This window comes from Vibrio sp. McD22-P3, assembly GCF_021568915.1.
Taxonomy (GTDB): domain Bacteria; phylum Pseudomonadota; class Gammaproteobacteria; order Enterobacterales; family Vibrionaceae; genus Vibrio; species Vibrio mediterranei.
In genome coordinates, this window is the sequence record NZ_JAKGTN010000012.1 from 173015 (window position 1) to 215049 (window position 42035).

Annotated in this window: 31 protein-coding genes (1 of these 31 cut by a window edge); 21 read left to right on the forward strand and 10 right to left on the reverse strand. The window is 46.5% G+C overall.

Features of this window, described 5'->3' with window-relative positions:
• From L2W36_RS15745 to fabB, 3 genes are all read right to left on the reverse strand, one after another.
• Positions 1-116 carry the 5' end (the start) of an aspartate-semialdehyde dehydrogenase gene (locus L2W36_RS15745; RefSeq protein WP_236110530.1) on the reverse strand. Its footprint begins 898 nt before the window's first position, so only the first 116 of its 1014 coding nucleotides appear in the window; it begins with the start codon at positions 114-116; the stop codon falls past the left edge of the window.
• Positions 100-1245, reverse strand: coding sequence for a 4-phosphoerythronate dehydrogenase (locus tag L2W36_RS15750; protein ID WP_236110531.1), 1146 nt, complete (start codon positions 1243-1245; stop codon positions 100-102). The genes L2W36_RS15745 and L2W36_RS15750 overlap by 17 nt, the downstream gene beginning before the upstream one ends.
• Before the next feature lie 232 nt (positions 1246-1477).
• Complete coding sequence (gene fabB / locus L2W36_RS15755) at positions 1478-2689, reverse strand: beta-ketoacyl-ACP synthase I (RefSeq protein WP_236110533.1); 1212 nt, start codon at positions 2687-2689, stop codon at positions 1478-1480.
• Positions 2690-2864: 175 nt separating this feature from the next.
• Here fabB and mnmC point away from each other — a divergent pair, with 175 nt between their 5' ends.
• The 8 genes from mnmC to L2W36_RS15795 all read left to right on the forward strand — a co-directional run bounded on the left by mnmC (position 2865) and on the right by L2W36_RS15795 (position 13051).
• A complete protein-coding gene (mnmC, locus tag L2W36_RS15760) occupies positions 2865-4874 on the forward strand; it encodes a bifunctional tRNA (5-methylaminomethyl-2-thiouridine)(34)-methyltransferase MnmD/FAD-dependent 5-carboxymethylaminomethyl-2-thiouridine(34) oxidoreductase MnmC (RefSeq protein WP_236110535.1) in 2010 nt (669 codons plus the stop codon).
• 179 nt (positions 4875-5053) lie between these two features.
• Positions 5054-6115, forward strand: a complete 1062-nt coding sequence (locus L2W36_RS15765; protein ID WP_236110537.1) for an ABC transporter substrate-binding protein — start codon at positions 5054-5056, stop codon at positions 6113-6115.
• A gap of 7 nt (positions 6116-6122) precedes the next feature.
• Positions 6123-7949: a GGDEF domain-containing protein gene (locus L2W36_RS15770; RefSeq protein ID WP_198557534.1), complete on the forward strand. Its 1827-nt coding sequence runs from the start codon at positions 6123-6125 to the stop codon at positions 7947-7949.
• Positions 7950-8072: 123 nt separating this feature from the next.
• Positions 8073-9146 carry a DUF4056 domain-containing protein gene (locus L2W36_RS15775; protein ID WP_236110538.1) on the forward strand — a complete coding sequence of 358 codons (1074 nt, stop codon included), beginning with the start codon at positions 8073-8075 and terminating at the stop codon, positions 9144-9146.
• A gap of 4 nt (positions 9147-9150) precedes the next feature.
• The gene (locus tag L2W36_RS15780; protein ID WP_236110540.1) at positions 9151-9528 is read left to right on the forward strand and encodes a diacylglycerol kinase; all 378 of its coding nucleotides are present in this window, start codon (positions 9151-9153) and stop codon (positions 9526-9528) included.
• 471 nt (positions 9529-9999) lie between these two features.
• Positions 10000-10902 (forward strand): LysR family transcriptional regulator, encoded by a 903-nt coding sequence (locus L2W36_RS15785; protein ID WP_236110542.1) that lies wholly within the window; start codon positions 10000-10002, stop codon positions 10900-10902.
• 171 nt (positions 10903-11073) lie between these two features.
• Complete coding sequence (gene dgcN, locus L2W36_RS15790) at positions 11074-12078, forward strand: N-acetyltransferase DgcN (protein WP_236110544.1); 1005 nt, start codon at positions 11074-11076, stop codon at positions 12076-12078.
• Positions 12079-12085: 7 nt separating this feature from the next.
• Positions 12086-13051: an enolase C-terminal domain-like protein gene (locus L2W36_RS15795; RefSeq protein ID WP_236110545.1), complete on the forward strand. Its 966-nt coding sequence runs from the start codon at positions 12086-12088 to the stop codon at positions 13049-13051.
• Positions 13052-13110: 59 nt separating this feature from the next.
• On the opposite strand, the gene L2W36_RS15800 is transcribed toward L2W36_RS15795, so the two are convergent.
• The gene (locus L2W36_RS15800; protein WP_062463320.1) at positions 13111-14514 is read right to left on the reverse strand and encodes an MATE family efflux transporter; all 1404 of its coding nucleotides are present in this window, start codon (positions 14512-14514) and stop codon (positions 13111-13113) included.
• 267 nt (positions 14515-14781) lie between these two features.
• On the opposite strand from L2W36_RS15800, the gene L2W36_RS15805 reads away from it, so the two are divergent.
• Positions 14782-16215 carry a DEAD/DEAH box helicase gene (locus tag L2W36_RS15805; RefSeq protein ID WP_236110547.1) on the forward strand — a complete coding sequence of 478 codons (1434 nt, stop codon included), beginning with the start codon at positions 14782-14784 and terminating at the stop codon, positions 16213-16215.
• A 64-nt stretch (positions 16216-16279) separates the two neighbouring features.
• Here L2W36_RS15805 and L2W36_RS15810 read toward each other — a convergent pair whose 3' ends face one another.
• Entirely contained in the window at positions 16280-16915 is a 636-nt protein-coding gene (locus L2W36_RS15810) for a murein L,D-transpeptidase catalytic domain family protein (protein WP_038229911.1), read from the reverse strand.
• Between the two features lie 708 nt (positions 16916-17623).
• On the opposite strand from L2W36_RS15810, the gene L2W36_RS15815 reads away from it, so the two are divergent.
• The gene (locus tag L2W36_RS15815) at positions 17624-22621 is read left to right on the forward strand and encodes a 2-oxoacid:acceptor oxidoreductase family protein (protein ID WP_236110549.1); all 4998 of its coding nucleotides are present in this window, start codon (positions 17624-17626) and stop codon (positions 22619-22621) included.
• A gap of 2 nt (positions 22622-22623) precedes the next feature.
• Positions 22624-25368: a sulfide/dihydroorotate dehydrogenase-like FAD/NAD-binding protein gene (locus L2W36_RS15820; RefSeq protein WP_236110551.1), complete on the forward strand. Its 2745-nt coding sequence runs from the start codon at positions 22624-22626 to the stop codon at positions 25366-25368.
• 64 nt (positions 25369-25432) lie between these two features.
• Here the strand turns inward: L2W36_RS15820 and L2W36_RS15825 are convergent, their stop codons facing one another.
• Positions 25433-26143: a hypothetical protein gene (locus L2W36_RS15825; protein WP_006071348.1), complete on the reverse strand. Its 711-nt coding sequence runs from the start codon at positions 26141-26143 to the stop codon at positions 25433-25435.
• 75 nt (positions 26144-26218) lie between these two features.
• Positions 26219-27364, reverse strand: a complete 1146-nt coding sequence (locus L2W36_RS15830) for an OmpP1/FadL family transporter (protein ID WP_236110552.1) — start codon at positions 27362-27364, stop codon at positions 26219-26221.
• A gap of 275 nt (positions 27365-27639) precedes the next feature.
• Between L2W36_RS15830 and L2W36_RS15835 the strand changes: the two genes are divergently transcribed.
• The 5 genes from L2W36_RS15835 to L2W36_RS15850 all read left to right on the forward strand — a co-directional run bounded on the left by L2W36_RS15835 (position 27640) and on the right by L2W36_RS15850 (position 31767).
• A complete protein-coding gene (locus tag L2W36_RS15835; protein ID WP_236110553.1) occupies positions 27640-28281 on the forward strand; it encodes a Crp/Fnr family transcriptional regulator in 642 nt (213 codons plus the stop codon).
• Between the two features lie 304 nt (positions 28282-28585).
• Positions 28586-28966 (forward strand): DUF2061 domain-containing protein, encoded by a 381-nt coding sequence (locus tag L2W36_RS15840; RefSeq protein WP_006071351.1) that lies wholly within the window; start codon positions 28586-28588, stop codon positions 28964-28966.
• Positions 28967-29293: 327 nt separating this feature from the next.
• Complete coding sequence (locus tag L2W36_RS27520) at positions 29294-29494, forward strand: DUF3955 domain-containing protein (RefSeq protein WP_081411551.1); 201 nt, start codon at positions 29294-29296, stop codon at positions 29492-29494.
• A 144-nt stretch (positions 29495-29638) separates the two neighbouring features.
• On the forward strand, positions 29639-30184 hold the full coding sequence (locus L2W36_RS15845; RefSeq protein ID WP_236110555.1) for a DUF2799 domain-containing protein: 546 nt from the start codon (positions 29639-29641) through the stop codon (positions 30182-30184).
• Between the two features lie 287 nt (positions 30185-30471).
• Complete coding sequence (locus L2W36_RS15850) at positions 30472-31767, forward strand: DEAD/DEAH box helicase (RefSeq protein WP_006071353.1); 1296 nt, start codon at positions 30472-30474, stop codon at positions 31765-31767.
• Positions 31768-31865: 98 nt separating this feature from the next.
• On the opposite strand, the gene L2W36_RS15855 is transcribed toward L2W36_RS15850, so the two are convergent.
• Positions 31866-32357 carry a methyl-accepting chemotaxis protein gene (locus tag L2W36_RS15855; RefSeq protein ID WP_329605677.1) on the reverse strand — a complete coding sequence of 164 codons (492 nt, stop codon included), beginning with the start codon at positions 32355-32357 and terminating at the stop codon, positions 31866-31868.
• Positions 32358-32424: 67 nt separating this feature from the next.
• Between L2W36_RS15855 and L2W36_RS15860 the strand changes: the two genes are divergently transcribed.
• The 4 genes from L2W36_RS15860 to L2W36_RS15875 are packed head-to-tail and all read left to right on the forward strand — an operon-like array spanning position 32425 to position 38561.
• Positions 32425-33930 carry a site-specific integrase gene (locus tag L2W36_RS15860; protein WP_236110557.1) on the forward strand — a complete coding sequence of 502 codons (1506 nt, stop codon included), beginning with the start codon at positions 32425-32427 and terminating at the stop codon, positions 33928-33930.
• Positions 33923-36004 carry a hypothetical protein gene (locus L2W36_RS15865; RefSeq protein ID WP_236110559.1) on the forward strand — a complete coding sequence of 694 codons (2082 nt, stop codon included), beginning with the start codon at positions 33923-33925 and terminating at the stop codon, positions 36002-36004. Before L2W36_RS15860 ends, L2W36_RS15865 begins: the two co-directional genes overlap by 8 nt.
• Positions 36004-38052 (forward strand): hypothetical protein, encoded by a 2049-nt coding sequence (locus tag L2W36_RS15870; RefSeq protein WP_236110561.1) that lies wholly within the window; start codon positions 36004-36006, stop codon positions 38050-38052. The genes L2W36_RS15865 and L2W36_RS15870 overlap by 1 nt, the downstream gene beginning before the upstream one ends.
• On the forward strand, positions 38049-38561 hold the full coding sequence (locus tag L2W36_RS15875; RefSeq protein ID WP_236110562.1) for a hypothetical protein: 513 nt from the start codon (positions 38049-38051) through the stop codon (positions 38559-38561). Before L2W36_RS15870 ends, L2W36_RS15875 begins: the two co-directional genes overlap by 4 nt.
• Before the next feature lie 165 nt (positions 38562-38726).
• On the opposite strand, the gene L2W36_RS15880 is transcribed toward L2W36_RS15875, so the two are convergent.
• Together L2W36_RS15880 and L2W36_RS15885 are read right to left on the reverse strand one after the other, a co-directional pair.
• Positions 38727-39877, reverse strand: a protein-coding gene (locus L2W36_RS15880; protein ID WP_236110564.1) for an IS3 family transposase whose coding sequence is annotated in 2 segments (ribosomal slippage) — positions 38727-39631 and positions 39631-39877 — 1152 coding nt in all. Because the reading frame shifts where the segments join, the coding sequence is not laid out codon by codon here.
• Between the two features lie 138 nt (positions 39878-40015).
• Positions 40016-41230, reverse strand: coding sequence for an MFS transporter (locus L2W36_RS15885; protein ID WP_236110566.1), 1215 nt, complete (start codon positions 41228-41230; stop codon positions 40016-40018).
• 644 nt (positions 41231-41874) lie between these two features.
• On the opposite strand from L2W36_RS15885, the gene L2W36_RS15890 reads away from it, so the two are divergent.
• Positions 41875-42035 (forward strand): transposase (locus L2W36_RS15890; RefSeq protein ID WP_236110568.1); only part of this gene is annotated, 161 nt, incomplete at its 3' end.

Below are 42035 nucleotides of genomic sequence, written 5' to 3' on the forward strand. Positions count from 1 at the left end.
CTAGCCAGCAAGTAAATGTCACCCATTGGAAATTCGCGTTCTTGAAGCACTTCCACCATAGTTTCACCTACAGCGCCGGTTGCTCCAAATACAGCAATATTAAATTGTTGGCTCATTGGTTACCTCGATTTGAAATCCTAGTTCTGCTAAAGGTGCTAAATTGCATGAATCGCTACCCTTAACAAGGATGACGCCATATTCACGCCTATCCCAATAATTTTTGCGCATTTTATCAAAGCCGCCTTCATTGTGAATTTCACGGCGGAAAATTGCGTCGTCTTTGCGTACATCATAGATGATTTGAGTCATGCTATGCAGTGTCGCTTCATCCCACTCTCTATCTAATGTAATTTGTGGAATGGGTGCAATAGGTAATAAAGCATCTGGGTTAGCACGTTCAGATAGCTGCAAAAATTCGCAATAGCTATTGAAGATCATCGTGGTACCACGAGCTTTACCCTCTAAACCATAGCCTGCAATATGAGGGGTCGCGAACGTTAACAGAGGAAGCAGGTCGAAATCAACTACTGGTTCAAACTCAAACACATCAAGAACAGCAGTAAACCCATCATTCTTAAGTAGTCGCTGCTTTAGAGCAGCATTATCCACCACAGGACCTCGTGCTGCATTTATTAAGATTTGGTCAGATCTAAAATTGTTTAAACGCGCTTCATCGATTAAATGATGAGTCGGAAATTCACCATCTCGTGTGATTGGCGTGTGCATAGTGATGACATCAGATTGCTCCAACAGTACATCTAGATCGGTAAATTCACGGCTATCGCCTTGTTGCTGCTTAAGAGGGTCGTTGAGCAGAACCTTAATACCAATACCTTGTAAACATTTTTGGAGATAGCTTCCAACTTGACCACAACCAACAATGCCCACTGTTTTATCAAAAATAGAGAAGCCTTGTTGCTGAGCAATAACCATCAAGCTACTGATCACGTATTCCGCAACGCCAACCTTATTGCAACCTGGCGCAGCAGTGAAAAAGATACCACGCTGTTGCAACAATGCTTGATCAACATGATCCATGCCTGCTGTCGCTGTACCGACAAATTTCAATTTGTTCGCTTTTTCTAACAACGATTCATTCACTTTTGTGATCGAACGTATCATCAGCGCGTCAACGTCATTAAGGTCGTCAGCAGTTAGCTCACGTCCTGGTTTCGCTATCACTTCACCTAGCTGCTCGAACAATTCGACAGCATAAGGCATTGCTTCATCAACAATAATCTTCATTGTTTTGTCCAAAGGGTGTTGTCCTTACCTAGGCATGAATTGTGCAAGATCTTCACCACAGTGTCGAGAGAACTCTTTTCAAATTCCCTAGATAGAAAAATGCCCAGCCAATAATGGCTGGGCAATATCCAGAACAAAAGGATTTTAACCCGCTCTCCAGGAGTTAAAACTTGCGTCTGCGACCAATTTTCACTGGTCAGCTCTGGAAATCATAATAACTGATTATCCAGTCTTAGCCTTGATACTTTTTCAATACTAACGTTGCGTTAGTACCGCCAAAACCAAAGCTGTTTGACATCACTGTATTCAGTTCTTGTTCACGAGTTTCAGTAACAATATCTAGGCCTTGGGCTGCCTCATCCAGTTCTTCAACGTTGATGCTTGGTGCAATAAAGCTGTGATGTAGCATTAGCGCAGAATAAATTGCTTCATGAACACCAGCTGCTCCCAATGCGTGACCTGTCATTGCTTTTGTCGCTGAGATTGCAGGGCTATTGCCGCCGAATACTTCTTGAATAGCGCCCAGTTCTTTTACGTCGCCAACAGGAGTTGATGTTCCGTGAGTGTTTACATAATCAATCACTTCTACATCTTGCATCGCCATCTTCATACAACGAACCGCACCTTCGCCAGATGGTGCTACCATGTCGTAGCCATCAGAAGTTGCACCGTAACCTACGATTTCACCGTAGATAGTCGCGCCACGAGCTAGAGCGTGCTCAAGTTCCTCGACAACAACCATACCGCCACCACCAGAGATAACAAAACCGTCACGGTTTGCATCGTAAGTGCGAGAGGCTTTTTCTGGTGTTTCGTTGTATTTAGTAGATAGTGCGCCCATAGCATCAAACATCATAGTTTGAGTCCAATCAAGCTCTTCACCACCACCAGCAAATACGATGTCCTGTTTACCAAGTTGAATCAGTTCCATCGCATGGCCAATACAGTGTGCCGACGTCGCACATGCAGAACTCATCGTGTAGTTCACACCACGGATTTTAAATGGAGTAGCCAAACATGCAGAAACAGTTGAAGACATAGTACGAGGTACCATGTAAGGACCAACACGCTTCACGCCTTTCTCGCGAATAGTGTCTACCGCAAGTGTTTGGTTTAGTGCTGAAGCACCACCAGAACCAGCAACAATACCCGTACGGTCATTTGACACTTGGTCTTCTGTTAGACCCGCATCAGCAATGGCTTGTTCCATAGATAGATAAGCGTATGCCGCAGCATCACCCATAAAGCGCATTTTTTTACGATCAATGTGCTCAGCAGGGTTCATTTTCAGGTCGCCCCACACTTGAGAACGAAGGCCCATCTCTTTGAACTGCTCAGAGGCGTTAATACCAGAACGGCCTGCTTTTAGAGACGCTAAAACTTCTTCTACGTTGTTACCGATGCTCGAAACAATACCCATACCGGTAATTACGACTCGTTTCATGTGACTTTCCTATAAATTCAAAAACTGCTAAATGATAACGAAGATACAGGATATAAGTGGTCAGCTTTCCCATAAATTCGTACAATCCGCACCAATAAATGCTATCGATGCCCTAATAACTGTAGTTGTGATAACTTTCTAGTAACGGGTATAACACAAGTTAAGTGTCAATATTATGACTTCCATCACTCACGCTCAACTCGACTGGAATGAGTCGGGTACTCCAGTTTCAGACCAATTTGACGATGTTTACTTCTCTAATGTCAATGGGTTAGAAGAAACACGTTACGTTTTTTTGAAACAAAATCGCCTTCCGGAGCGTTGGCAGGATTTCGAACAACGACGTTTTGTCATTGCTGAAACCGGATTTGGTACCGGCCTCAATTTCCTCGCAGTATGGCAATGGTTCGAACAGTTCCGAATGAGCAACCCGGATTCGACACTTCAAGAACTGCATTTTATTAGCTTTGAGAAATACCCTCTCTCAAAAACCGATCTAGAAAAAGCGCATCAAGCATGGCCGGAGTTAGCGCCTTATGCCGAACAGTTGCAAGCACATTACCCTATGGCTGTACCGGAATGTCATCGCATTGTCTTAGCGGATGGCGCGATAACGCTGGATCTCTGGTTTGGCGATATAAAAGACTGCATGCCGCTAGTACCGACACCAAACGAAGGTATAGTAGATTGTTGGTTCTTAGATGGTTTTGCGCCAAGTAAGAACCCAGAGATGTGGAATCAAGAGCTGTTTAACGGCATGGTTAAGCTCGGTAAACTAGATTGTACTTGTGCAACGTTCACGGCAGCAGGTTTTGTTCGAAGAGGTTTAATCGAAGCTGGTTTCGATATGCGTAAAGCCAAAGGTTTTGGCACAAAGCGTGACATGATTGTCGGTCAAATCGCTCAGAAAATGCCATTCACAAACTATCACTCACTGTATTATCGACCAAATCTAAATACACCAGAACAAGTAGCCATCATTGGTGGCGGTATTGCCAGTGCTTGCCTAATAAAAGCGTTAGCAAATCGAGGAATTCACAGTCAACTATTTTGCAAAGACAGTGAACCTGCTCAAGGTGCATCCGGAAACAAACAAGGTGCGGTTTACCCACTTCTTAACGGCGAACACAAAGGCGTATCGAGAGTGTTTGCTCCAGCATTTATTTATGCCCGCCAGTTTGCGGAGCAAGCAGCAACCACAATCCCTTACGACCACGACTGGTGCGGTGTCACGCAACTGATGTGGGACGAAAAATCTGCTACTAAACTCGAACGTATGTTGTCAGGAGGCTTTCCGACAGCGCTTATCCATAAGTTGGATGCAGAACAAACCTCAGAGACCATCGGCCTCCCTTCGCCGCATGCGAGCATTCACTACCCTCTCGGAGGTTGGTTATGTCCATTCCAGCTCACTCAAGGTCTAATCCAAAGTAGTGTAAACGATGGAAAAAGTAGTGCTTACTTTAATTTAGAAGTAGCTGAGCTAAAACAAGCGCAGGACGGAAAGTGGCAAGTCATCCTCGTTGACGGCACTATCCATCAAACTCACTTCGACACAGTTATCGTTGCTAATGGCCATAAATTCAGTGCTATAAAACAAACAGAGAAACTGCATCTTACGGCGGTAAAAGGACAAGTCAGCCATATTCAGACGACAGATAAGCTCAAATCGCTAAAGTCGGTGCTATGTTATGACGGTTACATGACGCCAAACAATCCACAAACAGGCACCCATTGCATCGGCGCAAGCTACGATCGAAAACACATCGATAACCAATTTGATCAACAAGCTCAGTTCGAAAATGCAGAAAAACTCAGACACTGTATTCGAGACGTCGAATGGGTAAATGAGGTAGACACCTCAGATAACCAGTCACGACAGGGAATTCGCACCGTAAGTCGAGATCACTTACCCTTCGTTGGTCAAGTGTGTGATTTTGATAAGCTGGATGCCTCTTATTCCGAGGACGACAACACGTTAAGTGAACTTCCGAATTATGGCGGCTTATATTGTATGCTCGGTTTAGGCTCTAGAGGACTGAGTTCTGCGCCACTTTTGGCTGAGCTATTAGCCTCTGAGATTTGCGGTGATCCTCTTCCGCTACCCGTGGATGTTTTAGCACAACTGCATCCCGCAAGGGCTTGGGCAAAACGAATCATAAAATCAAAACCTTTATCCCTATAAGCAAACCCACATCAGCCACGCCCTACCTCGTGGCTGATGTCTTTCATTTCTGCTATCTCAAAACCAAAAAAGCGTTCAAGAAATGAGAAACTCGAATAATCTGCAACAAATTCAAACCAATCCATTCGACTTAATGTGATCTAAATCCCATAATTTTCTCTAACACAGGGAGTGTTAGTATGATTTGGAGATCCATTTGGTTGATATGCTGCTTGCTTATCATTCATAGTCCGTTCGCGTTGAGTGCGAACCAGAACATGACGACAAGAGTTCTATTCGTTAACCCAGGCTTCGCCGATGAAAGCTTCTGGGGAGACGTTGACGGCTACGCTCAAGCAGCGGCATCTTCGCTTGGCTTAACCTTGGAGATACTTCACGGCAATAGAGACCACATTCTGACACAACAGTTGCTTGCAGAACGGATGCAAGTTTTACCCAAGCCCGACTATGTCGTTCTCGTTAACGAAAAAAGCAACGGCCTTGCATTATTGAACATGCTATCTGAATCAAATTGCTTTGTTTCCTTCGTACTTAACGACCTCTCCCCTTCAAGCAAACAAACGCTGCGAACCGATCCAATATGGAATACGCGACTTATGCCTGGCGTATTTCCCAATAACTTTAATATCGGATATCTCACTGCCAAAGATCTGTATCAAAAAGGAAAGGATAAACAAGGCGCCTTCTTAATCCTGTCAGGAGATAAAAACACTCCAGCCTCAAAAAATCGCGAAGCAGGTGCTATGGCGTTTGTGATGCAGCAAGAACACACTACGGTTGCGCAGCGAGTTTACGGAGACTGGCGAGAGGATCTGGCTTATGAACAAACCAAAGTCCTGCTTAAACGCCATTCAAAAGTCCGTTACATCTGGACCGCCAACGATCACATGGCATTTGGTGCTCAAAAAGCAATTAGCGAAGCGGGACGCAGTATCGGCAACGACATCTTTATTAGCACGATCAACACCTCACAGTCGGTACTATCGGAACTGAAAGATGGACACATTACTTCTTTGGGCGGTGGACACTTCACAGCAGTCGGCTTGCAAATGGTTAAGATTCATCATCACCAGAAAGACCAGCGTTGGCCACAAAGAACCAAATTCAATCTATTTCAAATCATTCGTTACCCCTCTGAGCTTTTCTCTACGCTTGAGGACAAAGCATGGAGCAACATAGACTTCGAAAATATCGACATTTTTGCCAACCCAATCGACCCTTTTGTTGTCAAAAGTGAGTGAACGATAGATGCAGCGCTTCAATGCTATGTCCATCCGCAACAAAATTATCACTATTTTGATTATCGTCACTGGTACGTTGACACTCTTCAACATCGCTATTCAAGCCTACATTGATTATCGACAAGAGATACACAAAGTGAACAAACATGCTCGAGCGCATGTACATTCGCTCACCTATCCCATTGCAGAATCATTGTGGGATCTAGACCTCTCTCAACTTCAGCAACTTATGCTGAGCATTAGTGAAGATGATTACATTCGTAATATTCGATTAACTGGTGTCGATGGCACCTATTTAGACGCCAATTTATCACCAAACATCAAAACCAGCCCCTCGATATTGGAACTGCGATATAACGGCCGCTACCTAGGCAACATCTCCTACATGATTGACGACAGCATTATCCAAGAAGAGGTGATATCTAAGCTTGCATTGGGGTTGCTACTTAATATTATCGAAGCTGTTATTATTCTTGTCGTTATTCTCTTTATTGTTCGTAAGCTGATCACGACGCCACTCTTAGAACTCTATCGTCTTTCGAAAGATATTAGTCCAAGAACTTCAAGCAAAGTTAAACTGCCCCACAGCTTAACTGAGCGTAAAGATGAGTTAACTTACGTTGCTCACGCCTTGCAAAACCTAAACAACACTTCTCGAAATGCGATTGCGGCACAGAAAAAAACTGAACGCCAGCTATTGCAGCATCAGAGTCAACTTAAACATTCTATTGAACAGCAAACGGAAGCATACAAAACGCAAAGTAAGTTACATCGCATTTTGGCAGATATGTCATTAAACATTCTCACATGTAACGAAGATAATGTTACCGAAGTGATGTATAGCGCGTTTGAACCGATAGGACGAGTTTTAGAAATTGATCGTATTAGCATACTCTCAATCCAAGAACAGATGGCCACGTTCAGCTATTCATGGCGGGCTGATGGTTCAAAAAATCCTTTAGGTGAAGGTTTTAATATCGAAGCCATGACATTACTGCAAAGACGTTTACTGTCTCTCGACCCCATCATTATTGATGACATCGAATCGATTAAAGACAGTGCACAAACTGAATACGCACTACTCAGAGCCCAGAATGTCAGCTCTATTGCTCTATTTCCTCTTATTGATGGTCAGTCTGTCTTCGGCATATTGAGTGCGTCTAACTTGCATCATCACCAGCAATGGACAGAAACACAGAAAACCATTTTAAGTCGATTATCAACCACCGTTAGTGAACTGCATATTCGCTTGAAAAATCATAACGAGATGACTGCCCTACAAGATGAGCTCATCGAAACAAATCGCAGGTTACATATCGCTGCCGAAACAGATGAACTAACTGGCCTACCCAACCGCCGTCCCTTTATGTCTGAGCTCGCCCACAACACCGAAAGCCTCTTTGTTAGTACCATTACGACTATGATGATAGATGTCGACCACTTTAAGCAATACAACGACACCTATGGTCATGTCCAAGGAGACTTTGCCCTTCGTTATGTGGCGCAAGCACTCAAGCAGGTGTTGTCTCCCTGTGGTCATATGGTGGCAAGAATTGGGGGAGAAGAGTTTTGTGCACTTCTCGTCAATACCTCACAAGAAGAGAGTGTCGTGCTGGCACAGCAAATGCGACAAGAAGTAGAGAAACTCAACATCACGCATTCCGGTAATGACCCTTATGACATTGTGACCATTTCCATTGGTGTCGCGTTTCAGCACTTAGGTGACCATCCAATTACTCCACAAAACATGCTTGAAAATGCGGATGAAGCCCTCTACGCCGCCAAAAAGCGAGGTAGAAACCACGTAGAAATCGCAGCTGGCACGAAATGGTAAACCTCATCAATTCATTGATTTATTATCGTCACCATAAATTCTTGCATTTTTTTGACAAAGCAAGGCTGTGTAAACTGCACACTTTGCCGTTTTTTTGTTCCACATACTGATTTTTGGTTGATTATGAGAAGAATATTATTACTACTTAGTTTAGCTTTTACGTTTGTTCAGCCTAGTTTTGCGGACGTAAACACTGTACCAGTAGGGATAAGACCATGCTGCGCCTTTGGAACAGGCCTAAAAGCAGAGCTAGGAAGCGTTCCCGTCCCTTTCTACTCCATTAAAAACGTACTTAATGTCGAAGACGTTGATGCTCATGTGTTTAATGATGGTTCTTCGAGTGTCATAGGCAGTCTTATCGGCACGTCAGACGAAGTTAACGGTCTGATATTCTCAAATAAAGGTGGCTTCATCGATACCGCGCATGTGAGAGATACTGCAGACTTCACCTTATACCTATATCACAGCATCAAAAATCGCGACAGTGACGAATTTGAATTGGCTCTGACGCCAGAACTTCGTGCTCGAAGAATTGTGTTCAATAATTTAGACCAGCTTGACTCAGCTAACAACGAACAGGCAAAGCTCGCAGGTTTACTGGCGTTTCGCCTTGCACAGTGGCATGAAATTGCTCAATGGTATGGGTTAGTGTCTGTCGGCGGGTTTAAAGAGTATCCTTCCGCCTTCTCTCCAGAAGATTTGTACTCAAATATGCTAGGTGCGCTAATCGCGATGGAGATCATTAAGATCAACCCTGACATCACTCAAGATGCCTTTGTCGTGTTATTTCCACAATACTTCAGAAAACACCTAAAGATGTTAGATGCCCAAGACGAAGACACCACCATCGCACAGCTTAAAAAGCTGGATGGTATCTGGCGGGATAGTAGCAAACGCCTACCAAATAAATGGGTAGTTAAGACTCGCGATTACCACTACAGCCTAGATTTGGTCCCAAATGGAGTCACTAAAGGTACACCACTTTCCTTGTCATCATTGAACGAGCTTGAACAGTTTGGTCAATTACAGCTCGTTGCTGCTGACAAGATCGCTTCGTTTGATATACTGCCGTCCGCATTAAATGAGAAAGAGATCTGGACTCATGAAGAGTTCCAAATGATCGCCAATATTTCTAAATCGGTCGATGATCAAGATGCGAACAATCGCAACGATGCCCTAATAATGAAGTTGAATTAACACTATGAGTGAAATACAAAAAAACACCGGAATTAAACGTATTATCTATGCCGCCCGATATTCTTGGTCGGGGCTAATAGCAGCATGGAAGAACGAGGCAGCCTTTCGTCAAGAAGTGGTCGCACTGATTGCCGCTGTTGTTATTGCTTTGCTCATCGATGTTTCTCTTTTTCAGAAAGTGGCTCTGGTCAGTAGTGTTGTATTTGTCATGATAGTCGAACTGATGAACTCAGCGGTTGAAGCCGTTGTTGATCGAATCGGTTTAGAACGTCATGAGCTTTCAGGCCGCGCAAAAGACCTCGGCTCTGCCGCTGTGTTTCTGGCAATTGGTTTAGCACTTATGGTCTGGTCATCCATATTTTGGTCGCATTTCATCGGCTAATTCCGCCACAGCCGTCTAACTTCTAATTTCAACTCAAGGCTTGAACCTAACCTAGGTTCGAGCCTTTGTTTTATCTAGTCCTCATGTTTTGAGCCGCCTTTTGGCACCTCTGATATTGAATTGAACTTCAACAAATTCTTTGCGAAACAACTTATTACCCGATGAGCGAAACCTTGTTTCCCCGAGGTTGCCGAGGCAGCACCGCAAGTTGCGCGCTTTAGCACACACTATGAGGTTCAGCCGAAACAAACTCTGCGTATTGGTGGAAAACTAAAAGCCGCCGACAGTGTGTCTGATCACGACCATTTCCACGGAGATTTTGACCAAGACAGGCAATAAGCCAACTTAGGCTTAATAAATAAGGGTTTCATCAGTTTTCTGATAGAGTCCTTATCGCGTCAAAATCGGTCATTCTCTTCAGGCGCAAGATCCATTACAGTTACAGCGAGCCAGTATGGGAATGGAGTCTTTGTGAACTTACGTCAACTAGAAGTGTTTTATGCGATTATGCAAACGGGAACCGTCTCTGGCGCGGCGAAAAACCTCCATGTATCGCAACCTAATGTGACCCGTGTACTCGCTCATACGGAGCTACAGCTTGGCTTTTCTCTGTTCGAGCGCGTCAAAGGTCGTCTGGTTCCCACTCAAGAAGCCAGAACCCTGTTACCAGAAGTAGAGAAAATCTATCTACAACTCGGCCAATTTAAAACCCTCACCAACAAGGTTAAAAAAGGGCATCAACATATTCGAATAGGTGCGCCACCAGTATTAGCTACAAAATTCCTGACACCGGTGATTGCACAGTTTCATCAAGCACATCAATGCTCAATAGAACTGGTCACCGGTAATCGCAGTGAACTGTGCGACGCATTACTCGACAATGCGCTCGATATTGCTGTCGCGTTTGGTGAAGACACTCCTGCCGGTATTTCTCACCAACTTCTGGCCAAGAAATCAATGCAAGTTCTAGTACCAACCTCTGGTTTCACTCGATTTAGCGAAGGCGAGAATAACCCCCCTGTAGTGACGTTAGAAGCTCTGTTGGACGATGAATTAAACATCATCGCCCTAGACAGGCGCGATCCTTTAGGGCAGAAACTCACGCTCGCCCTTGAGCAAATACAGCCTGATTTTGTTCCGTCCCTTACAGTTAGGAATTACAGTTCAGGTGCAGAACTGGCCGCTCTTGGAGCTGGTATTGCGATTGTTGACCCTTGGACTGCCAGCCAATATGCGGCAAGTGAGAACTTACATAGCCTCCAGCTATCCGACGTTATTGACTGTTCCGTCTCACTACTTACCAGCGACTTACATCCTTTTTCGATTGCGACGAGATCTTTTCTTTCGATGTTGAAGAATCACGCAAGCGCTTAGTTACAACATATAGCCACCTATAACCTAATGTTATAGGCGACCAACAAACGAGCATTCGCTATTAGAGTGTTCCCTCCCTATCTTAGATAGCATTAGCCTCGCTGCTAGGAATTTACCTAGCTGTAAAGCGGGCTACTTGTGAATCTCGCTACTTGTGAATAAAGGGACACTATGAACATTTCTCAGCCTTACTTGCTTTTCCTCGGTGACGTCACTGATCCTCTCTCAGCAAAAACCGCGCGCGGTATTGTCAAATGGCGCCCAGATGCCTGTTTAGGGCAACTCAGGCTAACCGAGGATACAGTCTCTTTAGGGCTTACTGAATTAACACTTGAGCAGGCTAAAAAACAAGGCGTAAAAACGCTGGTCATAGGCACCGCCAATGCGGGCGGCTTTATTCCTAGAAACTGGGTAGAGACACTCATTGCTGCAGCAAAGCTAGGGTTAGATATTGCATCGGGAATGCATCAAAGACTGACAGACATACCAGAGTTAGCCCAAATGGCAGATCAAGGCTTAATCCAGTTGTTTGATGTTAGACACTATGACGAACGCCTTGCAGTAGGTAACGGTAAAAAGCGCTCGGGGAAACGACTACTCACGGTTGGAACAGATTGCTCAGTAGGGAAAATGTTCAGTGCCCTCGCCATCGAACAAGCCCTCAAGCAGCTCAATGTTGACGCTAGATTCAAAGCAACGGGGCAAACCGGCATATTAATCGACGGTCAAGGCATTTCAGTGGATGCGGTCGTAGCAGACTTCATTTCTGGTGCCGTAGAAGCTTTAAGTCCTGAGTTTAACGATCATGATTGGGATATCATTGAAGGACAAGGCTCTCTTTTCAACCCATCCTTTGCTGGCGTAAGCTTGGGACTATTGCACGGAGCTCAGCCAGATGCGCTTGTTCTTTGTCACGAAGTTGGACGTCAGCATATTCGCCACCTCCCCCACGCGCAATTGCCCACGATTGAGCAAACAATTAACGCTAACCTTTTGGCAGCACGTGTGACTAACCCCAAAGTCCAATTTGCAGGTATCTGTTTAAATACTTCCATATTGGATGAGTCTGACGCCAAAGAACTCTGTCAACAATGGAGTGAACAGTTTGACCTTCCCGTAACGGACCCTGTTCGTTTTGGGGTAGACTCAATCGCTAACAAGCTAAAAACGTTGTGAGAATCTTATGAAGATTGAAGCGCACCATCACTCAATTAAACTCGCGAAGCCCTTCACGATATCCAGAGGCACACGTACTCACTGTGAAGTAGTTCGTGTGTCCATCGAATACCAAGGACAACTTGGACAAGGGGAGTGTACGCCTTATCCGAGATATGGTGAGTCGGTGGAATCAGTCATGGCACAAATCAATGAGTTTAGTGCCGACCTAGTGACCCAAGACCCCTTTGAAGCGCGACTCGCCTTGCAAAACTATCCGGCTGGCGCTGCTCGAAATGCTATTGATTGCGCGTTATGGTCGCTTGAAAGTCAGCTCTCTGATAGCCAGTTCCCATCACCCTATTTTGCGATTGCACCCAGTATCGAAACTGCGATGACGGTGTCTGTTGCTGACCTCAACACCATGACAAGCCAAGCAAAGCAGTATATTGATGAAGGTGCAACGCTGCTGAAGGTCAAACTCGATAACGAGGATATCGTTGAGAAAATAGCCGCTATTCGAGCATTATCGTCTGAAGTGAAGATCGTCATTGACGCTAATGAAGCGTGGGCTTCACTTGATCTTGAGTCCTTGTTCGGTCAATTAGCACCGCTAGACATCACCATGATTGAGCAGCCCGTTCCTAGTGGCCAAGATGACTTACTCAAGGGTATTCCCCACCCTATCCCACTGTGCGCTGATGAGAGTTGCCATACCAGAGCCGAGCTAGATGAACTCGTCGATTGTTATGAGATGATCAACATTAAACTTGATAAAACTGGCGGATTAACAGAAGCCTTAGCACTAGAGGGAAGAGCTCGTGAACTGGGACTTATGGTCATGAGCGGTTGTATGCTGGGAACGTCAATGGCAATGAAAGCAGCATTGCCTATAGCAACTAAAGCAGAAGTGGTGGATCTCGATGGTCCAGTGCTGCTTGGCAGCGATGTTGAGAATGGACTTAGCTATAAAAACGGACGATTACTGCTCTAGGAGCTAACGAGTAATCAAAAAGCGCGTGACCCTTTCTCAGGTATCACGCGCTTTTACTATTAGCGAGTAGTCATTCCATCAGAAGCTCTATCAGAAGTAATAGGCGGACGCTTTTTAATTACGTGACGTAAACGCAGCAACATCAATATCGCAGCCACAGTCAGTCCCGTAAGAATGCCGATCCAAAAACCTTTTTCACCCATAGCTGGCACAATATGATCTGTCAGCCCTAGCACTATGCCAAGCGGCAATGCCAATCCCCAATAAGAAGCAATCGCCAACAACATCGGCACTTTCGTGTCTTTATACCCACGGAGCGCACCGTTCGAAGAGGTTTGCAGCGCATCACTAAACTGGTACATCGCTGTAAACACAAGTAGCGTTGCTGCTGTCGCACTCACTGCTGGGTCTGTAGTGTAAAGTCGAATAATCCAATCCGGGAACAACAAGAAAATTGTCACCGATATTAACGACATCAATCCTGCAACCAAGATTCCGATTTTACTGCGTTCAATCGCGCCTATCTCGTCTTTAGCACCTAATGCGTGGCCCACACGAATAGTGATACCAAACGAAATGCTCATTGGAATCACGTAAGTCATGCTGGAGATATTCAAGGCGATCTGCGCAGCCGCAACATTTTCCGCTCCAATACGACCGATCAACAAGGCGATGACAGCAAAAATACTGCCGCAAACCGCAATGTTCATACCGATCGGTAGACCTAACCTAAGCAAATGAATCATCTCTTTTGCTCTTGGTTTAATATCAGTAAACCGAATGATCGTTTTGTAGTGATGATGACCTTTAATGTAGGAATACAATAGTCCTGACATTAACCAATACACCAAACTGGTTGCCCAACCACAGCCTACCGCACCGAGTTCAGGAAACCCAAACTTGCCGTAAATTAAGATGTAGTTAACCGGAATGTTCACCAACAAGCCAATAACTGAAATGATCATCGGCGCTTTAGTATTGTTCATCCCTTCGCAGAAACCATTTAAGGTATAGAACAGAGCAATACCCGGCACACCAAACGCCAAGGCAAACGCATAATCACTAGCAATAGGGATAATTTCTGATGCAACCCCTATCCACTCTAAGATAGGTTTCGCGCTGACCAAGTAAGCCACCAGCAGCGCGCTAGAAATCAATGCGAGCCAAACCATTTGAAAGAACTCGACAGAGATGCTCTCAAAGTCACGCGCACCACGGTGATATGCCACTACCGGAGTAAGCGCCATAATCACGCCGCGAAGCAGCAATAAAACTGGAATCCACAGACTAGCACCCAAGGCGATCGCCGCGAGATCGGCAGCACTCACTTGACCAGCCATTGTGGTATCCACAAAACCCATCGCTTGAGTGGCAAGCTGAGTCAGAATAATAGGTATCGACAGATGCATTAATGCACCCGATTCACGAGTAAAACGAGAAAAAGGACGAGTAGTCGTTTGCATGAAAGTTCTAAAACACCAATATAAATGCACCAGTGATGGCGGGATGGCGAATGTGCATTTTAGGGTGTGCCCGTTAGGCGGCGACAATATAAACACCTTACCTACAAATTTCAATAGCGCAAATCGACGAGAATTGTATTGAAGTTCGTCACAAAAGCACGCAGAATAGCGCGCCTTACCCTATCCTTGGGTTTACGGCCTTTTATAACGATAGATTTGCTCTATCCCATGACTGCCACTTTTCTCACTCCACCGACGAGTACCACTATGAGTTTTGAATCTTTAGGTCTTTCGACTCCTATTCTTCGTGCTATCCAAGATCTAGGTTACGAAAAGGCATCACCAATTCAAGAGCAAGCCATTCCTGCAATTATCGAAGGCAAGGATGTTATGGCTGCAGCACAAACCGGCACAGGTAAAACCGCTGGCTTTGCGCTACCGTTACTTGAAAGATTAAACTCAGGTCAGCGAGTGAAAGGCAATCATATTCGCGCGCTTATCCTTACCCCAACGCGTGAGCTTGCTGCACAGGTTCATGAGAGCGTGTTCAAATACAGCACTAACCTTCCACTAACCTCACAGTGCGTGTTCGGTGGCGTGAAGATCAACCCACAAATGCTGAAGCTGCGTAAGGGCTGTGACGTGATGGTTGCTACACCAGGTCGTCTACTTGATCTTTACCAGCAAAACGCCATTAAGTTCTCTCAACTTGAAGTGCTCGTACTTGATGAAGCCGACCGTATGTTAGATATGGGGTTCTTCCGCGATATTAAGAAAATCCTCGATTTATTGCCGAAAAACCGCCAAAACCTACTATTTTCAGCCACTTTCTCCAACGAGATTCGTGATCTGGCTAAAGGGTTGGTGAATAACCCTATTGAAGTATCAGTCACACCGCCAAACTCAACCACAAAACTCGTAGAGCAAAGCTTATACGTGGCAGATAAGAAGCAAAAACCAGCTATGCTGGCCAAGCTAATAGACGATGGTAGCTGGAAGCAAGTCTTAGTCTTTTGTAAGACTAAACACGGCGCAAACCGTCTCGCCCGTTTCCTTGAAGGTAAGAAAATCACAGCACTCGCGATTCATGGTAACAAGAGCCAAGGCGCGCGAACTAAAGCACTTGAGCACTTTAAAACCGGGCAAATTCGCGTACTAGTGGCAACTGACATCGCGGCTCGTGGACTCGATATCCCACAGCTACCTCAAGTGGTCAACTTTGATCTTCCTCATGTCTCTGAAGACTACGTTCACCGAATTGGTCGTACAGGCCGCGCTGGTGAAACTGGTAAAGCGTACTCTTTAGTATGTGCTGATGAAACAAAAGAGCTATTCGGTATTGAAAGACTGATCGGTAAACTTATTGACCGATTCGAGTTAGAGGGATTCAAACCAGTAAACGCCGTTCCTGAGTCAAAGCTGGACACGCGCCCAATTAAACCGAAGAAGCCGAAGAAACCAAAAAAGCCTAAACAAGAAGGCCAAGAGAAATCGACTGCATCCGGACATGGTCGTGCAGATAAGCCTCGTTCTGAAAAGCCTCGTAAACCAAGAAAGTTCAATACTAAGCGTAATAGCGACGGTGAGTCAGGTAACGCTAATCATCGTAACAGTACGAATAATGCAAACAACGGTGCGAACAAGAAGCGTAAGCCTAGACCAAGCAAACCTCGTGCTAGTAAACCAAAGCAAAACGCTTAGCTAGACAGCAAAAAGCCCACTATTCATAGTGGGCTTTTTAATTTAAAAATCAGATAATTATTCATTAAGAGCTAGCGTAAATAACACTGCCGCCTTTAATCGTATCAATAATTTCTTTAGACAGCTTTTCCGGCAAGGCTGGGCAACCCCAACTACGACCAAGATAGCCGTTTTTCTTCATGAAAGATTCGTTAGCGTAATCTGCTCCATGAACAACAATATATCGGTCACGAGCATTATCATTAACGCCTTTTGTTAGTCCATCCAATCTTAGTGAATAACCATTAGAGCCGTAATAAGTCGTGTCCGTTAAAAATGTCCCCAGTGATGTCTTGCGAGAATTTATAATATTTGAAAACTTAGTCGCCGTCTTTTTACCACTATTAACACCATGAGCTACATACGTATTAAAAACCAAAGACTTTTTCGCCATATCTATGACATAAAAGCGTTTTTCTGTAGAGGGCTTCGAATAATCAATAATAGTTAATAGTGATTTACTGCGATTGGTAGTACTTTCATATGCATTATAGGCATCTTTAAACAACTGAAAGTCGACGATCCCATACAGCTTAGCGCTGTTGTATATGCCTTTAGCCGATGTTGGACTAATCTCCGCTTCACTGCGAGCGCTGTGGGAAAACAGGAAAGCAACAGAAAGCGCTAACACCCACAACGGTGAAAAAATCTTTTTTACCATTATTACAACAAGTTATTCTAATCAGGTTGATAAATAAAAGACATCTCTGTCTTAATTAGTGAACAATATTATCCTAACCTAACTATTAATAAAATCCAGTTTACTAATTTTTACATGATTATTTGAACATGATCGGAAATTATTCACATTCATTTAAAATATAATTATAGATATCAGACAGTTAATATTGATGCATTTAAATTTATTAATTGGCACTACTATAGATAATAATAAGACTACTCCTATATTACACTGTAGGCATATTAAAATAGACCATTGAATATTTATTTAAGTAGCATTTTTTAAAATCAAAGATACTAACTTGAACTGAACTAATTAAACCACATCTTTTTCAATAGGTTATAACTAAACTAACCACATGTAATTCTGAAATTTTCTTTTTCTGAACATCACCTGATAAGGCTCACCGACCTCTCTTCTATCCCACCCTCTATAACCACATAAATTGTGTTGATTTTGTGAACATACGAGCAAAGTTGTCTTTGCAACTGGTGTAGTATTTAACGCATAAGCATCAGATGGTCATCTCGAGAGCGATCACTAGGTTTATGTGGTTCATCACCAAATGCTCTGAATGATAAGGTGCAAGCTGGCAATTAGCCATGAAGTATTTGGTGAGGAGTAAAGAATCGACGCATTAAGGAAGTCGAACTAATAATAAAACCATATACCAAGGAGCAACCTCTTATGTCTACGATGACCCAAGGGAGCAATGCGCACCACAACACCCCATCCTATCCCGGCCTGACTACTGTAATCCACGGCAATGGCGCTGTCGCACATGTTATGGATTACGTTTGCGGTGGAGTGATAGGATACCCAATCACCCCTTCTACTGAGATTTCCGAACTGTATGAAGCCTTTAGAGCTCAAGGCGGCTGCAATGTTTGGGGGCAACACCCATTCTTCTTCGAACCTGAAGGTGAGCATTCTGCGCAAAGTGGCGCATTAGGTGCCGCGCTAACAGGGGGCAAGTACATTTCCAACGCTTCATCAAGCCAAGGGATTTTATACGGGCTTGAATCGCACTATGTGACCGTCGGTAAGAAGGCTGCAGGTTTTGTGCTTCATGTCGCGGCGCGTTCAGTTTCTCGTCATTCACTGAATGTAATGGCGGGACATGATGACGTCTACGCTCTGTTATCTGCTGGATACACCACTTTATTTGCAAGTAATGCCCAAGAAGCGGCCGACCTTGCTGCCATTTCGTATCGCGTCAGTGCCTTGTCACTAATTCCTGTCGCCAATACCATGGATGGCTTCGCAACCAGCCATATTCAAAGTGAAGTTCAACTACCTGAGCCAGAATTACTTAAACAATATCTCGGTGACCCAACCGATCGAATTCTCGCACCAACAGAAGCTCAGAGAATGCTATATGGTGCCAAAGGCCGCGTCTGGCAACTCAATCAATTTATCGACAAATACCAAGACCAGTTTTGGCCTGAAAAATTAGCCGACTTAAGAGGCTATATCACAGCTAATGAAGCAGCGATAGAAAAAGACGCTCAGGGCGAGTGGATTGAATCCACCAACGCTTACCTACCCGAAGCACTATTGAAAAAATGGCAACGTGCTTGGCTTAATGCCTATGAAAAAGATACGCGTCAACGTGTACCAGCGCTGATGGATCCGCATAACCCAGGATTAACAGGTGGTGTCCAAAATCAGCCAGACTACCAAGCGGGTATCGTCGACCATCGCAGCCACTTCCTAAGTGATGTTCCACAGTTTATCGAGCAAGCCATGCGTGAATATGGCGAGCTAACGGGTCGCACCTATGAGCCAGTCATGGATTATCTATGTGATGACGCAGAATACGTCATTGTCGGTTTAGGCTCGGTCACGGATGATGCTGAAGCTGTTGCTTTGCACCTTAGAGAACAAGGTCAAAAAGTCGGCGTCATCTCTATCAAACAATTACATCCATTCCCTGAAGCGCAAATCGTCGAGAAACTTGCGGGAAAAACTGCGGTAACGGTGCTAGAGCGTTGCGACGAAACACGCTTAACTGCTCGCATCTCTAGAGCGCTATTTAAAGCGCAAGAAAATGCCCACTACCCTCGCCACAATGGCATCAAAGCACTAACGCACATACCAATGATTAATACTGGTATCTTCGGACTTGGTGGTCACGACCTGCAACCTAAGCACTTGATCGCTGCTTTTGATAACATGCGCTCAGAGAACATTAAGCCATTCTTCTACCTAGGCAGCCAGTTCTTCGACAAACAGGCAACTGGCGAACTGAAACAGATTCAAGATCGATTACGCTCTGCTTATCCAGATACTGAGCTGATGGCTTTAGAAACAGGCGAAAACCCTAACCTGTTACCTGAATCGGCAATGCGTGTACGCTTCCACTCTGTCGGTGGATACGGCACCATCGCCACGGGTAAGCTACTGACAGACATTCTTTCTGGTGCATTAGGATTGCACTCGAAGTCCATGCCGAAATATGGTTCTGAGAAAAGTGGCGCACCAACCAACTTCTTTATTACTCTTTCTCCTGAACCTATCAAAATCACCAATGCCGAACTACAACAGGTCGAAGTCGTTCTTTCACCCGACCATAAAGTGTTTATGCACACCAATCCACTGGCGGGTCTTAGTAAAAACGGCACCTTCATTTTGCAAACTCACCATGAACCAGAGCAAGTTTGGCAAGAGATCCCTGCGAGTGCTCGTCAGTTCATTCGTAACAACAACATCAACTTCTACATTGTTGATGCGTTCAAGGTAGCGCGTGAGCAAGCGCCATCAGCTGATTTAGAAATCCGTATGATGGGTATCGCCTTTATCGGAGCCTTGTGTGGACATGCAAAACAAGTTACCCAAGGTGCTGATGAGTCGGCGATGTTAGAGCGTATTACCCAACAAATCGCCAAGAAATTTGGTTCAAAAGGCGAGAAAGTCGTTGCCAGTAACATGGCAGTGATTCGTGAAGGCATGCACGCCACACAGCACGTCAATTACAGCGCATTTAACGACAATGTCGAAACCAGTGAAACTCTAGCGCAAACCGAAACCCAAAAACCAGCGCAAGCCAGTTGCGGATTATTTGATCCTTCTTATTTCAATAATATCGCAGGCAAACGCTACGTTGATGGCTCCATTGGCGAAGCTCCTGTTATCCCAGGTTCTGGCATGTTCCTGCCTCCTGCCAGTGCCATCACTAAAGATAAAGGACTCTTTAGGCTTAACGTGCCTAAATTTGATGCAGACAAGTGTACTGGCTGTATGGAATGTACTATTGCTTGCCCAGATGGCGCTATTCCTAACGCGGTGCATGAGCTGCACGATATTGCCTATGTAGCAATTGACAAACTGAATATTCCACCTGTACAACGCGACAGTTTGAAAGCGAAAATGCCGCCAATTCTGGACGCAGTACGCCACCACTACCGCAGCTCGGCAAAAGGGGAATCACAGCCACTGCATCAAGTCGTCTCAAAAGTTGTGGATTCCATGACCTTTGAAGAGCCTATCGCCTTGCAAATGGCAGCGCTATGCGTGGCATTAGAATCCTTACCAGTAAGCCGCACCAAGCCATTCTTTGATGCGATGGAAAAAGCGGTACCAGGAAGTGGCGGTTTGTTCTCTGTGGCTATCGACCCAAGCAAATGTAGCGGCTGTATGGAATGTGTCGACGTTTGCGGCCCGAATGCGTTAGAAAAAGTTCGTCAAACCACCGAAATGAACCAGCAAATGCACGAACTGTTCAACACGCTTGCGAATATGCCAAATACGCCTACTCGTTTTGTTGAACAAGGTGTGAAAGATGCCTCAGAGTCAAAACGTTTGCTACTCGACCGCAGCAACTACTATGCAATGAGTTCTGGTCACGGCGCATGTCGCGGCTGTGGTGAGGTCACAGCCTTAAGACTCGTCACCTCCATCAACCGAGCACTGCAACAACAACGTTATCAAGCTCATATACAGACTCTTGAGTCTATGATTGAGCAACTTGAAGACAAGTTGGATATGATCGTTGGACAAGACAGTGAAAATACCAGAACCCAGCGTTTAGTTCGCACTATTGAAACGCTAGAAAAACGCTTGTTCCTATTCGAACATGGCCCAACTGGAAATGGCCCTTCTGATGCACTTATCGCTAACGCCACAGGCTGTAGTAGCGTCTATGCCTCTACCTTCCCTGCAAACCCATACAACGACCCTTGGGTAAACAGCTTGTTCCAAGACACCCCGGCGGTCGCGAAAGGCTTGTTTGAAGGTGAAGCAGCCAATCAGCTTGAACAGTTCAAAGCACTGCGCACTGCAAAACTCGAATTAGAAGATATGTACGATGAAGAGATTCACGATCGTCAGCTTCGTTACCTTGAGTGGAGTCAGTTGTCCGATCAAGAATTGGCACTGATGCCAACGGTATTCAGCATCGGTGGAGACGGCGCAACCTATGATATTGGTTTTGGTGCGCTTTCTAGACTGTTAACTACCAGTACACCGATTAAGATCTTTGTATTGAATACTGGGAGCTACTCTAATACTGGAGGACAAGCATCCACAGCAAGTTTCACCGCGCAAGATTCCGACCTCAGCCGTTTCGGCAGTGCTCATAGCGGTAAAGAAGAGGCACGTAAAGAGCTAGGAATTATTGCTACCTTCCATCCGAAAGTCATGGTGGTACAGACCTCAACGGCATTACAAGGTCACTTTATGTCGAACTTGATGGAGTACTTGAATTATCAAGATGCACCAGCACTGTTTGATGTTTATACCCCTTGTATGGGTGAGCACGGTATCGCCGATGATGCTAGCACGCGACACTCTCGCTTAGCCGTAGAGAGCCGCATGAGTCCGGTATTTGTTCACGACCCACGTAAAGGTGAGACTTTAGCAGAGCGTTTCTCTATTGAAGGTAACCCTGAACTGGATCAGGACTGGGCAACACATACCATCAGCTACCTAGATAACGATGGCATGACCCAACTTAAACAAGTGCCATTTACCGCCGCAGACTTCGCGTTGTATGAGGGTCGATTCAAGAAACACTTTGCGCTAGTCAGCGATAACGACAACACCGTAGAGCTCGCTGATTATCTCAAGCTAAGCGCTCAAGAACGCGCAAATAAAGTACCGTTTATCTGGTCCACCGATAAACAGCAACATTTGGTGCAGCTCTCTGTTTCACCGTCGTTAGTGGCACTGAGTGAAGAGCGTCTTCGCAACTGGCACATGCTACAAACATTAAGTGGACAGCATATAGCGCAGATCGAGCAAGGTTATCAGCAGCAAATCGAAGAGTGGAAACTGCGATATCAACAAGCCTTGGACAACAATGAACAAACTATTGAGTCCATCGCAAACGGACTAGCAGAACTTGCTATGGTTGCAACACCAACCAGTAGCATCCCTGTGACACAAATCGACACCACTGATGCACCTGCGAAAGCCGATGGACAATCGCAACCTCTTGTCGCGATCAATGAGGACGAAAAATGTCTGTGTACCGATTGCAAGACCTGCTACCAACAACTGAGTGAACTGTTTGAGAAAACAACTGTGGTCGAGAATGGCGAAGCGAAAGTGATTAGCCAAGTCATTCCGGGTTCATTGGCGAAAGTAACACTCACTGATGAGTTAGTGAAACGTGCAGCACGAATCGCCGATGAGTGTGATGCTGAAATCATTCACTTTAACGCTCCTGCTTCGGTGGAGGTGTAGTTATGGTCGCTTTACTTACTCAATCTCAACGGGAGCTTATGCTAAAACGCATGGATCAAAATCCACAGCGCTTCCAGCAAATGATCATCGAAGAGAGTCAACAGCTAATCCAGGATATGCTGAAACGCGGTAACCTATCAGCAGAGTTCACCACTAAGCTATGGGATCTGTTGCTCGCGGGCAACGATCTTAGTACCGCACTACAGCGTTATCTATGGCGAATTCCACTGAAACAAAAACGGGCATTTGTTAAAGGCTTAGACCTGCACCTTTCAGAACGCTATCCCATGTTTAAGGGGTTATCTGAAGGTTGGCCGGGCAGCAATAATATTCCTCCTTACGTTCGTCCTGCGGAAGAACGCCGCAAAGACTTCGATCTAGTGAGCCAAGGCTACCTTGGCTACATGGGGTTGGGTTATTCGCTGCGCGAAGTAGAGCTGTTTGTGTGGCTTGAAGTGCTTCGCGATAAGCAATGCGAAGACAAACCTTGTGAAGTCGGTGTCCCAATGTGCGACCGCGACGGCAATCCCGCGGAAGAAGCCGATGGAGGATGTCCGGTTAAGATCCACATACCAGAAGTGTTGAACTTAATGGGCGAAGGCCGTTTTAAAGCGGCATTTGAGCTAATACGCGACGCCAATCCTCTGCCAAATGTTACGGGTCGAGTTTGCCCACAAGAGCTTCAATGCCAAGGTGTATGTACTCACAACGATAGACCGATTGAAATCGGTCAGTTGGAGTGGTTCTTACCACAACGGGAGCGCGAGCTTTCTAATGGTGAGCCGCCGAAACCTGTGGCGTGTAACCCTTGGGTTGCCGCTAGCAAACCGCCAGTGGCTATTGTAGGTTCAGGGCCTTCTGGGTTAATCAATGCTTACCTACTGGCCAAAGCTGGTTACCCCGTGACAGTATTTGAAGCATTCCATGTCCTAGGTGGCGTGTTACGTTATGGTATCCCTGAGTTCCGTCTACCGAACCAATTGGTGGATGACGTGGTAGAAAAAATCAAAGCGCTCGGAGGCCGCTTTGTCACTAACTACATCGTTGGTAAAACTGCCACCCTAGCGGACCTCAAACGCGCAGGTTTTGTGAGAGTGTTTGTCGGCACTGGGGCAGGACTACCGCGCTTCATGAACGTTCCGGGTGAGCATCTACTTAATATCATGTCAGCGAATGAGTTCTTAACTCGCGTCAACCTAATGCACGCCAACCTCCCTGACTATGAGACCCCTATGCCAGAGATGGACAATAAAGAGGTGATGATCATCGGTGGTGGTAATACCGCAATGGACGCCGCGCGAACCGCTCGTCGCCTTGGTGCTAACGTGACTATTGTCTATCGTCGAACGCAACAAGAGATGCCTGCTCGTGTTGAAGAGCTACATCATGCGTTAGAAGAAGGCATTATGCTCAAAGAACTGCGCTCTCCTTGTCAGTTTAATGGGGATAAAAACCATGTACTGGCGACTGCCGATTTAGACGTGATGGCACTAGGTGAGCCCGATGCCTCAGGCCGTCGCAGACCGCAGTCAACAGGGGAAACGGAGCTAATGAAGGTCGATTTCGCCATCATGGCTCTGGGTAATAGCTCTAACCCTATAATGAAAGACGCCAACCCAGATCTTAACACCTCGAAATGGGGTACCTTGCTGCTTAATAAAGGCTCGCAGGAAACCTCGCTTGCTGGTGTTTATAGCGGTGGTGACGCGACTCGTGGTGGCTCAACAGCCATTAAAGCGGCAGGTGATGGGCAAGCAGCCGCTCGTGAAATCATGAGTACGCTAGACTTCAATTTAAAAGAAGTCGAAGGGTTAGTCGCGCAGGCAAGCAATTACACTGAACTTGGGCAAATGCCAGCCAAAATCGTCAAACGTCGTCAACTTACGGATGAGATTGTCGAATTTACCATTACCGCCCCACTCATCGCCCGTTCCGCAAAACCCGGTCAGTTTGTACGAGTTCTTGCCGATGAAAAAGGCGAGTTAATTCCACTGACACTCGCTGATTGGGATGCTGAAAAAGGGACGATTGAGTTAGTGATTCAGGGGCTAGGAAGCAGCTCTAAACTTATCAACCAGATGCAGGAAGGCGATGTCTTTGAAGCGATTGCGGGGCCACTAGGTCAAGCAAGTAAAGTCGTTGTGCACCAAGATAATCACAGAGTCTACTTCACCGCAGGTGGTGTGGGTCTTCCGGCTGTTCATCCTATTATGCGCGCACACCTCGAAATTGGTAACAAAGTCACTTTGATTTCCGGTTTTAGAGGCGCACCTCAAGCATTCTGGACTGAGCAAGGCGATAAAGTCGAAACACTCAAAGCGCTCTACCCTGATTTACTGGAAGTCATCTATACCAGTAATGACGGAAGCTTTGGTGTAGATGGGTTTGTCACTACCCCTCTAAAAGACCGCCTAGATGAGCATCAAGCCGGAAAAGGCGAACCTATCGCGGAAGTCATTACTATAGGTCCACCACTCATGATGAGAGCTGTAAGCGACTTAACTTTGGAGTACAAAGTGGAGTGCGTGGCGAGCCTTAACTCTATCATGGTAGACGCAACCGGGATGTGCGGTGCGTGTATGGTCCCAGTAATGGAAGATGGAAAATTGATTCGTAAACATGCTTGTATCGATGGCCCAGAGATCAACAGTCATGTGATTGATTGGGACAAGTTCTTACCTAGGTTTAATCAGTTCAAACCGCAGGAAAGAGAGAGTCAGATAAAGCACAAGTTTATTGAGGAGTAAACGACGCGGCGGCTATCAATGATAGCCGCCGTTTTTACTTTCGCTTACTTAAAGTCTTACTTCATTAAAACTCGTAACTCACCGATCCTGCCAGTTTATTATTGGTCCCGTAGTCGTCCTCCGAGAGCATTCCAAAGAAGTTAAACGATGCATTTTTGTTTATCTTATAACTAAGGCCAAGTCCGCCCCAGTAACCGCGGTAATTATCCGAACCTATCGAGCCACCAGCAAACCCGAGTACGCTCCAATCCGAGTCATCAATTGGACGAATACCAAACATTCCCAAATAACCGCCGTGACTTTGGCTTCGCATCAGTACGTATTCGTTATCCACCTCTTCTGAAGGCATTGCCATTTTTCCATCGTTGTAGCTGTAGCCCGCCATGGGAAATAGCATCCATCCTGCCGGAGAGATGTCAAAGTAACTTAGAGGGATGTAGGTGCCAATACTGTAGTTGTTGCGATAGCTATCATTTTCATAATCAGTACGGCTAAAGTTGAAGTTTAAGATTCCCAAATCAAATAGCCATGAGCCACCCAAGCGCCACTCTCCAGTCTCATTGTATCGAGCGTTGATCATCCTCGCTTCATCAAGACCAATCGAACCAGACACAAACGCAGAGTCTGAATAGCCAGCACCTACTTTGGTAACGATCTTGGTTGGATCTTCATGATGTTTCTCTTTGGCTGAGACTCCTGTCACTACCAATAATCCAACAACGGTAACAAAGCCAAAAGCTCTGACAACCGATGAAAACAGACCATTCTTTTTCATAACGCTTTATTTCTCATTAAAAACAAAAATGCCCCTCACAACTGTGAGAGGCCAATTTACGGTTAGCTCACTAAGTTAGTAGGCGTAGCTGATACTTAGAACATGAATACGGTTGGTATCCACACTGCCAGTAAAATAAGGAATTGTGTCTGTAGGGCCAGTGTAGGTGACGTCTTGAGTACCCATATTGCGGTATTGGTATGCGATACCGATTCGATGACCATTTGAACGCTCTTTTTCTGCGCCAAGACCTAACGACCAGTTTGCTCCAATAGGAAGCGCAGGGGTCATTTTGTCAGTGTCATACATTTTCGAGTCGTAACGGATACCACCTTGGTAGGTCCAATCATTTTGAGAATACGCGAGCGCTGTACCTAAGCTATAAACGTTGTTTGCAGCATCATCAAACTGTGACCAAAATTCAACACCCGTCATGGCTTTGAAAGTTAACTCGTCTGAGATTTTGTGCTGAAGGCCAAAATCAAGTTGAGCTGGCCAAGAAGCATTTCGCTCAATTGACGTAAACTGGTTGCCATCAAACGACACATCGATATCACCAGAGTTATGCTTTACTTTGTGTTTATAGTTGGCAGATAGAAAAGTAGAGTCTGACACGTCATACATAGCTGATAGCATAAAGCTTGCTGCCGTAGAACTGCCATCTCCATCAAGCCTAGAACCGCCACCAAGCTCAAACGACGTCATTAAATGCTGAACGATCAAAGCTCCGCCAAGAGACAGATTGTCGCTTGCCTGGAATCCAGCGGCTAACTGCAAATTTAACGCTTCATCAGACAGTGTTTTTGGAAGACCACCGTTAGGTCCTACAAGACCACCGCTATAGTCCATACTCAAACCACCTTCACCATGTAAAGATGCCCCGATAACCCAGCTGTCATTGATTCTCTGTGCATAAGCAAGACTTGGAATAAAAGCATTCGACTCACCTGTCGTTGACTTGTCAACAGAAACCCCAGTACCACTGTGCTCAGTCTTTGCGTTTAAGTACTGAACGCCAATAGAAAAACTATTGTCATCTATCGCCGTTAGACCAGCAGGGCTAGTAATCACGGCACTTGCATCAGTACGATTAGATGAGTTCCCTACACCAGCAGAAGAAACACTATCAAAGGTAGCTACTTCGTGAAGTAAGATACCGCCAGCAAATGTGGACGAAGAGAAGGTTACAGCCATTGCGACTGCCAAAAGGTTTTTGTTCATCGTTTGCAACTCACAGATTCGGATGGCGCAAATCATAGTCAAATCAGCAATCCAAAGGTGCACTATGAGTGCATGGTAATAGCTTGTAACGAAAAGCGACGCAGGCAATTGGTCAAACTTCTTCGTTATCGAAAAGATTGAACAATATAAACGGCGTTTATGTTTTATATAACCAGCGGCTTATTTATTCACCGTATTGGCCCTCTTATAATCACAGACATACAACCCCCAAGAAGCTAAGGAATAGCGCTCATCCCTTTCTTGAGAGGCTTAAAATGTCAGTCCAGAAGATACTTAAAGAGATATACCGCGCTAGCGACGAACTTTCAGGTCAACTTATCCGACGTGGAGCAGTTGTCACTATTCCCAAGGGTAAATTTCTGTTCTTCCAATATCAAAGTGTGAGCGATATCGTTATCCCTTTACAGGGCGTATTAGGTTTTTACCCCACTATCGATGAAGGCACTAACTTGAAGTACGACCTGATTACCCCCGGCATCCTTATCAATGATGTACCATTGATTTTGGGTGAGAGTGCTCAGTCTGATATACAAGCCGTGACCGACAGTACCGTGCTGCTGTTACCCTTTGAGGATGTCAAAGAATTGATGGACTCTTGCTGTAGTTTTTCAAAAATGATCAATTTCTCGTTGGCAAAAAAACAGCGCTTTTGCTTGACATTATTTCGCCTACGCGGCGAAAAAAATACCGATTTGAAGATTCGTTTGGCGATGGAAGCAATCAGTGCAGCGACCTACGATGGGTCTATCCCATTAAATATTCTTACTCTTGCTTCATTACTTAATATGTCGCGAAACACCGTCGGAAGCTATATGAGTAAAGCAATCGCTGCCGGAGAAGTAGAACGGAATGAGCTCGGTTTTCGTTTAATCGAAAAGAGATCTATCGCAGCTTGACTATCTACTAGAGCATGAATCTACAAAACGTGAAATGAAGGAGCGCCAGTGCTTGTACATCAGAAGATATCTAACGCTCCTTCATACATTTACCCTGCTTCAGCACAAGAATAGTACTAAGGTCAATGTCGCCTCAGTATGCGCTAGTTTTTCTTCCTTAGGTGCACTAGCAGTGCATCTGCTTAAAAAACTCACCAACAATATATAGGTATTGCCTATCAATAAAAGAGATTTAATTGATTTTAATTCTCATTACCAGTTCATCATAATGGGTTCATAAGATTTGAACTGAGTGATACATCCCATGATTAAGACGATTCGATTTGCCGCTATCCATTTTACTATTGCCTTTACGGTTGCATATGCACTAACTGGCGAAATCTTAATCGCGAGTATGATTGCAATGCTTGAACCAGCCGTAAATACCGTTGCGTTTTACTTTCACGAACGTGTTTGGGAAAAAAACCAACGCCTTCAAGCTTTGAGAAATAATGAAACCATTAAGACAGCTTCATTTGCGACCGTGCACTTTAGTGTGGCATTTGGTGTCGTTTTCTTGTTAACGGGTGATGTGTTGGCGGGTGGTATCATGGCAACATTAGAGCCAACGATTAATACCATCGCGTACTTTTTCCACGAAAAGTCCTGGAATAAGAAGCACCAGCAGATGTGCTTTTCGCATTAATCACATCAAAGGTATATCTGCACAATGAGAGGAGGTCGTTCATACATTTTGAACGCCATACCGAAATTTCTATCGTACCTGTTTGTATGACTTCCCACCCTATCTTCTAGTAACAAATAAGACATTACTGAAAGCTCAACGCCCCAATGCTATTCGCTGAGGCACTGGCAAACCAACTCTTGGATTCCTGCACACACGAAAGCCAACTACGTTTCATGACACCGCTAGTACATTCGGTTACAGATCGAAAATTACCCTAGGTGATAGAATAAGAGTTGGTGATATTGCTCGCTATAAAAGTTGGAGTGACGGCAAGGATGCTAGGTAATGAACTGTAAAAAATATAGGTTAACTTTCATTCTATTTGGCTTGGCAAACCTTTGCTTAGCTATCTTTCTTATGAGCGATTCTTATGTCGATCAATCGGGCGTCCTTGTAGAGAATTTTGGATTTCTTGCCCTATTCTGGCTATTACTCTTTAGTTCAGCAATTAGCTGGTTCATTACCTTGAATCGTCGACGTCGTTAAAACAGACAGAACAAAATAAACCAATACTTTCACCCAACCTCTATGAATGGATAGTTACTTAATAAGCTTGACGAAGAGCATTGTTGACTAAGTAGCTTTCGACGCTTTAGCACTCTTTTTATTTTTCACTGTTTTGGATTTTATATGTATATCGGACTAAAAAGTTTAAACATCAAATGGCTTGTCGCTGCACTAGCTATCACGCTTTCTGGCTGTTCCAGTATGTCTATTGAAGAGTGTAACAACGCTGACTGGTATCAAGTTGGTTATAGCGATGGACTTAACGGTAATAGCCCTAAAATGATTGATAGCTATATCAGTGATTGTAGCGAAGCCGCTGTTTTTCCCGATAGAGAACAATGGTCAAAGGGATTCAAAGTAGGGACGGGGCTGTACTGCTCACCAGATAATGGTTACAAGGTGGGTTATGAGGGACAGCAGTACTACTATGTATGTCCGGGCGAGTCTTTTCTCAAAAACTATGAGTTGGGCAAACAAGCTAGACAACGCGACCAGCGCCTTAAACAGATTGAAACCGAGTTGCGTACTATCGAAGATAAGTTAAGAACGACACCAAGCGAAAATCATGATGAGCGCAAACGTCTAGAAAATGAAAAGCGAGATTTAGTGTCAGAGCGTTCTCATCTACTCGGGTTAACCGTACAACATAATTTCAATATCTCATTTTAAGCTAGCTGAGTTCTTGCTACCCAACGCCTTCCTCTTCAACAAAGAGGGAGGCTTACAATTTAACGATAAAAGTCCTCCCCAAATTCAGATTGATTACGGTCATATCGCATTAATTTTCAGATTGTTAGCCTAATAACTGTACAATTTCTACTCAAACAACCAAAATTAGTCACCACAGGCAGCAATTATTCTTCTATAATCAGCGACCGTATTTTTGGTCAACAATCATTTTGTTGATTGGTTAACGAGAAACACCAAATACCGCCATCTGCTTTTAGGAACAACGAATGTCATTTTTATCACAAGGTTTTTCATCCGAGATCGTGCAAGCACTGACCGAGTGTGGTTATGAAAAACTCACTCCAGTTCAACAACAAGCGATTCCACATGCTCGTCGTGGACACGATATTTTGGCACACGCTCAAACCGGCACAGGTAAAACCGCCGCTTTCTCTTTGCCAATTATTCAACAGATTGTTGATACTCCAAAGGCTCGCACTCGTGGAGCGGTACGTGCACTTATTCTGGCGCCAACTCGTGAATTAGTGGATCAAATCGCTAATAACATCGAAAGCTACACTCAATACGTCGACGTGTCAGTTGCCGCCGTGTTTGGTGGTGCAAAAATGTCGTCTCAAGAGCGCAAACTTGAAGCTGGTGTCGACATATTGGTTGCAACTCCGGGTCGTCTTATTGAGCATTTGGAGCTTGGTAACGTTAAGCTTGCTAATCTTGAGTTCCTAGTCTTCGATGAAGCAGACCGAATGCTTGATATGGGCTTCATTAGTGCAATTCGCACTATCATGAGCAGCGTTAACAGCCAACCTCAAACCATGCTGTTTTCCGCGACATCATCACCTCAGATGAACGCCCTAGCACAAGATCTATTGCGTAAGCCTAAGCGCATTATTGTCAACGCTGAGAACTCAACCGCAGATACTGTTGCGCACGTAGTTTATCCCGTAGATGAAGATCGTAAGCTTGAACTACTGTCGGAGCTTATTGGTCGTAAAAACTGGCAACAGGTCTTGGTTTTCGTGAATTACAAAGAGACCGCCAATGAGGTGGTAAAAGAGCTCAAACTTGATGGTATTAAAGCGGTGCTTTGCCATGGTGATAAAGCACAAAGCTCTCGTCGTCGCGCTCTGGAAGAATTTAAAACCGGTAAAGCACGTGTGATGGTAGCAACAGAAGTTGCGGCTCGTGGTTTAGACATTCAAGGTCTTCCGCACGTTGTAAACTATGACATGCCATTCCTAGCTGAAGACTACGTACATCGAATTGGTCGTACCGGACGTGCAGGTCAGCAAGGTCATGCGGTCTCTTTCGTTAGCCGTGAAGAAGAGCTTACTCTGGTTCAGATCGAGAACCTAATTCAACACCGCATTAAACGTATCCAACTTGCAGGTTACGAGCCAGCAAACCGAGATGCTTTGCTACAGAAAATGCACACTAAACCAGCTTACAAAGACCGCCAAGGTCGCACTAATAATGCTAGCGAACAAGGCTCTGCAGAGCGCAGACTACGTCTGATGCGAGCGATCAAAAATAAGTCGAGTAAAACAACTCGCCTAAAAGGTTAATCGCAGTTTCACTAGCAAGCACCATTAAAAAACGCAGCCGTTAAGCGCTGCGTTTTTTGTTTGTCTGTCGATGTCTCTCTGTCGTCATCGTTACTCGGCTATTTCGCAATTGACTCCAATGAAGCATCCAAGCAGTCCGATATCGTCACCAACTCATCCTTAGCACGCACAACATTGTCGGTGCTTTTAGTACAGTCGAGCGCCAATTTATTCACCACCTCTAAACTATCGATAGACTGCTCACATAGGTGCAGTGTTTCTATCGAGTCGTTACAGATCTGTTCATTCAATGCCAGAAGCTGGTTATAAGCGACAGTTATATCGTCAAAGCTGGCCGTGGACCGCGTAGTCACTTGAGATATTTCACTCACACTGCTCTCGCTTTTCGCAATCGCAGATACTAAAGTACTCGCCGTATCGATAAGCTGTTTGGTCATGGTTTGAATTTCCGACACCGCGTTTTGGGTGTTCTCCGATAAGGTTCTGACCTCTCCCGCAACGACTGCAAAACCCCGTCCAGCTTCACCCGCCCTAGCGGCTTCTATGGCAGCACCGCTACACCGGAACTGCCAAATTACAACTCTACACAAATTGACTTCTCGAAAATAACATATAGACTGATCATTAACACATGTTATTGATTGGAAGGATGACCTGATGCCGGTACAGTACCTGAAGATGGATGCGTTCACCGTCGGGGCCAAGCCCTCATTTGCTGTCGATGACAACGGTGAGCTGGCTACGACCTGGGGTGACCAGGGGGCGGATGCCGTACCCATTGAGGGGATGTACGTGCTGTTGGACAGTCAGTGCCGCCCAATCAACGCTGCCAATGAGTATCTGATCTACTGCAAGACCATCGAGCAGGACAAGGATCTGGAGACCAAGGCCAAGGGCCTGATGCATTACTTCGATTTCCTTGAGCAGATTGGCATGACCTGGGATGAGATGCCCAGAACCCAGTACCAGCGCCCCACTTATCGTTTCGTGCAGAAGTATCTTCAGGTCGGCCATGACACCGTATTACCCAATGGCAGACGGCAGTTGGCTGGCACAACAGCCCGGGCCTATCGTGGCGCCATGGTGGGCTTCTATACCTACTGGCTCGGGCGTGGCGTTGAGTTTCGCAACAAACCGCTCAAGTACAGCTTTGCCGAGGTCAAGGACAAGGGCGCGCTCGGTCATATCAACAAGGTGATCCGGGTTACAACCACGGATCTCAAGCTGGACATCAAGGACGGCGGCGGCCACCACGATACACCAGCCAAATTGATGCCGCTTTCTCTGGACGAGCAACAGGCGCTGCACGAGGTGCTGAGTGGCGGTATGGCGCACCGCAACACCAAGGTGTACGGCGAGAGCCGGGAGGTCAAAACCAAACTCAGTTGGGAAACCCACCTGATGATCGGCCTCTCTCTGTGGACGGGGCTACGCCGCTGGGAAGTCTTGTCGTTCTCAAACCATCATGTGCGTTGGCCCAAGGTAGGTGAGCCTATCTGTGAGGTTTACATCGGCCCTGGTGGACGTTGCCATACCAAGGGCGGCGTCTCACGCACCATCGAGATCCCACCACAGTTGATGCGCCACTTGTATCGATACAAGCAGTCTAAGCGCTATCAGGAGCGGCTGGAGAAGTTCCTGGCGACTAATGAGGTCAAGCTGAAGGTTGATGCTAACGACCAACCTGTTCCGGATAAAAAAGGCAAACCGGTGATGACCGGGGATCAAATGGCATGCCTCTACCCACCGTTGCTGCTGACTGCTCAAGGCAAAGAATACTCACTCAGCTCACTCAATGCGCGCTGGGGCGAGATCCGCAACACGCTGCGCAAAATCGATGGCATGGAAGAATTCAGGCATAAGTTCCAGAACCTGCGCTCCACCTACGCCACGAACCAGGCCCGTATTCGTTTGCGCCTGAAAGACCCCAAATCCGGCGAACCGCGATTCACCCGCGACGAGGTGGAGGGGCAGGTGCAGGCCCTGCTCGGGCATGAAAATCCCGATACTTCACGCCACTACATCAAGTTCTTGGACGAAGAGAAGCGGGGCCGCGCCGGGCATCGACTGTGGGAACTGGGCCTGATGCACATCGTCGGTGAAGACGGCGATATTGGTGCATGGAATAAACTGTTGGGCAACGTGGAGAAGGCCAATGGCTAAGCTGCGCCGGGCGAAAATCGAGATAGCGGATACTCCCAGCCTCACTACCGAGTCAACCGAGGGGCTGGTTACGCCGCTGAATGACCGAGACCTGGTGGTGTCGGTTCAGGTGAGCACAAAAGCGCAAGGCACATTGACGACACTGCGCGTGTACCGTTTGCTCTACCACGGGGTGCCAGAGATCAAAGTCGGTAATGACGGTAAGGTTACCCGCGACACCCCCGCTGATACCCAGAGTATCGCAGCACGCGCCTTACTCGTTCGTCGTATTCATGCCTGGCTGGTGAATATCAACGACAGTGGGGACACTGCACTGGAAGCCTTAAAGATTGTTGCCCGTTGGATACGCTACTGCGATGCTAACGATTTACCCGTCATCGAGGTCTACAAGTCGGGTAAACGTAAGGGGCAACTCAAGCCTCTGAGCAAAAAGCCGTTGCTGGCGTACTGCGACCATCTCCGAGAGCGCATACTGCATGGCACCCTCTTATCCAGTACGGCGAGGGTGTACAAAAGTTTCCTGGAGATGGCATTGAACGGTATCGGAGAAAACGAGATCGCAGGTTCGTTGCCGCATTTTGCTTCAAAAGGGAATAAAAGTACCCAGTCTTACGACGACCCCGAAATCTGCGCTATCACTCGCCGCCTAAAGCGTATCGTTGACGGCCTTGGAGCCGACGCAGTGAAAGGGAATGAGCCAACCTGTCCGCTGGGTATTGATGCCCAGACGTGGGCAGAGCACCACTCCAACAGCACTGCCTGGAAAGTGAAGCTGGTCGTTGCCGCCTACTACCTGGTGCTTCTACTGACCGGTGACAACGCTACGCCGTTACAGCAGATGCGCCGCCGCGATATTGGCACCTTCAAACGTGAAGAAGGCGACAACTGGAAGCTGACGACCTACAAGGGCCGTCAAGGCGGTAAACCGAACGAGTGGGAACTGGGCTTCACCACCTTCGGTAAACGCTTCTTTGAGTATTGGCTGACCGTAGCTGAGCACCTTGACCCAAATCCGGATGCTTTCTTGTTTCCGAAGATCATCGATAACGAGGTGGATGGCAATATCGCTGCGGCTGCGGTTAAGGACTTCAATAACTGGTTCTGTAAGCTGATGCCACAGCAGATCAAGGCTGAACAGCCAAAGGGCGCAACTGACGGGCATAACGTGACCTTCGAGCTGGCCCATATCGCGCTGAACGATGTGCTTGAGGCGCATATTGATAAACAACCCGTAACCGGGTTCACGGTTGATGGTAGAAGCCTGGTGCTGGCCGAAGCCCCGATGAAAGGCAGCGAAGTGACGGTGAGCTACCTGGCGGGCGTCACTGCACCGCGCCTGGTGCCACGCCGTTTCCGTGCCACCAAGAGCGACTTGCTAATTGCAGTATCTGACTCAACGCTGGTTGCCGCCGAGGGGCTGAATAACGGTCAGAGTACTGTTGAGCGTTCCTACAGTAACGGCAACACGCACAAGAACCAAAGCAGAGCGGCTATGGCCAGTGAGTTCATCCAGCGCAGTGCTCAAGGGGAGTCGGTTGAGCAGGCCAAGCAGGCGGTCGGGTTCAAGTTCAAACAGCCAATCACGCTGCGTGAACTGGAAGCCAAGTACCCACAGAAAACCGAGACTGAGAACATCGACTACAAGGTGATCCCGGCACAAACCGATGTTGGCACCCGCTGTACAGAGCCCTTTGGTGACAAGGCCCAACGGCTGAAGAAGGAACTGATGCAGAGCGGCCTGGCCACTGAAGACGACCAGGTGGCCTGTTTCCGTTTCCTGGAATGTTTCGGCTGTGAGCACCAGGCGGTACTGGCCGAAGTGGATGATATCTGGTGCCTGCTCAGCTTCCAGGCTAGTCTGGAAGAAGCCAAACAAGGCCCGGCAGTAAACCATGTGCCACCGGAGATCCTCACCCGTGTCGAAGTGACCATCGAACAAATGCTGTCCGATATCCAGCGTGACTACCCGGAGGTGCTCGCGGCGGCCCAGGAAAAATGCAATCATGCTCCACACCCGGTGTTCGACAACGAATACGCCGTAAACGACCTGTACCTGCTCTGGGAGGGTAACTGATGGACCAGCATTACTATCGTCCTGCTAATGACGCACCGAACAAGGGAACACCTGCCTGGGTGAACTTGGCCGTGGACAACACCGACACTGCGGCACTGTCACACGTGGTGGTCAGCTTTGACGAAGACGGCAATCCCCGCAGTTTCCTGACTAGCATCGAGTGGAACTTCACTGCCTATGTGCAGGCCAACTCCGATTCCGCCAAAGAGCGGGCCATTTGGTCGTACAAACAGGTGCCCAAGGTTATCCGGTTGGAAATTCAACGGTTAATGTACGAAGCCGTGTTTGAGCGCCGCCGCTCAGCCGATGAAGGGTTAGGTGGGCTTGCTCACTTGTTCTCATACTGGCGTATTCTGAGCAAGCTATTGGTGGAGGCGGATATGACTCGCTTGGCAGACCTTAACCAGCAGAAGAACCAGCGAAAACTGTTTGCGGCTATCAAGGAAAAGCGGCTCAGTAAGAGTCATGTAAGCCACTACTTGAGTGCGCTGAATGCCGCCAACCGCCTGGGCTTTACCCGCTTCGCCATCGCCAAATTAGACAGCAAGGCTAAGTCACTGGCCTGCGAGTCGAAGCAAGAGACCAAAACCACGCTGGCACTGCCGCATGCCATTGCCTGCGCCATCTACGGCACCGCAATGGCCACGGTGGAGCAGTACCACCCGATACGGCATAAGCTCGGGGCCATGTTCGCCACCTACCACCTGATGCTGGAATCTGGGGCGAAGCCTATCGAGGTGCGCGATTATCTGCGCGGTTGCTGCGTTCCAGAAGTACCGATTGCCAAGGAAACCTCGCCTTCAAAGTACCCCAACAACAACTACAACTGGAACGGGATGGTGGAGTTCTACCACCGCCTGCTAACCGATTGCGGTGTCAGCATCAGCAGCGTAACCGGCCTGCGTGTCGGTGAATGGTATGAACTGGATGCAGGCTCGTTCCATCGTAGCAAACGGCTGGGGCTGGAGTTCCCGCTGTTGGTTGGTTACACCACCAAACTGAACAACGGTCGCCCGATGCGCAAAGCCTGGGTTACGGCTCCCATCAGCGAGCAGGCAATTGAATTGTTGGAAGCCATCACCCAACCCCGGCGCGAGCAGTTGTTTGCTGAGGCACAGCGGTTACGTGAGGCTGGTCAACGGGGTAAAGCACGTAAGCTGTTCCGGCACGCCCGTTCATTGTTCCTAGCCTTTGATGCGGACGCCGAAAATGTGACGGTAAATTCATACACGTTCAAAAAGGACAGGGACAGACCTACTCAGTTTGTTAAGCTGGTAAAACGCTCCGGCAAAGGGGCTGAACTCACGGCGGATCTGCTCAAGGAATACCAGACGCTGAACAAGCAGCGTTCGGATGATGTCCAGGTGGGTGATGCCTGGCCATTGGCATCGCACCAGCTACGCAGAACCTGGGTGGTCATGTTTCTGCGCAACCGGTTTGGCAGTCTGGTCGCGGCCAAGGAGCAGTTAGGGCACATGATGAAAGCTATGACGGTCATTTACGGCAAGAACGCCCATGCCGCTGCCCAGTTGGACTACCTGCTGGACGAGGAGTTAAAGCAGGAAATCAATGAGATGGCCGTGGAGTTGTGGACGGAAGTCGCCTGCAATATCTATCTCGGTGACGAAACCCTGAGCGGTGGCAAGGGCGACGAGATCATGGCTAAGCGTGAGCAGGGAATCCTGATCTACGAAGACCGTGAGGCAATTCGCCGGGCTATCGCCAGCGGTGAATTGGCCATCGTCGATAACGGCGTTACCCTCTGCCTGAACCCCAAGTGCGAGCGGCTGAGTTGCACCATCAATCCCGAAGTTGGCACCGTACTGTGCAAGTCCGACATCATGACCGATGAGCATGCCCGGCAGCGCTTGGCTATGCGTGATCGCCAGATTGAACGCTATGAGAACACCCAGGCGGAGGGCGTTTACATGCCCAATACCCTATCAAAAATCCGCATGGGTATCCGTGCCTGTGAGCTGATCCTGACTAAGCACGATATCCCGTTTGAGCCCTACGAAACGGCCCCGATTAAGGTGACCCAGCTATGACCATGAGCAAGAGTGAAACCACACTGGTGATACTGGAAGAGGCGCTGGAACGCCTGTTGTCCGGTACCCCCATTAACACCCGGCCAGGCGCTCGCCTGTCGATAAACTGCCTGGCCAAAGAAGCCGGCCTTGGTAGCGGCTCCATCTACTACGAAGAGTATGCCGAATTCCGCGAGAAGGCCAAGAAAGCATTCGCTGAGCACAAGCCAGGTGGTAGTCAACCAACCGGACGGCGCGGCACGCTGTCAGAGCAAACGCTGAGAGCAGATCGTGATAACGAAAAGCGACTCAAGGAAGAGTACCGGGCCGAGCGTGATGAAGCGCGACAGGAGAAAGCCCTGATGGCGTCGCAACTGGTACGCACTGAGCACGAGCTGTACGAGTTGCAATTGAAACTGGCTGAGTTGACTCGCCTGTTCGAGCAGCAGGTAGGCGTTCACCCGGATAAGCTCTGGGAATCAGCCGAGGGGGTGACCTTCCCGCCACGCAATTTACAGGAAATCAAATAGCGGATTTGATATGTTATGAATCCCCAAGGGTGTAACATTCATCATAATGGTCAATATCAAAGATATATGTGGGTGAACTAAAAGAAAGCATAGTTCTTATAGGAGCAGTGTTTTCTTTGCAGATTGGGATCGAATTGATCTGCTCCAGCCAGACTGGACATTTCATTAAGCGACATTTTGCTTTTCAAAGTTAACTGGGCTTAGATACCCAAGAACACTGTGCCTTCTCGTCCGATTATAATCAACCTCAATGTATTCGAAGATCGTTTGACGCACCTCCCCTCTTGTCATTATTGGCTCATATTGTATCGCTTCCACCTTCATGGAATGGAAGAAGCTCTCTACACAGGCGTTGTCCCAACAATTTCCTTTTCGACTCATACTTTGCCTTAAATTATAGGCACTTATTAGATCTCGATAGTCCTTAGAGCAGTATTGGCTACCACGATCACTATGGACGATAACTTGCTCAGGGAAGCCACGGCGAAATAAAGCCATCGAAAGTGCATCGCTTACCAATGTAGCTGTCATTCTCGTATCCATCGACCAGCCCACAACTTGTCGTGAGTAAAGGTCAATGATTACAGCCAAGTACAACCAGCCCTCGCTTGTTGCTAAGTAGGTAATATCACCAGCCCACTTCTGGTTCGGGGCAGTTGCAGTAAAGTCCTGCTCTAACAAGTTGGGAGCGACTGGTAACCTGTGATTACTGTCCGTTGTACATTTAAACTTACGAGCCGCTTTAGCTACTAAGCTTTGGCGTTTCATGCTGCTGGCGATGGTCTTCACATTGTGATGATCACCGTTATCAGCTAACTCTACCTGAATACGTCTAGCTCCATCTCTACCTTTACTGTTATCGAACGCTTCTTTTACCTTTCCATCTAAGACTTGGCGGCTTTGTTCCCGCAGGCAACCCTTATGGCGATGTTTAATCCAGTAATAAAACCCACTTCGCGATATGCCGAACACCTTAACCATCCGTGAAACGCGGAAGAACAGTAGGTGTTCAAGCATAAATTCATAGCAATTTACTTTAGATTCTTCGCAAAGTAGGTGGCGGCCTTTTATACTATTTCTAGCTCTTCAGCTTGTTCCGCCAACTGCCTTTTGAGCTTTGCTACTTCTGCAGCTATTTGTTTCTCTCGTTCAGTAGTGCTGGAGTTTTTATTTGCAGATTTACGCCAGCCATAGATCTGAGACTCATGCAGAGATAGCTGTCTAGCGGCAGCAGCTACACCTACTGTTTCAGCAAGCTTAAGAGTTTCTGCTTTAAATTCAGGAGAATGGATAATACGTTTTTTCTTGTTTGTCATAGTTCACCTCATTAGTGATTTTACTCACTTAACTCAGTGTCCAAAGCTTCTGGTGCGGATCACGAATTCAGAGAGTTCGAGGACTGAACACTCGAAACCTTATCAATGAAGGTTTGGCTTCACACGTTTCTAGTACGATTAACTTCCTACCCTGACTTCATTACAAGCAATTTTCATTTTCCTATCTTCTCTCTTCTTCAACACTCCAAAACAGCCAAAGGCAATCACACTGGTCACTACCATGGTAACAAGCACTCCATCATAGTCGTTTATCTCCCAAATCAGTGATCCTAGGTACGGCGCTAGTGCTGAAAACATCAGATAGGGTAGTGCCATCAGGCCGGAGATTGTACCGAAGTTTGCTTCGCCCATAAATTGCTTAGTTACCAATGGCTTCATAATTCTAATCACGCCATAGCTGCTGCCTTGAAACAGCACAAATATCACCAAAATCCACATGGAGGAGCCTGCGAAGTAGAGGGTGGCTAGTGCAATGCAGCTCCCTGCAAAACAGTAGAGGGTAATGCTTGCAAGATTGAGTTTTCTGTCTGCAAAGATGGAAACAATCCGTCCGATCACCTGCATTGGGCCAATCAGTGAAGCGATCAAGATGGTGTTGTCTGCACTTAGGCTACGCTCTTCAAGTAGTGGTAGTAGGTGACTGATGATCACACTGTGGGCAAGTCCTAGCAGTGAAAAGCTTACCGCTAATAACCAAAAGTTTGGATTGGAAAGGGCTTGGAGCTGGTCATGGTAAGGTGCCTGCTCAACTTGTTGCTCTGTTTCATCTTTGCAGCATTGCTGCTGAATCTGTCGGCTAGCGAAGAAAAACGGTACTACAAGCAGAGTAAGTAATAGCGAGGCGATCTTGAGCGCAATGGTTAAATCGTGGTTCTCTAGCAGATAATGAATGCTCGGAAAGCAAAGTGTGCTAGCAAAACCGGCCACTAAGGTGATCAGAGTAATATCTGATTTCGCTTGTTTGCCGCGAAACTTTACCAAGAAGGCAAAAACGGTCTCATATAAGCAGCCTGACATCGCTATCCCGATCCCAAACCACAGAAGATAGAACATATAGATCGAATCGGCGTAAGTGAGTAGCCATAGTTGGCCCGCTCCAAGCGCAATACATCCAGCCATCAATTCTGGACCCTTATCTCGGTCAAGAAAGCGCCCGGCAAATGGAGCACAAAGTGCTGATATACCGATAGCAAGAGTGAAGGCGAGGGTCACATCGGTGCGCTTCCAGTGATGAACTGCTTCCCATTCCAGCAGGGTCGCTGGGAACAGATAATACAGGCAGGCGTAAAGCAGGGTTTGCCCGATTGCGAGCGTAAATACAGTAAGTTTCATGATCTATCTAATCGTAGTCATCAATAGTTTTTAGTAGCTCGTCGCCACTCACGTATAGCGTCCCCGTAATAAAGTGGGTTTGCTCGACGCTATTCTACTGCGCTCTCCCTGCTAGCCTATATGAAACTTTCTTTAAATCTTCGTGCCAACCTGTTGAATAGTTGGATAAAGCCAACATTTCCAACCCTCTATATTGTCTAGACGGGCTTGTTGCAAAAATACCGTTAAGACTCAATATTCCTTCTTTCCCATCTAATCCAACGATTCTATGACCAATCCCGAATTCAAATGGAAGCACTTTGCCCCAGAAATGATGACTACACAAATATCGCGTTCGAAATGGATAGTATCCTTATCGAAGATGATGAGATTGAACATATATATCAAGAGGGATATTCACGTAAACCTGCCCACTTATTGTTTAAAAGCGGTCAAGGTATCAGCATGGTGAGAGTGAGAGTGAGAGAAATGTTAGACTTGAAATCAATTACCATAGGAATATTTTCAATCTACGACTTCTAACCAAAAAGTCTATTTGCTGCATGACATTCTAGCTTACATGAAGGACCTTGGTGTTTAAATCGATGGAACTAAATCAGGAAGCTACGATCTGATCGGCTACACCCATCAATCGTCGTAGTCTCATGCCTACACCTCGTTACAAAACAACTAACTGGAAGCAGTATAATAAAGCCTTAATCAACCTTGGCTCTCTGACCTTTTGGATTGATGAGGAAGCGATAGCCGAGTGGAAGCAAAACAAACAAGGCAAGCGTGGTAGACCTCGCCGATTCAGCGACTTAGC

Coding starts and splice junctions, on each gene's coding strand:
- L2W36_RS15750 (WP_236110531.1), bottom strand. CDS start 1,245: ATGAAGATTATTGTTGATGAAGCAATGCCTTATGCTGTCGAATTGTTC.
- L2W36_RS15770 (WP_198557534.1), top strand. CDS start 6,123: ATGCAGCGCTTCAATGCTATGTCCATCCGCAACAAAATTATCACTATT.
- L2W36_RS15775 (WP_236110538.1), top strand. CDS start 8,073: ATGAGAAGAATATTATTACTACTTAGTTTAGCTTTTACGTTTGTTCAG.
- L2W36_RS15875 (WP_236110562.1), top strand. CDS start 38,049: ATGACCATGAGCAAGAGTGAAACCACACTGGTGATACTGGAAGAGGCG.
- L2W36_RS15795 (WP_236110545.1), top strand. CDS start 12,086: ATGAAGATTGAAGCGCACCATCACTCAATTAAACTCGCGAAGCCCTTC.
- L2W36_RS15800 (WP_062463320.1), bottom strand. CDS start 14,514: ATGCAAACGACTACTCGTCCTTTTTCTCGTTTTACTCGTGAATCGGGT.
- L2W36_RS15860 (WP_236110557.1), top strand. CDS start 32,425: ATGCCGGTACAGTACCTGAAGATGGATGCGTTCACCGTCGGGGCCAAG.
- L2W36_RS15850 (WP_006071353.1), top strand. CDS start 30,472: ATGTCATTTTTATCACAAGGTTTTTCATCCGAGATCGTGCAAGCACTG.
- L2W36_RS15865 (WP_236110559.1), top strand. CDS start 33,923: ATGGCTAAGCTGCGCCGGGCGAAAATCGAGATAGCGGATACTCCCAGC.
- mnmC (WP_236110535.1), top strand. CDS start 2,865: ATGACTTCCATCACTCACGCTCAACTCGACTGGAATGAGTCGGGTACT.
- L2W36_RS15845 (WP_236110555.1), top strand. CDS start 29,639: ATGTATATCGGACTAAAAAGTTTAAACATCAAATGGCTTGTCGCTGCA.
- L2W36_RS15765 (WP_236110537.1), top strand. CDS start 5,054: ATGATTTGGAGATCCATTTGGTTGATATGCTGCTTGCTTATCATTCAT.
- L2W36_RS27520 (WP_081411551.1), top strand. CDS start 29,294: ATGAACTGTAAAAAATATAGGTTAACTTTCATTCTATTTGGCTTGGCA.
- L2W36_RS15815 (WP_236110549.1), top strand. CDS start 17,624: ATGTCTACGATGACCCAAGGGAGCAATGCGCACCACAACACCCCATCC.
- L2W36_RS15805 (WP_236110547.1), top strand. CDS start 14,782: ATGAGTTTTGAATCTTTAGGTCTTTCGACTCCTATTCTTCGTGCTATC.
- L2W36_RS15885 (WP_236110566.1), bottom strand. CDS start 41,230: ATGAAACTTACTGTATTTACGCTCGCAATCGGGCAAACCCTGCTTTAC.
- fabB (WP_236110533.1), bottom strand. CDS start 2,689: ATGAAACGAGTCGTAATTACCGGTATGGGTATTGTTTCGAGCATCGGT.
- L2W36_RS15840 (WP_006071351.1), top strand. CDS start 28,586: ATGATTAAGACGATTCGATTTGCCGCTATCCATTTTACTATTGCCTTT.
- L2W36_RS15810 (WP_038229911.1), bottom strand. CDS start 16,915: ATGGTAAAAAAGATTTTTTCACCGTTGTGGGTGTTAGCGCTTTCTGTT.
- L2W36_RS15780 (WP_236110540.1), top strand. CDS start 9,151: ATGAGTGAAATACAAAAAAACACCGGAATTAAACGTATTATCTATGCC.
- dgcN (WP_236110544.1), top strand. CDS start 11,074: ATGAACATTTCTCAGCCTTACTTGCTTTTCCTCGGTGACGTCACTGAT.
- L2W36_RS15830 (WP_236110552.1), bottom strand. CDS start 27,364: ATGAACAAAAACCTTTTGGCAGTCGCAATGGCTGTAACCTTCTCTTCG.
- L2W36_RS15825 (WP_006071348.1), bottom strand. CDS start 26,143: ATGAAAAAGAATGGTCTGTTTTCATCGGTTGTCAGAGCTTTTGGCTTT.
- L2W36_RS15820 (WP_236110551.1), top strand. CDS start 22,624: ATGGTCGCTTTACTTACTCAATCTCAACGGGAGCTTATGCTAAAACGC.
- L2W36_RS15835 (WP_236110553.1), top strand. CDS start 27,640: ATGTCAGTCCAGAAGATACTTAAAGAGATATACCGCGCTAGCGACGAA.
- L2W36_RS15870 (WP_236110561.1), top strand. CDS start 36,004: ATGGACCAGCATTACTATCGTCCTGCTAATGACGCACCGAACAAGGGA.